At 50.2% G+C, this 56,333-nt stretch carries 64 protein-coding genes and 1 tRNA gene (2 of these 65 cut by a window edge); 25 read left to right on the top strand and 40 right to left on the bottom strand.

All coding sequences use genetic code 11. The annotated features are described in order from the left end of the window. Positions 1–814 carry the 3' portion of a posphoenolpyruvate synthetase regulatory kinase/phosphorylase PpsR gene (gene ppsR, locus LZ463_RS05135; protein WP_241454511.1) on the top strand. The gene continues 35 nt to the left of window position 1, outside the view, so 814 of the gene's 849 nt are visible here — the last part of the coding sequence; its start codon lies beyond the left edge, outside the window; the stop codon is at positions 812–814. Between the two features lie 22 nt (positions 815–836). On the opposite strand, the gene LZ463_RS05130 is transcribed toward ppsR, so the two are convergent. From LZ463_RS05130 to LZ463_RS05055, 16 genes are all read right to left on the bottom strand, one after another. Continuing rightward, positions 837–1,631 carry a TrmH family RNA methyltransferase gene (locus LZ463_RS05130; RefSeq protein ID WP_241454510.1) on the bottom strand — a complete coding sequence of 265 codons (795 nt, stop codon included), beginning with the start codon at positions 1,629–1,631 and terminating at the stop codon, positions 837–839. Further along, complete coding sequence (gene rnhB, locus LZ463_RS05125; protein ID WP_241454509.1) at positions 1,632–2,237, bottom strand: ribonuclease HII; 606 nt, start codon at positions 2,235–2,237, stop codon at positions 1,632–1,634. After that, positions 2,230–2,484 (bottom strand): glutaredoxin family protein, encoded by a 255-nt coding sequence (locus LZ463_RS05120; protein WP_347176241.1) that lies wholly within the window; start codon positions 2,482–2,484, stop codon positions 2,230–2,232. The genes rnhB and LZ463_RS05120 overlap by 8 nt, the downstream gene beginning before the upstream one ends. A 126-nt stretch (positions 2,485–2,610) precedes the next feature. Then, positions 2,611–4,095 carry a DegQ family serine endoprotease gene (locus LZ463_RS05115; protein ID WP_241454508.1) on the bottom strand — a complete coding sequence of 495 codons (1,485 nt, stop codon included), beginning with the start codon at positions 4,093–4,095 and terminating at the stop codon, positions 2,611–2,613. Positions 4,096–4,107: 12 nt separating this feature from the next. Further along, positions 4,108–5,133: a MucB/RseB C-terminal domain-containing protein gene (locus LZ463_RS05110; RefSeq protein ID WP_241454507.1), complete on the bottom strand. Its 1,026-nt coding sequence runs from the start codon at positions 5,131–5,133 to the stop codon at positions 4,108–4,110. Further along, positions 5,130–5,810 carry a sigma-E factor negative regulatory protein gene (locus LZ463_RS05105; protein ID WP_241454506.1) on the bottom strand — a complete coding sequence of 227 codons (681 nt, stop codon included), beginning with the start codon at positions 5,808–5,810 and terminating at the stop codon, positions 5,130–5,132. Before LZ463_RS05105 ends, LZ463_RS05110 begins: the two co-directional genes overlap by 4 nt. Before the next feature lie 78 nt (positions 5,811–5,888). After that, positions 5,889–6,491, bottom strand: coding sequence for an RNA polymerase sigma factor RpoE (rpoE, locus tag LZ463_RS05100; protein WP_241454505.1), 603 nt, complete (start codon positions 6,489–6,491; stop codon positions 5,889–5,891). A gap of 135 nt (positions 6,492–6,626) precedes the next feature. Beyond that, positions 6,627–7,085 carry a protein YgfX gene (locus LZ463_RS05095; RefSeq protein ID WP_241454503.1) on the bottom strand — a complete coding sequence of 153 codons (459 nt, stop codon included), beginning with the start codon at positions 7,083–7,085 and terminating at the stop codon, positions 6,627–6,629. Between the two features lie 67 nt (positions 7,086–7,152). After that, positions 7,153–8,394: a beta-ketoacyl-ACP synthase II gene (gene fabF, locus LZ463_RS05090; protein WP_241454502.1), complete on the bottom strand. Its 1,242-nt coding sequence runs from the start codon at positions 8,392–8,394 to the stop codon at positions 7,153–7,155. Between the two features lie 33 nt (positions 8,395–8,427). Beyond that, complete coding sequence (gene acpP, locus LZ463_RS05085) at positions 8,428–8,667, bottom strand: acyl carrier protein (protein ID WP_110253556.1); 240 nt, start codon at positions 8,665–8,667, stop codon at positions 8,428–8,430. A gap of 152 nt (positions 8,668–8,819) precedes the next feature. Then, on the bottom strand, positions 8,820–9,572 hold the full coding sequence (fabG, locus tag LZ463_RS05080; RefSeq protein ID WP_241454501.1) for a 3-oxoacyl-ACP reductase FabG: 753 nt from the start codon (positions 9,570–9,572) through the stop codon (positions 8,820–8,822). Then, the gene (fabD, locus tag LZ463_RS05075) at positions 9,569–10,510 is read right to left on the bottom strand and encodes an ACP S-malonyltransferase (RefSeq protein WP_241454500.1); all 942 of its coding nucleotides are present in this window, start codon (positions 10,508–10,510) and stop codon (positions 9,569–9,571) included. Before fabD ends, fabG begins: the two co-directional genes overlap by 4 nt. Before the next feature lie 64 nt (positions 10,511–10,574). Further along, the gene (locus LZ463_RS05070; protein WP_241454499.1) at positions 10,575–11,561 is read right to left on the bottom strand and encodes a beta-ketoacyl-ACP synthase III; all 987 of its coding nucleotides are present in this window, start codon (positions 11,559–11,561) and stop codon (positions 10,575–10,577) included. After that, entirely contained in the window at positions 11,558–12,652 is a 1,095-nt protein-coding gene (gene plsX, locus LZ463_RS05065) for a phosphate acyltransferase PlsX (RefSeq protein WP_241454498.1), read from the bottom strand. Before plsX ends, LZ463_RS05070 begins: the two co-directional genes overlap by 4 nt. Before the next feature lie 286 nt (positions 12,653–12,938). Beyond that, entirely contained in the window at positions 12,939–13,121 is a 183-nt protein-coding gene (gene rpmF, locus LZ463_RS05060) for a 50S ribosomal protein L32 (RefSeq protein WP_162018712.1), read from the bottom strand. 124 nt (positions 13,122–13,245) lie between these two features. Then, positions 13,246–13,770, bottom strand: a complete 525-nt coding sequence (locus LZ463_RS05055; RefSeq protein WP_241454497.1) for a YceD family protein — start codon at positions 13,768–13,770, stop codon at positions 13,246–13,248. A gap of 115 nt (positions 13,771–13,885) precedes the next feature. Between LZ463_RS05055 and LZ463_RS05050 the strand changes: the two genes are divergently transcribed. The 3 genes from LZ463_RS05050 (at position 13,886) to LZ463_RS05040 (ending at position 16,509) form a co-directional block, all read left to right on the top strand. Then, complete coding sequence (locus LZ463_RS05050; RefSeq protein ID WP_241454495.1) at positions 13,886–14,497, top strand: Maf family nucleotide pyrophosphatase; 612 nt, start codon at positions 13,886–13,888, stop codon at positions 14,495–14,497. 34 nt (positions 14,498–14,531) lie between these two features. After that, the gene (locus LZ463_RS05045; RefSeq protein WP_241454493.1) at positions 14,532–15,284 is read left to right on the top strand and encodes an SAM-dependent methyltransferase; all 753 of its coding nucleotides are present in this window, start codon (positions 14,532–14,534) and stop codon (positions 15,282–15,284) included. Between the two features lie 64 nt (positions 15,285–15,348). Beyond that, entirely contained in the window at positions 15,349–16,509 is a 1,161-nt protein-coding gene (locus LZ463_RS05040; RefSeq protein WP_241454491.1) for an iron-containing alcohol dehydrogenase, read from the top strand. 79 nt (positions 16,510–16,588) lie between these two features. Here the strand turns inward: LZ463_RS05040 and LZ463_RS05035 are convergent, their stop codons facing one another. From LZ463_RS05035 to ispD, 13 genes are all read right to left on the bottom strand, one after another. Continuing rightward, positions 16,589–17,815 (bottom strand): hypothetical protein, encoded by a 1,227-nt coding sequence (locus LZ463_RS05035; RefSeq protein ID WP_241454489.1) that lies wholly within the window; start codon positions 17,813–17,815, stop codon positions 16,589–16,591. A 101-nt stretch (positions 17,816–17,916) separates the two neighbouring features. Next, entirely contained in the window at positions 17,917–18,684 is a 768-nt protein-coding gene (locus tag LZ463_RS05030) for a hypothetical protein (protein WP_241454487.1), read from the bottom strand. Positions 18,685–18,703: 19 nt separating this feature from the next. Next, positions 18,704–19,303, bottom strand: a complete 600-nt coding sequence (locus LZ463_RS05025; RefSeq protein WP_241454485.1) for a hypothetical protein — start codon at positions 19,301–19,303, stop codon at positions 18,704–18,706. Then, entirely contained in the window at positions 19,300–19,578 is a 279-nt protein-coding gene (locus LZ463_RS05020; RefSeq protein WP_241454817.1) for a DnaJ domain-containing protein, read from the bottom strand. Before LZ463_RS05020 ends, LZ463_RS05025 begins: the two co-directional genes overlap by 4 nt. A gap of 172 nt (positions 19,579–19,750) precedes the next feature. After that, positions 19,751–20,230, bottom strand: coding sequence for an FKBP-type peptidyl-prolyl cis-trans isomerase (locus tag LZ463_RS05015; protein ID WP_241454484.1), 480 nt, complete (start codon positions 20,228–20,230; stop codon positions 19,751–19,753). A 114-nt stretch (positions 20,231–20,344) separates the two neighbouring features. Beyond that, a complete protein-coding gene (gene cydX, locus LZ463_RS05010) occupies positions 20,345–20,515 on the bottom strand; it encodes a cytochrome bd-I oxidase subunit CydX (RefSeq protein ID WP_241454483.1) in 171 nt (56 codons plus the stop codon). Positions 20,516–20,556: 41 nt separating this feature from the next. After that, complete coding sequence (cydB, locus tag LZ463_RS05005) at positions 20,557–21,696, bottom strand: cytochrome d ubiquinol oxidase subunit II (RefSeq protein WP_241454482.1); 1,140 nt, start codon at positions 21,694–21,696, stop codon at positions 20,557–20,559. A 9-nt stretch (positions 21,697–21,705) separates the two neighbouring features. Continuing rightward, positions 21,706–23,298 (bottom strand): cytochrome ubiquinol oxidase subunit I, encoded by a 1,593-nt coding sequence (locus LZ463_RS05000; protein WP_241454481.1) that lies wholly within the window; start codon positions 23,296–23,298, stop codon positions 21,706–21,708. Further along, positions 23,285–23,548, bottom strand: a complete 264-nt coding sequence (gene cydP / locus LZ463_RS04995) for a cytochrome oxidase putative small subunit CydP (RefSeq protein ID WP_241454480.1) — start codon at positions 23,546–23,548, stop codon at positions 23,285–23,287. The genes LZ463_RS05000 and cydP overlap by 14 nt, the downstream gene beginning before the upstream one ends. Positions 23,549–23,557: 9 nt before the next feature. After that, entirely contained in the window at positions 23,558–24,154 is a 597-nt protein-coding gene (locus tag LZ463_RS04990) for a GbsR/MarR family transcriptional regulator (protein ID WP_241454479.1), read from the bottom strand. Positions 24,155–24,365: 211 nt separating this feature from the next. After that, a complete protein-coding gene (locus LZ463_RS04985) occupies positions 24,366–24,638 on the bottom strand; it encodes a DUF4404 family protein (protein ID WP_241454478.1) in 273 nt (90 codons plus the stop codon). A gap of 33 nt (positions 24,639–24,671) precedes the next feature. Further along, positions 24,672–25,175 carry a 2-C-methyl-D-erythritol 2,4-cyclodiphosphate synthase gene (gene ispF / locus LZ463_RS04980; protein ID WP_241454477.1) on the bottom strand — a complete coding sequence of 168 codons (504 nt, stop codon included), beginning with the start codon at positions 25,173–25,175 and terminating at the stop codon, positions 24,672–24,674. A 10-nt stretch (positions 25,176–25,185) separates the two neighbouring features. Next, positions 25,186–25,890, bottom strand: coding sequence for a 2-C-methyl-D-erythritol 4-phosphate cytidylyltransferase (gene ispD, locus LZ463_RS04975; protein ID WP_241454474.1), 705 nt, complete (start codon positions 25,888–25,890; stop codon positions 25,186–25,188). Between the two features lie 129 nt (positions 25,891–26,019). On the opposite strand from ispD, the gene mfd reads away from it, so the two are divergent. The 4 genes from mfd (at position 26,020) to LZ463_RS04955 (ending at position 32,898) form a co-directional block, all read left to right on the top strand. Beyond that, positions 26,020–29,451: a transcription-repair coupling factor gene (gene mfd, locus LZ463_RS04970; protein WP_241454472.1), complete on the top strand. Its 3,432-nt coding sequence runs from the start codon at positions 26,020–26,022 to the stop codon at positions 29,449–29,451. Between the two features lie 28 nt (positions 29,452–29,479). Continuing rightward, a complete protein-coding gene (serB, locus tag LZ463_RS04965) occupies positions 29,480–30,328 on the top strand; it encodes a phosphoserine phosphatase SerB (protein ID WP_241454470.1) in 849 nt (282 codons plus the stop codon). A gap of 172 nt (positions 30,329–30,500) precedes the next feature. Next, a complete protein-coding gene (locus LZ463_RS04960; protein ID WP_241454469.1) occupies positions 30,501–31,574 on the top strand; it encodes a phosphotransferase family protein in 1,074 nt (357 codons plus the stop codon). A gap of 64 nt (positions 31,575–31,638) precedes the next feature. Beyond that, the gene (locus tag LZ463_RS04955) at positions 31,639–32,898 is read left to right on the top strand and encodes an acyl-CoA dehydrogenase family protein (RefSeq protein WP_241454467.1); all 1,260 of its coding nucleotides are present in this window, start codon (positions 31,639–31,641) and stop codon (positions 32,896–32,898) included. A gap of 86 nt (positions 32,899–32,984) precedes the next feature. Here the strand turns inward: LZ463_RS04955 and LZ463_RS04950 are convergent, their stop codons facing one another. Continuing rightward, entirely contained in the window at positions 32,985–33,704 is a 720-nt protein-coding gene (locus LZ463_RS04950; RefSeq protein ID WP_241454465.1) for an SIMPL domain-containing protein, read from the bottom strand. Here LZ463_RS04950 and LZ463_RS04945 point away from each other — a divergent pair. Next, positions 33,703–33,939 (top strand): hypothetical protein, encoded by a 237-nt coding sequence (locus tag LZ463_RS04945; protein ID WP_241454463.1) that lies wholly within the window; start codon positions 33,703–33,705, stop codon positions 33,937–33,939. The two genes, LZ463_RS04950 and LZ463_RS04945, sit on opposite strands and share 2 nt — an antisense overlap. Here LZ463_RS04945 and LZ463_RS04940 read toward each other — a convergent pair. The 3 genes from LZ463_RS04940 to LZ463_RS04930 form a co-directional block, all read right to left on the bottom strand. After that, entirely contained in the window at positions 33,932–35,527 is a 1,596-nt protein-coding gene (locus LZ463_RS04940; RefSeq protein ID WP_241454461.1) for a M56 family metallopeptidase, read from the bottom strand. The two genes, LZ463_RS04945 and LZ463_RS04940, sit on opposite strands and share 8 nt — an antisense overlap. Then, complete coding sequence (locus LZ463_RS04935) at positions 35,524–35,904, bottom strand: BlaI/MecI/CopY family transcriptional regulator (RefSeq protein ID WP_241454459.1); 381 nt, start codon at positions 35,902–35,904, stop codon at positions 35,524–35,526. Before LZ463_RS04935 ends, LZ463_RS04940 begins: the two co-directional genes overlap by 4 nt. Positions 35,905–36,047: 143 nt before the next feature. After that, positions 36,048–36,926, bottom strand: coding sequence for a DMT family transporter (locus LZ463_RS04930; protein WP_241454458.1), 879 nt, complete (start codon positions 36,924–36,926; stop codon positions 36,048–36,050). A gap of 154 nt (positions 36,927–37,080) precedes the next feature. Here LZ463_RS04930 and LZ463_RS04925 point away from each other — a divergent pair, with 154 nt between their 5' ends. The 9 genes from LZ463_RS04925 (at position 37,081) to LZ463_RS04885 (ending at position 45,636) form a co-directional block, all read left to right on the top strand. Further along, the gene (locus tag LZ463_RS04925) at positions 37,081–37,773 is read left to right on the top strand and encodes a glutathione binding-like protein (protein ID WP_241454457.1); all 693 of its coding nucleotides are present in this window, start codon (positions 37,081–37,083) and stop codon (positions 37,771–37,773) included. A gap of 73 nt (positions 37,774–37,846) precedes the next feature. Then, positions 37,847–39,073, top strand: coding sequence for a DUF2863 family protein (locus LZ463_RS04920; protein ID WP_241454456.1), 1,227 nt, complete (start codon positions 37,847–37,849; stop codon positions 39,071–39,073). A gap of 35 nt (positions 39,074–39,108) precedes the next feature. Next, entirely contained in the window at positions 39,109–39,606 is a 498-nt protein-coding gene (locus tag LZ463_RS04915; RefSeq protein WP_241454455.1) for a GNAT family N-acetyltransferase, read from the top strand. Between the two features lie 130 nt (positions 39,607–39,736). After that, positions 39,737–41,590: a DUF3857 domain-containing transglutaminase family protein gene (locus LZ463_RS04910; RefSeq protein ID WP_241454454.1), complete on the top strand. Its 1,854-nt coding sequence runs from the start codon at positions 39,737–39,739 to the stop codon at positions 41,588–41,590. A gap of 229 nt (positions 41,591–41,819) precedes the next feature. Further along, on the top strand, positions 41,820–43,010 hold the full coding sequence (locus tag LZ463_RS04905) for an acyl-CoA dehydrogenase family protein (protein WP_241454453.1): 1,191 nt from the start codon (positions 41,820–41,822) through the stop codon (positions 43,008–43,010). Positions 43,011–43,020: 10 nt separating this feature from the next. Continuing rightward, complete coding sequence (locus tag LZ463_RS04900; RefSeq protein ID WP_241454451.1) at positions 43,021–44,160, top strand: acyl-CoA dehydrogenase family protein; 1,140 nt, start codon at positions 43,021–43,023, stop codon at positions 44,158–44,160. A gap of 80 nt (positions 44,161–44,240) precedes the next feature. Next, a complete protein-coding gene (locus LZ463_RS04895) occupies positions 44,241–44,702 on the top strand; it encodes a MaoC family dehydratase (RefSeq protein WP_241454449.1) in 462 nt (153 codons plus the stop codon). Positions 44,703–44,733: 31 nt separating this feature from the next. Further along, positions 44,734–45,186, top strand: coding sequence for a MaoC family dehydratase (locus tag LZ463_RS04890; protein WP_241454816.1), 453 nt, complete (start codon positions 44,734–44,736; stop codon positions 45,184–45,186). 66 nt (positions 45,187–45,252) lie between these two features. Beyond that, positions 45,253–45,636: a nuclear transport factor 2 family protein gene (locus LZ463_RS04885; RefSeq protein WP_241454448.1), complete on the top strand. Its 384-nt coding sequence runs from the start codon at positions 45,253–45,255 to the stop codon at positions 45,634–45,636. 57 nt (positions 45,637–45,693) lie between these two features. On the opposite strand, the gene LZ463_RS04880 is transcribed toward LZ463_RS04885, so the two are convergent. From LZ463_RS04880 to LZ463_RS04865, 4 genes are read right to left on the bottom strand one after another with little or no spacing between them, the layout of a single operon-like run. Next, the gene (locus LZ463_RS04880) at positions 45,694–46,776 is read right to left on the bottom strand and encodes a WD40/YVTN/BNR-like repeat-containing protein (RefSeq protein WP_241454447.1); all 1,083 of its coding nucleotides are present in this window, start codon (positions 46,774–46,776) and stop codon (positions 45,694–45,696) included. A gap of 2 nt (positions 46,777–46,778) precedes the next feature. After that, positions 46,779–47,048: a MoaD/ThiS family protein gene (locus LZ463_RS04875; protein ID WP_241454446.1), complete on the bottom strand. Its 270-nt coding sequence runs from the start codon at positions 47,046–47,048 to the stop codon at positions 46,779–46,781. Beyond that, entirely contained in the window at positions 47,041–47,517 is a 477-nt protein-coding gene (locus tag LZ463_RS04870; protein WP_241454445.1) for a CYTH domain-containing protein, read from the bottom strand. Before LZ463_RS04870 ends, LZ463_RS04875 begins: the two co-directional genes overlap by 8 nt. Positions 47,518–47,552: 35 nt before the next feature. Beyond that, positions 47,553–48,677: a M14 family metallopeptidase gene (locus tag LZ463_RS04865; protein WP_241454444.1), complete on the bottom strand. Its 1,125-nt coding sequence runs from the start codon at positions 48,675–48,677 to the stop codon at positions 47,553–47,555. Between the two features lie 212 nt (positions 48,678–48,889). Here LZ463_RS04865 and LZ463_RS04860 point away from each other — a divergent pair. Further along, positions 48,890–48,966 (top strand) — tRNA-Pro (locus tag LZ463_RS04860). 329 nt (positions 48,967–49,295) lie between these two features. Continuing rightward, positions 49,296–50,687 (top strand): hypothetical protein, encoded by a 1,392-nt coding sequence (locus tag LZ463_RS04855; RefSeq protein WP_241454443.1) that lies wholly within the window; start codon positions 49,296–49,298, stop codon positions 50,685–50,687. A 64-nt stretch (positions 50,688–50,751) separates the two neighbouring features. Here the strand turns inward: LZ463_RS04855 and LZ463_RS04850 are convergent, their stop codons facing one another. Next, positions 50,752–51,711, bottom strand: coding sequence for a 2-hydroxyacid dehydrogenase (locus LZ463_RS04850; protein ID WP_241454439.1), 960 nt, complete (start codon positions 51,709–51,711; stop codon positions 50,752–50,754). A 90-nt stretch (positions 51,712–51,801) separates the two neighbouring features. Continuing rightward, on the bottom strand, positions 51,802–52,308 hold the full coding sequence (locus LZ463_RS04845) for a ribonuclease HI family protein (RefSeq protein WP_241454437.1): 507 nt from the start codon (positions 52,306–52,308) through the stop codon (positions 51,802–51,804). Positions 52,309–52,606: 298 nt separating this feature from the next. On the opposite strand from LZ463_RS04845, the gene LZ463_RS04840 reads away from it, so the two are divergent. The 5 genes from LZ463_RS04840 (at position 52,607) to LZ463_RS04820 (ending at position 55,892) form a co-directional block, all read left to right on the top strand. Continuing rightward, positions 52,607–52,849: a DUF1272 domain-containing protein gene (locus LZ463_RS04840; protein ID WP_241454436.1), complete on the top strand. Its 243-nt coding sequence runs from the start codon at positions 52,607–52,609 to the stop codon at positions 52,847–52,849. A 13-nt stretch (positions 52,850–52,862) separates the two neighbouring features. Next, positions 52,863–53,774 (top strand): EamA family transporter, encoded by a 912-nt coding sequence (locus tag LZ463_RS04835; RefSeq protein ID WP_241454434.1) that lies wholly within the window; start codon positions 52,863–52,865, stop codon positions 53,772–53,774. A 29-nt stretch (positions 53,775–53,803) separates the two neighbouring features. Continuing rightward, positions 53,804–54,763, top strand: a complete 960-nt coding sequence (locus tag LZ463_RS04830) for a GlxA family transcriptional regulator (protein ID WP_241454433.1) — start codon at positions 53,804–53,806, stop codon at positions 54,761–54,763. Between the two features lie 63 nt (positions 54,764–54,826). Further along, positions 54,827–55,402, top strand: a complete 576-nt coding sequence (locus LZ463_RS04825) for a glutaredoxin family protein (RefSeq protein WP_241454431.1) — start codon at positions 54,827–54,829, stop codon at positions 55,400–55,402. A gap of 19 nt (positions 55,403–55,421) precedes the next feature. Next, on the top strand, positions 55,422–55,892 hold the full coding sequence (locus LZ463_RS04820) for a DUF6265 family protein (RefSeq protein ID WP_241454426.1): 471 nt from the start codon (positions 55,422–55,424) through the stop codon (positions 55,890–55,892). Positions 55,893–55,982: 90 nt separating this feature from the next. Here the strand turns inward: LZ463_RS04820 and thrC are convergent, their stop codons facing one another. Continuing rightward, positions 55,983–56,333: the final stretch of a threonine synthase gene (gene thrC, locus LZ463_RS04815; protein WP_241454424.1), read on the bottom strand. It continues 1,110 nt past the right edge of the window; the window shows 351 of its 1,461 coding nt (coding positions 1,111–1,461); its start codon lies beyond the right edge, outside the window; its stop codon occupies positions 55,983–55,985.

Below are 56,333 nucleotides of genomic sequence, written 5' to 3'. Positions count from 1 at the left end.
AAATCGTACTGTTTTCTTTGTATCTGATGGCACGGGGATCACGGCTGAAACCTTTGGGCACTCGGTATTGACCCAGTTTGACTTGAAATTCAAACAAGTTCGCCTGCCATTTATCGATACCCTTGAAAAAGCCCATGATGCGGTGCGCCGTATCAATGATGCTTTTATTGCAGATGGCAACCGACCCATCATATTTTCCACATTGGTAAAGACAGACCTGGCTGGTGTGGTATTCAAGTCCAAGGGCATGCACATGGATTTGATACAAACTTTTGTCTCCCCTCTGGAACAAGAGTTAGGTATCAAATCCACGCACACCATAGGACGCAGTCACAATATTGCTGACTCGGAAGAATACAAAAACCGGATAGAAGCGATCAATTTCTCCTTGGCACATGATGATGGGCAGTCAAACAAGAACCTGTCGACTGCTGATGTGATCCTGGTTGGTGTGTCACGCTCAGGCAAGACGCCAACGAGCCTGTACCTGGCCATGCAATATGGAATCAAGGCAGCAAATTATCCCTTGATCCCCGATGACTTTGAACGCGGCAAACTGCCGTCTGCCCTGCCCGAATTCAAGGGAAAGATTTTTGGCTTGAGCATCGCGCCAGAGCGTTTGTCCGAGATTCGCAATGAACGCCGCCCCGGCAGCAAATATGCTTCGCTGGAAAACTGCCGCTATGAAGTCAATGAAGCAGAACTGATGATGAAGCGCGAAGGCATACGCTGGCTGTCGTCTACCGCAAAATCGATAGAAGAGATATCAACGACAATTTTGCAGGAAATCAAATCCGACGTAAGGATCTACTAGGACCCGTTTAATTAGGACCCGATTAATGCATCCCACTCAGTTGCTGCCTCACCTGCTCAAAAAAGCAAATGGCAGCACTGGCAGCTACATTCAATGACTCTATCGCAGCCTGCTGCGGTATGGTTACAGTTTCTGTCGCCAATGCCATCAGTTCAGCTGAGACTCCCTGCCCTTCATGACCAAACAGCCAGACCACGTCCTGGTCCAGCCTGGTTTGATAAATCGTCTGGCGGGTATGCGAGCTGGTGGCCAGGACAGGGATACGCGCAGTTACAAGTAGTGCTGACAAATCAACATTTTCAAAGATATTGAGCAGAAAATGTGCTCCCATGCCTGCACGCATGACCTTGGGTGACCAAGCGAAAGCTGTGCCATGACTGCAAAAGACGTTTTTGATGCCGGCAGCGGCGGCGCTGCGCAGTATGGACCCAAGATTTCCCGGGTCTTGCAGATTGTCGAGCACAACGGAAGACGTCGTCAATATTGCAGGAAACTCCGGCGAAGGCGTGGCAATGATAAACATCAGCCCAACGCCATGCTCCACCTGACTCAGAGCCCTGTACAGCGTATCAGGCAGGCTGATACATTGCGTTCCGGTATTTTCTATATTACCAAGGATGGTCATAACTTCCGGATGATGCATGCTGTCTTCGGAAACGATACAGCATTGAGGAAGCCCCAGATGCTGCAGATATGCTTCACACAGGTGAACACCGTCAAGCAGGGTACGGCCAGCCTTGCGCCTGGCTTGAGAGCTGGTGGCCAGGTGTTTGAACTCTTTATAGAGGGGATTTTCGCGAGAAGTGATCGATTTCATTTATTTGATTAAAGCCCGTACCGGCGCATAAGATTTTCTATGTATGGGCGATACCCCATGTTCACGCAGTCGCTCAAGATGCAGGGCTGTTGGATACCCCTTATGCTGATCCAGTGCATATTGCGGATATTGTGCATGTAACTCCATCAAAACCTGATCACGCGCCGTTTTTGCCAGTATGGATGCAGCAGAGATCGCAGCCACCTTGTCATCGCCTTTGACGATGGCTTCTGAAGGTATCGCCATGACAGGGCAGCGATTACCGTCTATCAGCGCCAGCGTTGGCACAACCGCCAGGCCTTCCACCGCACGGCGCATGGCCAGCATGGTCGCCTGCAGGATATTGAGTTCATCAATCTCTTGTTCCGAGCATTCTGCTATGCACCAGGCCAGGGCATGTTCCTTGATTTCCATTGCCAGTTGCTCACGTTTTGCTTCACTCAGCTTTTTGGAATCACGCAAGCCCTGAATGGGACGATTCGGGTCAAGGATGACAGCAGCAGCCATCACCGGCCCTGCCAGCGGGCCACGGCCAGCTTCATCCACGCCGCAAATCACTTCATTGTCGTAATCAAACAGGGATAAACCGGGTGCTGTATCACGCATGGAAAAACGCTTTCAATGCGGCGGGGTCTAGATAGTAATTGCAGATTCTTTGCTGGCTCTGGCCTTCTTTCTGTCCGACCAGAACTGGCACCAGTTCATCATACAGGGCCAGCAGTTCATCATCCTGATCGACGTCAAGCACATTCACCGTAAAGCCAAACTCAGGGCTGTAAGCCTGCAATTCCTCCAGCATGTCATCACAGAGATGGCAGTAACTGCGCGAATAAAGTGTAAATTGAATCATCATTTATGCCCAAGTGAGTGGGCGCGGTTATTCAAGCGCCGGATTATTGCATTATAAGTCGCAGAGATCAGGGCCACAAAATAAAAAAGGCCGCCCAAAACCAGGCGGCCTTTTGTTCAGGTTCAAATTCTATTGATTATTGGGACGAACAGCAACAAACTTCGATACATCACCACGTTTGACCAATAACAAAACTGGTTTCTTGGTGTCAACTTTAGCGATGACAGATGCAAATTCCTTGGCATCCTTGACATCGGTATTAAAGATGCGGGTAATGATGTCACCGGCCTGCAGCCCTGCACGAGCGGCGCCACCGTCAACACTTTCCAGTATCACGCCGCCACTGACGTGGGCTTCACGTTTCTGCAATTCGGTCAGGTCAGTCACAGACAAACCAAAAACATTCGCTGCTGCTTCTGCTTTTTGCTTGCCGCCTGCTTTTGCTGGTGCTTTTTCAACATCAGCTTCGGCAACCGTAATGACGATGTCCTTTGCACCACCCTTGCGCCACACTGTGACCGTTGCCTTGCCGCCTGGTTTGATATCGCCAACAATACGGTTCAGGTCGACTGCTTTTTCTATGACAGTGCCATTCACCTTCTGGATAACATCTCCGACTTCCACACCGGCTTTTTCAGCAGGAGATCCTGGCATGACACGTTGTATCAGGGCACCCTGGGCTTTTGCCAGTCCCAGACCTTCTGCAACATCCTTTGGCACATCAATGCGTTCAACACCAAGATAACCACGCACTACCTTGCCGGCCGATTTCAATTGCTCGACGACGCGCATAGCTTCATCAATCGGGATCGCAAAAGAGATGCCCATATATCCACCAGAGCGGCTATAAATCTGGGAATTGACGCCAATGACTTCGCCACGCATATTGATGAGCGGACCGCCCGAGTTACCAGGATTGACAGCAACATCTGTCTGTATTAACGGCAGGTAGTCACCGGTATCACGAGCCTTGGCAGAAATGATCCCTGCCGTGACGGTATTCTCGAGGTCAAATGGCGAACCGATGGCAATAACCCATTCGCCCGCCTTGATCTTGTCAGAATCACCAATTGTCACACGGGGCAGTTTGCTTCCGTCTATCTTCAACACAGCAATGTCAGTACGGCGGTCTGCGCCAATCACTTTGGCCTTGAATTCACGTTTGTCAGTCAATTTGACATAAACCTCTGAAGCACCATCAACCACATGGGCATTTGTCAGGACAAAACCGTCCTGAGAGATGATGAAGCCGGAGCCAACGCCACGCGGCACTTCTTCTTCCTGTTGCTGAGGGGATTGCTTCTTGCCCTTGGGTGTAGGTTGCTTTGGTATAGGCATGGGGGTGCCGAAAAAGCGACGGAAGAATTCCTGCATTTGCTCGTCTTCGGAGCCACCGGCAGATTGATTCAGTTGGACTTTTTCAGTTGTCCTGATGTTCACAACAGCTGGTCCGGATTTCTCAACCAGTTCAGTAAAATCGGGCAAACCAGCTACTGGCGCAGCTATCGCAACAGCATTTGCATTCATTGCAGTCGGCGCAATAAAACCCACAAAGGCACTCAGTACCAGAGTGGAAGCTATTTTTTCAACAGGAAAAAGTGTTTTCGCTTTCATGGTGTCATTCGCTTATTTAGGTTTAAATTCAATTGAGTTCATTACTTGCCGGATTGCGCTTGCAGGCACTTCACCCACGACCGTCAGCCAGTATTCAGCATGACGCTTGCCCATGATGGTCATAGCACCTTGCTGCAAACTGCCTTCAGTACGGTTTTCGCTATCTGGCTCAATAAAGACAGAAATGGCAGCCAATCCGTCGGAAAAAATCATTTGTATGACCTGATGCGCTTTCAAAGTGCTTCCGTCACTGCTTTTGACATTGGCAGAAGCAGGAATCAAGCGCTTCATTTCCCGAATTTTTTTAAAACCGGCTGGCAAGGATTTCACAACCCAACCGGAATGGATATTGGACTGCACCGTCAAATTTTCAACCTGCCATTGCGCAGTATTTTGAAAAGTAGGTTTGACTCTTTGCTTGTCGACGTCACCGATTGCCAGTTGAGTAAAGGCAATTTGCTCTATGATTTCATTTTTGGTATTGACAGTTTGTGCGCGTAGCAGCAAGCCTGAATTTTTTTCGACACAGAGACGATAACCATAGCGATAAGCATCACGCGGGTCCAACAGATAAGTCTGGCAATCTATACCAGCCACACGACCCGTCTCAGCTTTTTTGATGGAATAGGACTCGGGTAAGGATTGTGCATTTGAAGTCAGCAACGCCGGGAAAACTTCCTGCGTCGCATTTTTTTCGATTTGTATCGTTTTACTGTCTGGCAGGTAACAGCTAACCTCGTCATTTTTGCGAACATACTCCCTCGGTTGTCCGTCAAGAATTTCCAGTTTTTCCAGTTCAGTATTGCCGTCCAGAAGATGTGTGATTCTCGATGTACGAATCTGGCTGGCCTGTTGATAGACAAAAATGCCTGAGTAACCAAGTTTCTGTGCAGAAGACTGGATTTTTTTCAGTACTTGATGGACTTCTCGTTTATCTTCCACAGAATCCTGCGCAGCAACCGGTGACATGCATGCCGCGAGCAGCCAGGCAGAACTCGCCAGACCCAAGTTAAAACGCCGTACGCCCATCATATTCATTTTTCCGCTGCTGGAGTAACGGCATTGGCATGTGTCACATATTGCGCACCTGCGTTAATGGTGGGCGAAAAACGTTGGTGAGCAAGCAGATAGCTATCAATTCTGGGGTCGCGCAGCATTTCAATTTCTGCCCCTTTTTTCTCTTTGACCTGCCCATTTTTTTCACTTGACTGATTTACCTGGTTACCCAGTGCCAGGGCATTGAGATTGGCGCCCTCGTTATGCGACGCCATCTGCACATTACTCGCAGGACTCAACTTGCTGTTTGCCTGCAACATGCTGTCGCCACCGCTTCGTGACATATCCAGTTGAGGGACCATAATGAAGGCAAAGATCGCTGCCGCAGCAACACTGGCAACAGCAGCATAGGCACCGAGAAATCTTTTCTTTTTCTCGCTGGAATTTTCCGGGCTCCCAGATTTTCTCTGCATGGCAGAAGGTGCGAAAATGACAGGCTCAGCATCAAGTTTTTCAGACAATTTCTTTGAAAAATCAGCGCTGAAAGTAATCGCCAGTTCGTCTGAGCGAAGTACATCACCTATCTGATGATAGACCTCCCAGGCGTCCTTACATTCAGCCTTGTTCAAACCAGCAAGCAAAGCATCAAGCTGAGCATCGCTCAATTCACCGTCAGCCATGGCTGAGATACTCTCATGTTGATTTATGCTTTTGTCCATTTTCTTCACCTTTTTACCACTATTTTTGAATTCATTTTTAAAGCTCCGCCAGGCAAACTGTGCAATACCGATCACTCTCTACCAGCGCTGCTCTATCGTCGTACCCAGCAAGGGGCGCAATTTTTCGGCAATTGCCTCGCGCGCCCTGAATATCCTGCTCCTGACCGTACCTATGGGACACAGCATCACCTCGGCAATTTCATCATAGCTGAGGCCCTCTATTTCACGCAGTGTAATTGCATTCCGCAACTCTTCAGGGAGAGTCGACATCGCAGAATTGACTGTTTCTGCAATCTGCTTACTCGCCAGCAGGGACTCCGGGGTATTGATATCCCGTAATCCATCTGCCTCAACAAATGACTCCGCCTCGTCCACATCTGCATCAGTCGATGTCGGCGTCCTGCGCCCTTGCGTCACCAAATGGTTTTTTGCCGTATTGACACCAATCCTGTACAACCATGTGTAAAAAGCCGACTCACCACGAAAATTTGGTAAAGCCCTGTAAGCTTTGATAAATGCCTCTTGCACTACATCCTCTGCCTCGGCATGGTCATAGACGAGCCGAGACACGAGCCGCATGAGTTTCCTTTGGTATTTGGAAACCAGAAGCTCGAATGCCTTTTTGTCACCACGCTGGACGCGCTCAACCAGTAGCTGATCAATTTCGCGTTCTGTCGTCACTCATTCATTCCTAAATTTGCATGGGCAAGCAAGGTCTTGCCCCAAATGCATGTTATTACTGTCAACATACGCGATTTATACTTGTCAGAGTCTGCGCGATTCCCAAAAGTTCCTTTAAACAAGTAACTTTTCGTTTCAGGCATCATGGTGTTGCGCAATCCACATCAAGCTGACCCGCAATGCGCGGAACTCCACTGTGGTCAATGAATCTGGCAGTATAAGCAACTTATGTTCCCGCCCGTCATCGTCGATCAAAAAAATTGACAAAATGTATGTCCAAAAGCGACTTTTGTGACTTAAATGCACAATCATTCCACCTGCATGATCATCCAACACTCGCTCACCATGCAAAACCACCTCTCCTGCTGGGGAAATATGCAAGCAGCGGCTTCGCTGATTCTTCCGCCACAGTCGACAAGCAAAGTACATGGATACGCAAGAAGAAGTAAGCACCGCCAGACTCTTTAACAGCCAGTGCAGGTCAAGGGGCGCAATCAGGAGCCACAAACTACAATGAACCAGCCCCAACATGAGCAGGCTCGATCCCAGCAGAATGCGGGAAGGTTTGGTGTTGATAATTAAGGCTATGCTCATGATAAAAAAATCGGCACTTCATTTCCAAAGAAACGAAGTGCCGATTCTAAACCTGATCTTGATACGGTCAGACTTTTGCGAATATCAAAGTTCCATTCGTCCCACCAAAGCCAAACGAATTTTTCATTGCGTAATCAATCTTCATATCGCGCGCAATGTTGGCGCAATAGTCAAGGTCACACTCCGGGTCCTGATTGATGATATTCATGGTCGGGGGTGATACCTGGTTGTGCATGGCCAACACGGTAAACACAGATTCCAGGCCACCGGCCCCACCCAGCAAATGCCCTGTCATCGACTTGGTCGAATTGATGGTCATTTTATAGGCGTGGTCTGCAAAAGTAGCCTTGATCGCATCCGTTTCATTCTTGTCACCAACAGGTGTAGAGGTGCCATGCGCATTAAGATAACTGATTTGCTCAGGATTAATGCCAGCATCTTTCATTGCGTTGAGCATGCTGCGGCGAGGGCCATCCATGCTGGGAGAGGTGATGTGGTAGGCATCGCCGCTCATGCCAAAACCAATGACTTCAGCATAAATCTTGGCACCACGTGCCTTGGCATGTTCATACTCTTCCAGCATCATGACGCCAGCGCCCTCACCGAGAACAAAACCATCCCTGTCCTTGTCCCATGGGCGAGACGAGGTGGCAGGATCATCGTTCCTGGTAGAAAGTGCGCGCGCCGAGGCAAAACCACCCAAACCCAATGGAGAAATCGTTGATTCAGCACCGCCTGCAATCATGGCATCTGCATCACCATATTCAATCATGCGAGCTGCAGATCCTATGCAATGCAAGCCAGTAGTGCAAGCCGTCACTATTGCAAGATTTGGCCCTTTCAAGCCATACTTGATCGACAGATTGCCGGAAATCATGTTAATGATAGAAGCTGGTACGAAGAACGGACTGATGCGGCGCGGTCCACGCTCCATGAGGGTTTGCTTTGTTTCTTCTATCAAAGGCAAACCACCGATACCTGACCCGACAATAACACCAATGCGATCTGCATTTTCTTCAGTGACAGTAATACCGCTATCCTGGAACGCCTGCATCCCTGCGGCGATGCCGTAGTGGATAAAGGTATCCATATTGCGTGCTTCTTTTGCCGAAATATATTCTTCAACATTGAAGCCTTTCACCTCACCGGCAAAATGCGTGGTAAATGGCGTTGCATCAAATTTGGTAATCGTTGCAATTCCGGATTTACCTGAAGTGATGGCACCCCAGGCATCTGCAACAGTATTACCAACTGGCGAAATACAACCGAGCCCGGTTACAACGACTCGACGTTTAAGCGAACGACTCAAGCGTTTCTCCTGGATTTGAAAAAATTTTGACTATTAAGCCTTCAGATGCGCTTTAGCGTAGTCAATCGCTTGCTGAACAGTAGTGATTTTCTCTGCTTGCTCATCAGGGATTTCCATTTCGAATTCGTCTTCGAGTGCCATCACCAGTTCAACTGTATCCAAAGAATCTGCACCCAGATCATCGACGAAGGAAGATTCGATTTTGATGTCAGCTTCAGCGACGCCCAGTTGTTCAGCGACGATTTTCTTAACGCGTTGTTCGATATCGGACATGTGTGTCTCCAGTGAAAAAAACAAAAAAATAAGGGCCTACAGAAAGTGCGCGCATTTTAGCAGGTTTGTGAGCAAAAAAAGCAAGCCCTCGATCTTTGGCGATAACTCCTGCTATTTTCATCGAAATTATCAACAAAAATCAACAAAACGAATTACGCCAGGTACATACCACCATTCACATGGAGGGTGGTGCCTGTAATATATCCGGCATCTGGCGATGCCAAAAACACCGTTGCGGCCGCAATATCTTCTGGACGACCAAGTTTGGCAAGCGGGATTTGCTGCAAAATTGCCATTCTTTGCTCCTCTGTCAATGCTCTGGTCATGTCCGTATCTATAAAACCCGGTGCAATGCAGTTGACTGTAATATTGCGGCTCCCAATTTCCCTGGCCAGGGCACGGCTCATGCCAGCCACACCGGCCTTGGCTGCCGCATAGTTCATTTGCCCGGGGTTACCAGACGAGCCCACAACAGAAGTGATATTAATGATACGACCATGCTTGGCTTTCATCATGCCACGTAATACTGCGCGCGACAAACGGGCGACCGAGCTCAGGTTAGTGGAAATGACATTATCCCATTCCTCTTCCTTCATGCGCATTGCCAGTTGATCCTGGGTAATACCGGCGTTATTGACCAATATAGACAAGGCGCCGAATTCTTTCTGGATTTCTTCGACCAGGCTGGTCGTACGATCCACGTCATTGACATTGAATACCGCCCCCTTGCCAGCCCCCGGCCTCACCTCTTCAAGGTAAGCTGTAATTGCCGCCGCACCGGATTCTGATGTCGCCGTACCGACAACCCTGGCACCCGCTTTGGCCAGACCAATGGCAATTGCCTTGCCTATGCCGCGAGAAGCCCCTGTCACCAGGGCAATTTGATTTTCCAATTGTTGTGTCATTTCAAGATTTCCAATACTTTTTCCAGACTTGCCTGATCAAATACCGCATCACCTGTCAATTCCGCCTGAATACGCTTGGTAAGACCAGTCAACACCTTACCCGGACCGCATTCAATGACATGCGTTATACCTTCCGCATGCATCTTGCCGATTGTTTCAACCCAGCGTACCGGACTGGCTGCCTGCCTGACCAGTGCATCCTTGATCAGCAACGTGTCAGATAACACAGCAACATCCACATTGTTAATCAAGGGGATAGATGGCGCGGCAAAGGTGATGCCAGCCAGGTACTCGCGCAACTTGTCAGATGCCGGCTTTAACAATGAGGAATGGAAAGGTGCAGACACGGGCAGAGGCAGGGCACGCTTTGCGCCTTTAGCCTTGGCAATTTCACAGGCACGGTCCACAGCTGCCTTACTGCCGGCAATGACTACTTGCGCCGGGGCATTGAAGTTCACAGCCTCGACCACCTCACCAGACGCAGCAGACAGCGCCTCAATACAACTCGCTTTGACGTCGTCATCGGACAAACCAAGAATGGCAGCCATCCCTCCCTGCCCCACAGGAACAGCATCCTGCATGGCTTGCGCACGAAAGCGCACCATAGGCACTGCATCCTTGAATGCAATCACACCAGAAGCAACCAGCGCAGAATATTCACCAAGACTGTGTCCAGCCACGATTTTAGGTACAGGACCACCAGCAGCTATCCAGGCACGATAACAGGCAACCGCTGCTGTCAACATGACAGGCTGGGTATTGGTAGTCAGATCAAGCGCCTCCTTCGGGCCTTCATTGATCATTTTGGCCATATCCAGCCCCAAAACCTCAGATGCCTCTGCAAGGGTTTGCTGAACCGCGGCATTACCTGCAAAACCATCCAACATCCCTATGGCCTGAGAACCCTGCCCCGGGAACACAAATGCAAATTGCGTCATATCAATCTATATCTCTAATGGTTATTGTTGAAATTTTAAATACCCGCTACCTGTTAAAGAATTCTTACATCCTGACGATGGCAGCGCCCCAGGTAAAGCCGCCGCCAACACCTTCGAGCATAATCGTATGACCAGGCTTGACACGACCGTCGCGCACGGCCAGATCCAGAGCCAGCGGTATTGATGCAGCAGAGGTATTGCCATGTTGATCCACGGTAACCACAACCTTATCCATCGACATACGCATTTTCTTGGCGGTGCTTTGCATGATGCGGATATTGGCCTGATGCGGTATCAGCCAATCAATCTGTTCTGTTTTCAAGCCGGCAATTTCCAGGGCTTCAGTCGCCACTTTTTCCAGCAGGGAAACTGCCAGCTTAAATACCGCCTGACCATCCATGTACAAGAAAGCACTACCGGCAACCACACCACTTTGCACATTACCAGGTACACACAGGATGTCAGCGTAGCTGCCATCCGCATGCAATTTGGTTGCCAGCACACCAGGCTCACTGGATCGAGACATCACAATGGCGCCAGCACCATCGCCGAACAGCACACAGGTCGTCCGGTCCTCAAAATTCAGGATACGGGAAAAAACCTCAGCCCCTATGACCAGCACATTCTTGTGGCTGCCCGATTTGATCATGCTGTCGGCAATCGACATGGCGTACATGAAGCCACTACAAACCGCCTGCACATCAACTGCTGCACCGCCGTTGGTAATACCCAGCTTGTTCTGGACTACACAGGCAGTACTCGGGAAACCGCCCAGGAAATCCGGTGTTGATGTTGCCAGTACAATCATGTCAATGTCGTTGGCTTGCATCTTGGCAGCCTCAAGCGCGCGTTTCGCCGCCTCGACAGCCATGTCGCTGGAAGTCACCGTTGATTCGGCATAATGACGGAAAGAGATACCGCTACGGGAGAAAATCCATTCATCTGAAGTTTCTATACCCTTTGCAGCCAATTGCTCAGTCAGTTCCTGATTGCTTACTTTTTTAGGCGGCAAATAGCTGCCTGTACCGATAATTTTGCTATAAAAAGTCATGCGGTTTTCTGTACCAAGAGTTCATTGTTATCTGGAGCGACTATCTCGGCAACTGCGTCGGCATCTGCTATAGGCATCAATTTCGCCATTGAAGTCGCAATGCGAGACAATACATCATTTTTAGCTGCATCGAATGCGCGCTGTATTGCCCATTCATAACTGTACTTGTCTGCACTACCATGGCTCTTGAAAACCAGGCCACGCAAGCCCAACAGGCTGCCGCCATTGTAGTTGGAGGGATTCATGGTGCGCGATATGGATTTCAGGGCGCCGCGCGCCAGGATGGCACCAAGGATATTCAAAGGATTGCTCTTGAATGCAGAAGTCAGCGTAATCTTTACAAAACGCCCCATGCCCTCTGCAGCTTTCAAGGTTACATTGCCAACAAAACCGTCGCAGACAACAATGTCGGTCGTACCTTCGAAAATATCATTACCTTCAACATTGCCATAAAAATTCAACAGACCGCGTTCGTGATCCGCACGCAGTAATTGCGCAGTCTTTTTGACGACATCGTTACCTTTGATATCTTCTTCACCGACATTGAGCAAACCTATACTGGGCTTGTCCTTGCCCTCCAGAGCAGAAACCAGGGCAGAGCCCATGATGGCAAATTGATGCAAATGCAAAGGTTCGCAATCGACATTGGCCCCCAGGTCCAGCATATAAGTAGGTAAATTCTTTTGATTTGGCAAGATGCTGCAAATTGCCGGCCGATCCACACCCTGCATGGTTTTCAGGACATAGCGCGAAACGGCCATCAGTGCACCTGTATTGCCTGCCGAGACACAAGCCTGAGCACTACCATCTTTGACCTGATTAAGCGCGACCCGCATGGAAGAGTCTTTTTTACGGCGTAATGCCACCTCCAGCGGGTCATCCATCTCCACCACTTCGGTAGCATTAACAATCTTCAAGCGTGGGTGATTGCCGGCATGGTGTTTCTTTAGTTCACTTTGAATGATGGATTCAATACCTACCAGGAGGAATTCGACATCGGGCTCGCGGTTGGCAAAAGCGACTGCCGCTGCCACGGTAACTGCAGGGCCGTGATCTCCGCCCATGCAGTCTATGGAAATTTTAATTGTCATGTAGTGATACGAAACTTCATTCCGAAACAGCTAGTGTATCAAACCGGAACAGAATTCATCCCGAATTAATTTTTCAAAAGCAGGATTATCGCAAAAATTCAAAGACCCACCGATACATTTCAATCAAAAAGAGGTTTGAGAGCAATATTTGCCGTACTGAACAATCTCCGTCCTGGCGCGACCTTAATAGAAAGCCATGCAACAAACACACATCAGGATCGGTAAACGCAAAAAAAGCGGCGCCAAGTCCAGGACTCGTTACGCCGCTTCTTTTGCCAAGAACAAATTACTCGTCGTTCTTGGTCTTCAAAACTTTACGACCACGATAAAAGCCGTTAGGGCTGATGTGGTGACGCAGATGAGTTTCACCAGTTGTTGGCTCGATACCCAGCTGCGGTGCAGTCAGGAAATCGTGGGAACGGTGCATGCCACGCTTGGATGGGGACTTTTTGTTTTGTTGAACTGCCATGATAACTCCTAATACTTCAAAAAATGTTTCTAAAATTTAACACGCCTGGTTGAAGAATGCGAACATCGCCAACCAAGAATCCCTAACAATACTTCGACCTGAGTGTTTTTTCAGAATAATGCCACTAGGTACGCCCATTAATTTTCTTCAGCACAGCAAAAGGTGATTCTTTCTTGCCGACTTCCGCTTCAATCGCTGCAGTAGTATCTGCTGAAGCCAACGGTAAATCCGGGCATACTGCATGTTTGGGCGATTGGGGTATTGCCAGCAGCGCCTCATCCTCGATCAAATCCATGATATTGAATGCCTTGCTACCTACTACAACATCAATCTCGTCATCTTCGAGCAATGCCTCGATTTCATCAGCATTTTCTTCGTTTTTGGCGAGTATCAATATAGATTCAGAGTCAATATCAAATGCAAACGGCGTCAGACAGCGCTGACACATCAACTGCACCGAACCACTCACAGACAACTCCAACTGCGCATGACCCAGCTTGTCTTTCCCACCCTGCAAAGACCAGCTCAACTCACCAGTGGTGTTTGCGCTTTCTTCTGACAGGCGGGGCAAATCTGCGACCAAAATGCTTCCCGAACGCTGCTCTTCGAGCCGGGAGAACGCGAAAGCGTCAATCACAAATGCTTGCATAGGATTATTTGAACCCAGAAAACCTGCGATAATAACAGGATTACACCTTACTAGTCAAAGACTTGGCGCGTTTTTTCATACTTTGACGGCGTAAACCCTGAAAAATATTTTCAAAATGCAAACAAACAACAAAACAGCCAGGCTAATCCTGGCCTCGAGCTCTGTCTATCGCCGTGAATTATTAGGCAGATTACGACTTGATTTTGAAAGCATGGCCCCCGATCTTGATGAGGCTCCGCTGACAGGCGAAAGCCCTGTACAAACAGCCCTGCGCCTGGCACAGGAAAAAGCCAGGACCATAGCCCGAAATCAGCCTGAAACCATTATTATAGGCTCAGACCAGGTTGCAACCCTGGACAACCTGCAAATTGGCAAACCAGGTAGCCACGCAGCAGCCTTAAAACAATTGCAGTTAATGCGTGGACGAGAGGTTGCTTTTCACACAGCCTTATGCGTGCTGGATAATCGCCTGAACGCTCCTACCCCTTTGCAAATCCAGGACATTTGCACCATCGTCAAATTCAGGGATTTAAGCGACCAGGAGCTTGATGCCTATCTACATCTGGAGCAACCTTACGATTGCGCAGGCAGCGCAAAAAATGAAGGGCTGGGCATCACCATCCTTGAAAGCATCAAAAGCGATGATCCGACTGCACTGACCGGCCTGCCACTGATTGCGCTGACCGGCATGCTGCGCAACACCGGCATTCGCTTCTTCGGCATTTGAATCCGGGTAGCACACACTTTACAGATTACAAAATATGACAGGCACGCTTTTCCTTATCCCCAATACCCTGGGTTTGAACAATGACCAGCATAGCAGTCTGCTGGCGTCCATTATCCCTGACACCGTACAGGCAATGACATCGCAACTCAGTCATTTTGTGGCAGAAAATGCCAAGACTACACGCGCTTACTTGAAATACCTGTCGCAGGTCCATCCACTGCAAAAGACCATGCAGGAAATCCAGATAGCCGAATTAAATATCAATACACCCGCCCAGGCTCTGGAGGGACTCCTGCACCCCTTGCTACAAGGCCACGATGTGGGTCTGATATCAGAAGCCGGTGTACCTGCGGTCGCCGACCCTGGCGCCAACCTGGTCAGGCTGGCCCATCAGCACGGTATCAAGGTGCGACCACTGGTTGGCCCCTCATCATTGTTGCTGGCCCTGATGGGTAGCGGCCTGAACGGGCAAAGTTTTGCCTTCCATGGCTACCTGCCGACTGACGCAACGGCAAGAGCCAAGCGCATCAGGGAGCTCGAAGAGCGGTCAAAAAAAGAAAAGCAGACGCAATTGCTGATAGAAACCCCTTACCGCAACGCCGCCATGCTGGAAGCCCTGTCCAACTCATGCCAGCCATCCACCCTGATCTGCGTCTCCACCGATCTGAGCCTGGATAGCGAATCCATACAAACAAAAACTGCGGCAGAATGGAAGGCCCAGCTAAACAAGCAGCAAGGCCCTGACTTTCACAAGAAGCCAACGGTCTTCCTTTTCCTGAGCACGTAAAAAATGCACGACCGGTCTATTTTGTGAATTTGCGTTAAGATGTCTTTTTTCTGGAGGAATGCATATGCTGAATTTTGATTTTTACAACCCCACACAGATATTGTTTGGCAAAGGTCGCATTGCCGACATCAACAAATCCATCCCTGCAGAAGCAAAAGTGCTGGTGCTCTATGGCGGTGGCAGCATCAAGCAAAACGGCGTCTATGACGAAGTCATCGCCGCACTTGGCAGCCGCTCCGTCACAGAGTTCACAGGCATAGAACCTAATCCCAGCTATGAAACCCTGATCAAGGCAGTTGAAATCATCAAGCAAAACAAGATCGATTTTTTGCTGGCTGTTGGTGGCGGCTCTGTCATTGACGGCACCAAATTTATCGCAGCAGCAGCTTTATTTGAAGGTGATGATCCATGGGTCATCATGGAAAAACGCGGCAACAATGTCACCAAGGCCCTGCCCTTTGGCAGCGTACTGACCCTGCCTGCAACCGGTTCAGAAATGAATAACGGCGGTGTAGTCACGCGAAAATCCATCAATGCCAAATTAGCCTTCTCCAGCCGCCATTGCTTCCCGCAATTTTCGGTACTTGACCCGACCAAGACCTTTACCCTGCCCGTGCGCCAGATAGGCAATGGTGCGGTAGACGCTTTTGTCCACGTCATGGAACAGTACCTGACCTATCCGGTGAACTCACCAGTCCAGGACAGGTTTGCCGAAGGATTGTTGCTGACCCTGATAGAAGAAGGTCCGAAAGCCCTTGCCAATCCCGAAGACTATGATGTACGCGCCAACCTCATGTGGTGCGCCACCATGGCCCTGAACGGCATGATCTCCACCGGCGTACCACAAGACTGGGCAACACACATGATAGGCCATGAACTGACCGCCTTGCACAATATTGACCATGCACAAACCCTGGCTATCGTTTTACCCAGCATGCTACGTGTACGCAAAGAAAGCAAGCGGGCAAAACTGCTGCAATATGCAGCGCGTGTATGGGGCCTGCATGATGGTGATGAAGACGGCCGCATTGAAACTGCGATCAGCCGCACCCAGGATTATTTCGAGCAAATGGGCGTCAAGACCCGCCTCAGCGATTATCAGCTGGACGCCAAGGACATCAAGCCGATTTTGGCTGCACTGGAAACACATCGCATGGTTTCTCTTGGCGAAAAACGTGACGTAACGCTGGATATCAGCCGGCAGGTTCTGGAAATGAGCCTGTAATTCAGTGATTGCAAAAAAAATAGCCATACCAATTCAGGTATGGCTATTTTTACCTTATCAATCAAAACAGGAAAAATTCCTATTTCTTGGCTGCCGGTTTTTGAATATGGCAGTTCGCATCAAGAAAACGCATTGCACCGCTGTAATTCGTATCCCAGTCGTCCAGCAAATAATTGCCCGCCTCTTCGACAAAATTGGTCCAATCCTCCAGCAAGCCTTCCTGTTTTTCATGTGGCGCCGAGGTCCTGATCCACTCTGTTGCCAGTTCAGACTGGAAACCCTGTTCGCGGAATTTCTTCACCAGGCTTTTTGCCGTTTTTTCCGGCAAAGTTGTCTTGGGCGGGATTTCACCGGCGATACAGACAAACAAGGTCATCAGGGAATCAACATCTGTTTTTCCCTTGGTAAGCCTGGTCCATTCTTTTGATACCAGGGCATCATATTCAGACGTATCTTCCACCTCATGATCACGAAGGTAATAACGGTCTTTCAACTCAAATACCAGCTTGTCCAGGGATGCTGCTTTATCTTGCAGGCGCGGTAAATCATGTGCTTTGATTTCGCCAAGTATACGCTCGACAATGGGGTGAAATTGTTCCGGGAATTCCCCCATATCCAACCCAGACCATGCCTTCTTGATACGGGCCGGAGTAAAGGCACGGATGGCATCAATCAGGCTGGCAAATTCCACCTGATTTTGCATCGTAGCATCTTGCTTGCCAAATAATTGCAGCAGCAAGGCACTCCTGACGACGGAAACCGCCTCAACATCTTCTTCTTTCAAATAAGCCGCAGACAAGCCCAGCATTTCTCCAAACCAGTATCCAGCCTCGATTTCCAGCGCATTGAGCTGTCTGTGCTCCAAAGCGTTTCTATACTCCATCGGCTTTTCTTTCAGGGACCAGGCTTCAAGAAAATCCTCGACCTTGCCCTTGGCCTCATGTCCCAGCAAGGCATATTCCGGCATGGCAAACAATGCCTTCAGCAAACCAGAACCACCACGCGAGAGCGTCAGGAAGGTATTGTCACGTATCATTCTGGCCGCCAGTTCGAGATCACCTTTGGTTGTCTCGATCAGATACAGGCTGGCCAGATTGACGATACGCTTGCGTGCCGCTTCAATTTCAGGACGCAGGTATTTACTACCGAATGCATCAGCAATCTGCACCATGCCCTTGGGTGCTTCTGCCTCAATGGCAGCAATCTTGCTGGTACTGATAATCGCCTTTTGCACGCCATAGCGCAATGCCGATTCAAAGTAAGGGCGATTATCAAGCAGGGCAATTTCAAAAGTATTTTCAGACATGAATACCAGAATAGTGTCAGGCTATGAAAAAATAAAAGGCAGGCAGAAAGATTCTGCCTGACATGCACGTCAAAGGAAAAGCACTCGCAAAATATCAGAAATTACAGAGCAGACTCTTCGTCATCGTCCTTGTCATCACCGTCATCATTATTTTTGGGGCGTTCGTCCTGCTCTTCCTCGGCACCTTCACCACCTTCCAGCTCATCTTGCGCCAGACTGGCCTGATAGGCTTTGTAACGTGCGCGCAATTTCATCAGCACTTCACGGAAAATCTCTGGTAACTCATAACGCAATATGTAAGTCACCTGCATCCAGTCATGGTCTTCCAGATTGGCCATATCCAGGGGTGAAGCCAGGCTTTCAGTATCACGGGTCAGGTTCAGCAAGTCATCTTCAAGCGCACGGGTCTTGTTGTCATCACCGTACTCATACAGGTCGAAGGTTGCATAACGGTAGAAATGTTCCACCATCTGCGCCCTGTCAAGCAGATAATCGACGAGTGCATCATAACCACCGTCCACTTCAGCGATCTCATACAGGAATTCCGCCGGATCAGCCCCATCACGAAAAATGACAGAATTGATCATGCCACGCAATTGCTCATGCGTTTGATCACCGTAACGGCGTTCCAATACCACGGCTTGAGCAAATTGCTCAGGTGTGACCAGCAAATTCACCAGCGACTCTTTGGAAGCATCATATTCACGAATGATGGCCAGCAAGTCTTTTGCCGGGAATTCATCGAGCGCGGCAACCAGCGCCTTATCACCCTCAGTTTCAGCCAGGTTGGCCAATGCATGTTCGGCCCCGGCAATATCGCCCGCCAAGACCAGGCTCTGAGCCTCAATTAACGCAGGATAATTACTCATCAAAACTCCCTATTCTTTTTTATTCTTTGCGGTCAAAACCTTGTTCGGCCAGCCAGTCGGCGCCCGCCTCACCCAGGTCATAATCATCACCATCGTCACCGTCATCACGACCATGCCTTCCGTATTGGCCATCAAGGTCGCCATTTTCTTTCAGTTCATCACTTTCTTCATTAGCATCTTTGTCTTCATCTTCACCATCTTGTGCGTCACTCGCGCCCAGCTTGCGTGTGAGCTGGCTACGATTCAAATATTCCAGCGTTGCGGCAATCACCAGAAAGGCTTCACCATCAGCATCTTTCAACACGATACGGCTCAATGGCTCTGCCCAGGGCTCCAGTTTGACAGCGGCAGACAAGGTTTTCCAGCCCGGCAGTTTATTTGCCTCCTTGGCGCTCAAAGACTCAAATGTCAGCGGATTCATGAAGATAAAGCCCTGATGAAAAGCAACCGCCAGCATCTCAGGATTGCTTGCCATCATGGGCAGCAGCAAGGGCAACTGCTCAGCCTTTTCACGTAACCTGGCCTTCAAAACATTTTTACCTTCAGAATCGGATTTCAAGTCTTCCAGTTCGGCCTTGTATAGTGGCATCAGGTCTTCAAAAAAACGCGACAATTTCACTGCAATACTCCTGATAAATAATTTTTCCAGATTTCAGCTGCGGTCTCCAATGGAGAATCAAGCAGGTTGCGCCGACGATTTTCATCATAGGCAGTCCGTGCTGCCTCATCCGACAAAACATCGTAAGCCTCTTTGACTGCATGGAATTTTTCTGGGGCCAGCTCCGAATCATTTCTGTCCGGGTGGAACTCAGCAGCTTTCTGGCGGAATGCCTTTTTAATGTCAGCCAGGCTGGCATTGGTAGGGATACCGAGAATAAAATAATAGTCTTTCATACACACTCTTGCTTGCACTTGGACTGAAATTTGCGCTGCCATTCAGCAGCAAGGGAATGAGAGCATCATCAAAATGACGCTCCCTGCACAGATCACCAGCCGCTGGCGATACCGTTAAATAACCGACTAACCGACGCCTTAACTAAGCACATGCTTAATTAAGCGATATTCATCAATGATGATGACCGTGCTCACCATGGACATGGCCATGTACCACTTCTTCGTCACTGGCTTCACGCACTTCAAGTACCTCTGCGTCAAAACGGATGGTCATACCAGCCAGAGGATGATTGCCATCAACCGTGACTACGCCAGCATCTATTGCTGTAACACGGAACTGCATGGTTTCACCGGTTTCTGGCTCACGTGTTTCAAACATCATGCCCACCTCGATATCAGGCGGAAAGGCGCTGATATCTTCTTCGCGCACGAACTCATCCTCATATTCACCAAAGCCTTCTTCCGGCGCAAGTGTCACCGAGACCTTGTCACCTGCAACCTTGCCATCCAAAGCCGCCTCTACAGCTGGCAGGATATTGTCATATCCACCATGCAAATAGACGATGGGATGCTGATTCTGGTCGATAACCTCGCCTTCAGCACTGAACATGGTGTAATTCAAACTGACGACGGTATTTTGTGTGATTTGCATGGCAGTAAATAAAGAAATTGCGCATTCTATGCGACAAAAATGAAAAGAGTGCATCATCAAGAAGACAATACACCCGTTTTCTCAAACTAACCGCATATTGTAACAGAGCAGCGCCTATTTATTGCGCTTACCCTCTTTATGCTCTTGCCGCGCCTGCTCAAACCTTTCCTTGGTCAATGCTTCGTCACGCTCACCAAAGGCATAATTAGCTTCCAGCCACATGACATTGATGATGCCAAAAGCCAGCGCCAAACCTATACCCAGTATCCAGTTGAAGTACCACATTATTACCCCCTTTATTATCGCAGTCTCAGTTTTATCCCTGTTTAATAAGCAGAATGTTCGTTTGCGCTGATATGCGCCTCACCGATCTTGCCGCGCAAGACCCGATATATCCAAGCGGTATATGCCATGATCAGAGGCAGGAAAATCACCACCACCCAAAACATGACACCCAAACTTTTATGGCTGGCAACTACATCCCAGGCCGTCAGGCTGCTTGAAGGGTGCAGTGACGACGGCATGACAAACGGGAACATGGACACTCCCGCAGTCAAAATCACCATTGCAACCGCCACTCCGCTACATAAAAAGGCAACAACGTCCCTGTTTTTGTATGCAAACACTGGACTGAATATCGTGGTTAGCAATCCAATCGCTGGCAGGCACCAGAGTATGGGTGCGCTGGAATAATTACTCAGCCAGGCACCCGATGCACGCTCGACAGTTTTCATGACAGGCATGAAGGACGTATTGGCATCAGGCATACTGATGATGCGGTAGCCGTCGATACCAAAAGCAACCCAGATACCGGCAATTACGAAACTGCAAACCGTCGTGATGGCCGCTGCCAGCAAAATCGGCTTCGCCCTGTCCCTGACAACACCTTCAGTCTTGCTGCGCAAAAACGCTGCACCATGCATGAGCAACATCGCCACACTCAGGATACCGGCCAACAAACCAAAAGGATTGAGCAAGCCCAGTATCCCCCCCACGTATTCAAGCCGCATGCTTGCATCGTAGTGAAACGGCACTCCCAGTAAAAGATTGCCAAAGGCGATGCCAAATATCAATGGTGGCACGAATCCTCCCACGAACAAGGCCCAATCCCAGGCTGAACGCCAGCGCGGGTCTTGCACTTTGCTGCGATAGTCAAAGCCGACGGGGCGAAAAAACAAGGAGAATAACAACAGCATCAGGGCTACATAAAAGCCTGAAAACGCCGCTGCATAAGCGAGTGGCCATGCCGCAAACAAGGCGCCACCGGCAGCAATGAACCAGGTTTGATTCCCTTCCCAGGTTGGCCCTATGGAATTGATGACAATACGTCTTTCCATATCGGTTTTAGCAACAAAGGGCAATAGCATGCCGACACCAAAGTCAAATCCATCCATCAAGGCAAAACCTATGATCAGCACGCCGACAAAGGCCCACCAGATCAGTTTTAAAGTTTCATAGTCAAACATGATGTCTCCTTAGGCCCGAACAGTTGTATCAGTTGAATGCATATTGATCGCTGCAGTCTCGAAGTGATATTTGCCAGTATGCAAGGCACTCGGTCCCAGGCGGGCATACTTGAACATCAAAAACAGCTCCAGCACCAGCAAGAGCGTATAAAACCCCATGAAACCCGCCAGGCTGAAGTACAAGTCGTTAACCTGTAAGGTAGACGCAGACAAATGAGTAGGCAACACACCAGAAATAGTCCAGGGCTGACGGCCATATTCTGCGACTATCCAGCCCGTCTCTATCGCCACCCAGGGCAGCGGTATGCTGTATAAGGCCAGCTTCAGCAGCCATCTCTGTCTGGAAAGGCGACGGCGTATCAGCATATAAAAAGATGTCGAAAAAATAAACAGGAACAAAATACCCAGACCCACCATCAATCTAAACCCGAGAAACATGGGGGCGACCTTGGGGATGGAATCATGGCTGGCCTTGTTTATCTGCTCAGGGGTGGCATCAACGACATTTGGCGCATATTTTTTAAGCAGCAAGCCATAACCAAGATCCTTTTTCAAACGCTCGAAATTGGCTCGCGCCTCCGGTGATTTATCGCCTGATTTCAAACGCATCAGGGCGGCATAGGCTTCCATGCCCTTGATAATGCGGGCCTTGTTTTCCTGTTTAAGGTCTTTGATGCCCGTAACGGGTGTATCCGTCGAGCGCGTGGCAATCAAGCCCATCAGATAAGGTATCTTGACCGCATAGTCGGTACGCTCCTCCTTGTCGTTCGGCAGCCCGATAACGGTGAATGGTGCGGGTGCTGGCACGGTGTCCCATTCAGCCTCTATTGTCGCCAGTTTGACCTTGTTCACCTCGCCGGCCGTATAACCGGATTCGTCGCCGAGCACGATCACTGACAGGGTTGATGCCAGACCAAAAGCCGAAGCAACAGCAAAAGACCGTATCGCAAAAGCTGTGTCCCTGGCCTTAAGCAGATAGTAAGAAGACACGCCAAGCACAAACATGGATGCCGCGACATAACCTGCCGCAACCGTATGGACGAATTTGACCTGTGCTACGGGATTGAAGAAAACGTCTTTCAGACTGACCAGCTCCATGCGCATGGTCTCGAAATTGAAGTCGGCGCCGACCGGATTATTCATCCAGCCATTAGCAATCAATATCCATAAGGCAGACAGATTCGATCCCAGGGCAACCAGAAAGGTAACGCCCAGATGGGCGGGTTTGGACAGACGATTCCAGCCGAAAAACATCAACCCGACAAAGCTGGATTCAAGAAAAAAAGCCATCATGCCCTCAATGGCCAGGGGTGTGCCAAAAATGTCGCCTACATAGTGAGAATAATATGACCAGTTGGTACCGAACTGAAATTCCAGGGTAATGCCAGTGGTCACGCCCATGGCAAAATTGATGGCGAATAATTTACCCCAGAACTTGGTCATGTCCCGGTAGATTTCACGGCCAGTCATGACATAGACAGCTTCCATGATGAATAAAATCCAGGACAAACCCAGGGTCAGAGGGACAAACAGAAAGTGATACATGGCAGTCGCGGCAAATTGCAGGCGCGACAAGCTGACAACTTCTTCAATGGGAAGCATGGCTATCCTTCAATTCAGGTTGATTTTTTCTTGCTTCAATTCGCTGGCCGGCAAGGCTGGAGTGACTGCCCGCACCAAGCAGATGCTGTTCAAGCCTATCCGCTGGCAAACGCATGTGTTTGGTTTGCGGCCTGGAGAAAAATGCGTGCCATAGCAGCGTCAGGATGGCGACTTTAACGATCAGGACAAGAACGATTTCCATCCACAGTGGCAAGCGCTTCCAGTGCCGGAATGCCGATAGCGAAGTCATTTATTCACCTCATTTACTTGCTGCAGCGTTGTCCCCGTGCTCGTCAGCATCCGGCTTACCGCCGCCAAACCTGAACTTGTCACGGATGTCCAGCACGGTTTTCACTCTGGACCCCATCTTCATCAGCGACGCCAGCGTCTCTGGCGACAAGCGTTGCACATCATCAAACCAGGACGTCGATAACTCTATAAGCTGATACATTTCACGCATACGCTCTTGTGCCAGCTTATCCGCTTCACTGGCCGGATTTTCCAAAAGAGCATCACGCAACATGGACAGCGTCGGTTCGATCTCACGTCGTCTGCGTTCTTCCAGCAAGGCCTTGAAAATATCCCAGATGTCTTTTGGCGGCTCGAAGTACTCGCGCCTGTCACCCGGCTTGTGCAAGAGCTTGACCAGGCGCCAGGCTTGCAACTCTTTGAGGCCCATACTCACATTTGAACGGGAAAAACTTAAAGCCTCGGCAATGTCATCTGCATTCATAGGTTGAGATTGCACATAAAGCAAGGCATATATTTGCCCCACTGTGCGATTGATACCCCAGCGGCTCCCCATTTCGCCAAAATGCAGGATGAATCTCTGCGTCAGCGGGCTTAGTGCATCCATATTCAATTTCTCCAATTTTCTGAATTTTCACGAATTACTGAAATTATAGAATATTCTTGAAATTCTTGTTTAAAGTCAAAAATCTGAATACCCTTCGCCCTTTCGCCCTTGCAAAGAGCGCTTCGCAAATCGAAAGCGCCAAAATAAAAACCGCCCGAAGGCGGTTTTGAGATACTTATTTTGAGGTACCTAGTGAAATTCCTGTCAAAAATCACACCCCAATTTTTTCCAGCATCGTACCCAGTTCACGCAAAGCCGGTTCCAGCTTCGGATGTTGTGCCGCGAACCTTGCAGACAGCGCCTGGGATCTCTCACTCAGAGCGGCAAAAACAGGATCATCACGATTTTGCATATTACCCAGTACATGCTGTATGTCCTCATTGAGTTTTTCCAGCAAGGACTTCAATTCTTCATCTATCTGCTCGGTGCTCGACAACTCATGATGCAACTGCCCCAGCAAACGCTTCAGATTTTCTTTTTCCATACCTGCTCTCCTTATTGACACACCTGATGTAGTTTAGTCCCCGGCCAGCGGAAAAACCAGTACCACCGCTTCAGCCGCAATACCCTCTTCCCGCCCCAGATAACCCAGACGCTCATTGGTCTTCGCCTTGATATTGACCTGACTTGCCGTCACTTGCAAATCTTCCGCAATATTCGCCACCATGGCAGTGATATGCGGCGCCATTTTCGGTGCCTGGGCAATGATGGTTGCATCCAGATTTCCGACACCATAACCAGCGGCGTGGATGCGCTTGATAGCCTCACGCAACAACACACGGGAGTCCGCACCGGCAAACTGCTTGTCAGTATCAGGAAAATGCCTGCCGATATCACCCAAAGCCACGGCGCCAAACAAGGCATCCGTAATCGCATGCAGCAACACATCAGCATCTGAATGCCCCAGCAAACCGAGATGATGAGGGATATTTACCCCCCCAATGATGAGCTTGCGGCCAGGCACCAGCGCATGACAATCATAACCTTGCCCTATCCTGAAGGGCGGCAGTTTATTTTGCATCAATCTTCCTTTATTTATGAGCTGTCTTCAGCTGATTTGCAACCAGGTCCATGTCACTGGCCAATGTAACCTTCAGATTACAGGCGTGCCCCTCCACCAGCAGAGGTACATAGCCCGCGGCCTCAATCGCGCTGGCCTCATCAGTAACCGACTCGGCATTTTCCAATGCTTGCAACAATAACTGGTACCTGAACATTTGCGGCGTTTGTGCCAGCCACAAACCATCCCGCGATACCGTTTGCACTTTTCCGTTGACCACCCGCTTGACTGTATCCACCACAGGCAAGGCCAGCAAACCACCCACGGGACTGTCCGCAACCTGGCTGATCAGGCGGGTCAGCAACTCCTCATTCAAACCTGGGCGAGCCGCATCGTGGACCATCACCCAGTCGTCTGCACGCAATTCTTTACCCAGATAATGTAAGCCATTGCATACCGTATCACGCCTACTTGCGCCACCAATGCGCAAGATGGAAAGCTTTGCAGATGATTGTAGATAGTTATCAATATAATCATCATCAGGACTGACGACCACATACACATGCCGTATCTGAGCAAAATCAAGGAAGGCATCAACTGCATGCTGCAAAATCACCTTGCTACCAAGTTGCAAATATTGCTTGGGAATAGCTGCCCCCATACGCGTACCAACGCCAGCCGCAGGGATCAGGGCGACGTATTTTGGTACGTTCTTTGCTGTTATTTCAAGGTTCATGTCAACAAATCCAGTCCCTTCAATGAAAAAGGGTGCCTTCGTTTATAATAAGGCGCTCATTTTAACCGCGTATCTTGTTCCGTAAGCAGCTTTTACGGCACTCACTTTTATAGCCGCAACATAGCCGCAATGTCATTTGATTTCAGCAAATCTTTAGCAAAACCCGGTCATAAACTGACACTCCCGAATTTGCACGGTTCTTCCGATGCGTATGCATTGGCGCAGGCTGCAAGCACGCTCAAGTCTGAACAGCGCATGCTGACCGTATTTGTTGCCAACCCCGGTGATGCCCAGCGCCTGCTGGACGAAATTCCCTGGTTCAATCCCGAACTGCGCTGCCACCTGTTGCCCGACTGGGAAACCCTGCCCTACGATGCATTCTCGCCACATCAGGATCTGGTATCTGAACGCCTGGCGAGCTTGCATGAGATCGGTCAAGGCAACTGCGATGTTCTGCTAGCGCCGGCAACCACAGCCTTGTTGCGCATGGCTCCGCCCTCATTTCTGGCAGCTTACACCTTCTTCTTCAAAAAGAATGACCGGTTGGATGAAACCAGGCTGAAAACACAATTGACGCTGGCCGGCTACAACCATGTCAACCAGGTTATGTCACCGGGTGAATACTCGGTCCGCGGCGGCCTGATCGACCTGTTCCCCATGGGGTCGCCCCTGCCGTATCGCCTCGACCTGTTTGGCGATACCATAGAAACCATACGCACCTTTGATGCTGACACCCAGCGCTCGCTCTATCCAGTGCCAGAAGTACGCTTGCTGCCAGGGCGCGAGTTCCCCATGGACGAACCCGCCCGTGCGGCATTCCGCAGCCGCTGGCGCGAAACGTTTGAAGGCGACCCATCACGTTCCGCCATCTACAAGGACATAGGCAATGGCATACCATCCGCAGGCATAGAGTATTATCTGCCGCTATTTTTTGAGCAGACTGCCACATTATTTGATTATCTGCCGGCTGATCCCCACTTTGCGCTTGTTGGCAACATCAACGATGCCATACAGCGTTTCTGGAACGATACCCGTTCACGCTATCAGTTCCTGAAATCGGACAGGGAGCGCCCTGTCCTGCCGCCGGAAACCGTATTTTTACGCGATGAAGATTTCTTCGCCGCCCTGAAACCCCTGGCGCGCTGGGCGTTAGGAGAAACGGAAAAAACAGCACTGGCTTCGGAAATCTCAGGTTTTCTACCTGATATTGCCGTCAATCGCCGCGCCGATGATCCGCTGACACACCTGCGTTCTTTCCTGTTGCAGACAGACAAGCGTGTCATGATCTGCGCAGAAACCATGGGCCGACGCGAGACTCTGCAGCAATACTTTAGCGAATATGACATACGTCTGAGCCTGTGCGAAAGCTATACCGACTTTGCCACGACAGATGCAAAGCTGATGCTTGGTGTCGCACCTTTGCATTCCGGATTCATACTGGCAGATGGACTGGCCTTTATCACCGAAGCTGAACTGTACGCAGGCAGTGGCAAGCGCATAGGCCGAAAGAAGCAGGAAGCCGTCACCCAGGTCGAGCACATGGTGCGCGACCTGTCAGAACTAAAAATCGGTGATCCGGTCGTCCACAGCAACCATGGGATAGGCCGCTACATGGGCCTGATCAGTATGGACCTGGGTGAAGGTGAAACGGAGTTCCTGCATCTGGAATACGCCAAGGACACCAAATTGTATGTGCCAGTCTCGCAATTGCATGTTATTTCGCGCTATTCTGGCGCGTCACCTGATGACGCCCCCCTGCACACGCTGGGTTCGGGTCAGTGGGAAAAAGCCAAGAAAAAAGCTGCACAGCAAATCCGCGATACCGCAGCTGAACTGCTGAACCTGTATGCCCGCCGTGCAGCCCGCCAGGGCCATGCTTTTGACTATTCAGCGCGTGACTATGAAGCCTTTGCCGACAGCTTCGGCTTCGATGAGACACCGGACCAGGCAGCCGCCATTACCGCCGTCATTGGCGACATGACCTCAGGCAAGCCCATGGACAGGCTGATCTGTGGCGACGTAGGCTTTGGCAAGACCGAAGTCGCCTTGCGTGCAGCCTTTGTTGCCGTCATGGGTGGTAAACAGGTCGCCATCCTGGCTCCCACCACCCTGCTGGCCGAACAGCACGCCCAGACCTTTGCCGACCGCTTTGCTGCCTGGCCGGTGAGAATTGCTGAATTGTCGCGCTTCCGCTCCGGCAAGGAAATCAGTCTGGCCATGAAAGGTATGGGTGACGGCACCATAGACATCGTCATCGGTACTCACAAATTGCTGTCAGATGATGTCAAATTCTCTCGCCTGGGCCTGGTGATTATCGATGAGGAGCACCGCTTTGGCGTACGCCAGAAAGAGGCCCTGAAAGCCTTGCGTGCCGAAGTCGATGTATTGACGCTGACAGCCACGCCGATACCGCGCACTCTGGGCATGGCGCTGGAAGGCCTGCGAGACTTTTCCGTCATCGCGACAGCACCGCAAAAGCGCCTGGCGATCAAGACTTTTGTACGCGGCGAAGATGATTCCGTCATCCGCGAAGCCTGTTTGCGTGAGCTCAAGCGCGGTGGCCAGGTGTATTTCCTGCACAATGAAGTTGAAACCATAGAAAACCGCAAGGCCATGCTGGAAGCCCTGCTGCCAGAGGCACGTGTAGTCGTGGCACATGGCCAGATGCATGAGCGTGACCTGGAAAAAGTCATGCGTGACTTTGTGGCGCAACGCCATAACATCCTGTTGTGTACCACGATCATAGAAACCGGTATTGACGTGCCGACCGCCAATACCATCATCATGCACAGGGCAGACAAATTCGGTCTCGCACAATTACATCAATTGCGTGGCCGCGTTGGCCGTTCCCACCACCAGGCTTATGCCTATTTACTAGTGCATGATGTGCAGGGACTGACCAAGCAGGCCAACCGCCGCCTGGAAGCGATCCAGCAAATGGAAGAACTGGGCAGCGGCTTTTACCTGGCCATGCATGACCTGGAAATACGCGGCGCCGGCGAAGTGCTGGGCGACAACCAGTCAGGCGAAATGCATGAAATAGGCTTCCAGATGTATTCCGACATGCTTAATGAAGCCGTGCGCTCGCTAAAAAATGGCAAGGAACCTGATCTGGCGGCGCCATTGTCAACGACCACAGAAATCAACCTGCATATCCCTGCCCTGCTGCCAAATGAATTCTGTGGCGACGTCCATGAACGCCTGTCCATCTACAAGCGTCTGGCCAATTGCAACAACGCCAATGCCATAGATGATATGCAGGAAGAGATGATAGACCGCTTCGGCAAATTACCCGAAGCCGTCAAATCGCTGCTCGAAACCCACAGGTTGCGTGTAGCGGCCAAACCGCTGGGCATCATCAAGATTGATGCACATGGCGAAGCTGCGACCCTGCAGTTTGAACCCAAGCCACCAATAGATGGCATGCGCATCATTGAACTGGTGCAAAAGAACAAACACATCAAGCTCAATGGCCAGGACAAACTGCGCATTACAGCCACCATGCCCGACCTCGCCAGCCGCGTTGCCCAGATCAAGGCAACCATCAAGGCCCTACATTAAAAACGAACAGACAGAATCGACGACCATCATGTATTTGACCATACAAGGCTTGAACAACACACTCAGCAATAGCACCGCACTTATCCAGCACATCGCCAGCCAGACCAAGGCAAAACTGGTACAACTGACTCCCCGGGCAGTACGCCTCGAAGGAGCCGAATGTGATGAGCAAACCTTACACGCAATACGTGAAAACTGTTTCGCCGCCCAACTGGATATCACGGCTCTCGATAAGCAACTTGCCCTGGCAGACTTCAAACTGGTCGCCATGGACATGGATTCAACCCTGATCACCATCGAGTGCATCGATGAAATCGCCGACATGCAGGGTCTGAAGCCGCAAGTGGCAGAAATCACCGAGGCAGCCATGCGCGGTGAACTGGAATTCCAGGAAAGTCTGCAACGTCGCGTCGCCCTGCTCAAAGGCCTCGATGCCAGCGCCCTCCAGCGAGTATACGACGAACGCCTGCAATTATCCCTGGGCGCAGATCAGATGCTGAAGACCATACAGCAAGCCGGCCTCAAGACCTTGCTGGTATCTGGCGGCTTTACTTTCTTTACCGACCGCATGAAGTCACGCCTGAATTTGGACTATACACACTCCAACATCCTTGAAATCCAGGATGGTAAGCTGACCGGCAAAGTCACAGGCATTATCGTTGATGCGGATGAAAAACAGAGAACCGTGGAACGCGTCTGTGCTGAAATGGGCATTCTCACCAGCCAGGCCATCGTCATGGGTGACGGCGCAAATGACTTGAAGATGATGAAAATCTCCGGCCTTTCAGTCGCCTTCAGGGCTAAACCTGTAGTGCGTGCGCAGGCAAATGTGGCTCTGAATTTTGTGGGACTTGATGGCGTATTGAATCTGCTTTAAGCATTTCCCCTGAGAATTTGAAGCGCAGTACTTTGCAGTAGGGTTCTCCCTTCAACTCAAATAATAGTACGAACGTTCTATTATTTGAGTTAGAATAGTTTCAGCTCGTCCAGCACATACACCTGTGCCAGGAGTAAGATCATACAAAAACTGAAACAATTGGGAGACACCGATGTTTGAAGAATTCATGGGCACCATGCCGGTGGCCGAGCGTCAAAAATTTGATGTGGCGGCGCTGGCAGACTATATGCGTCAGCATGTTGAGGGTTTCGATGCTGCACTGGCGGACAAGCTGGTGGTTGAACAATTCAAGGGCGGCCAGTCCAACCCTACCTTCAAACTCAGTGCAGGTGGGCAACGCTATGTCATGCGCGCCAAACCTGGGCCGGTCGCCAAACTGCTGCCTTCTGCCCATGCCATAGAACGTGAATTCAAGGTCATGAATGCCTTGAACAAGGCAGGTTTCCCGGCTGCTCGCCAATATGCCTTGTGTGCCGATGAAGATGTCATAGGCCGCGCCTTCTATATCATGGAATTTGTTGATGGCCGCGTGCTGTGGGATCAATCGCTGCCCGGCATGACGCCAGCACAACGGGCTGATATCTACGATGAAATGAACCGTGTTATCGCGCAATTGCACACCATTGATTATGCTGCAATCGGCCTGGCCGACTACGGTAAGCCCGGCAATTATTTTGCCCGTCAGATAGATCGCTGGACCAAGCAGTACCGTGCTTCCGAGACAGAAAAAATAGAAGCGATGGACAACCTTATTGAGTGGCTGCCACACAATATCCCATCTGGTGATGACACCAGTATCGTGCATGGCGACTACCGCTTGGACAATATGATGTTCCACCCTACCGAACCACGCATCATGGCGATACTGGATTGGGAGCTGTCAACACTCGGTCATCCGCTGGCTGATTTCTCATATCACTGCATGAGCTGGCATGTCACGCCCGGCCAGTTCCGCGGCATTGCTGGTCTCGATCACAAAGCTCTGGGAATTCCCAATGAGCAGGAATACATCGCCAAATATTGCGAACGTACAGGCAAGACCATACGCCCGGAAGATTTCAACTTCTACCTGGCCTACAACCTGTTCCGTATGGCGGGGATTTTGCAAGGCATCATGAAACGCTATGTCGATGGCACAGCATCCAGCGCCCAGGCCAAGAAATCCGGCGAAGCAGCGCGTCCCATGGCAGAGCTGGGCTGGAGTTACGTTAAAAAACAATCCTGAACTCAACCCGCAAATTCTTTCAGTTCCACTGTAAGGCACATCGAACAATATTATTGGAGACAACATGGAATTCGACTACTCAGATCGCTGCAAAGACTTGCAAGGACGGCTCTTGCGTTTCATGGATGAACATATTTATCCGAATGAAAAAGCCTACAAGGAAGAAATCGACCGCAACGGTCAAGAGAAAGGTAACCGCTGGATAGCAACCCAGATCATCGAAGACTTGAAGCCCAAGGCACATGCGCAAGGATTGTGGAATCTGTTCCTGCCAAAATCAGTACGCGCTCCAGAGGGTTTATCAAATCTTGACTATGCCCCATTATGCGAAATCATGGGGCGTGTCAGTTGGGCGCCGGAAGTATTCAACTGCTCTGCCCCTGACACCGGCAATATGGAGACCATAGAACGCTATGGTACGGAAGAGCATAAGAAACAGTGGCTGGAACCATTGCTGCGTGGTGAGATACGTTCTGCCTTTGCCATGACCGAACCTGGTGTTGCCTCATCAGACGCCACCAATATCGAAACACGCATAGACCGCGATGGTGATGACTACGTCATCAATGGCCATAAATGGTGGATATCAGGTGCCGGTGATCCACGTTGTGCCGTCTACATCCTGATGGGCAAGACTGATTTCAACGCAGCCCGCCACTCACAACAATCGATGATACTGGTGGATGCCAAAACACCTGGCATCACCGTCAAGCGTCCTTTACCTGTCTTTGGTTACGATGATGCGCCGCATGGTCATTGCGAAATCCTGTTTGAAAACGTGCGTGTGCCTGCATCGAATATTCTCCTGGGTGAAGGCCGTGGTTTTGAAATTGCCCAGGGCCGTCTTGGCCCTGGCCGCATCCATCACTGCATGCGCGCCATCGGTGTGGCGGAACGTGCGCTGGAATTAATGTGCAAACGCCTCAACAGCCGCACAGCCTTTGGCAAGAAAATTTCCGAGCAAAGTATCTGGCGTGAGCGCATTGCCGAATCGCGTATACAGATCGACACGGCTCGCCTGCTGACCCTGAAGGCCGCCTATATGATGGATACTGTTGGGAACAAGCACGCGCAGGCAGAAATCGCCATGATCAAGGTGCTGGCGCCAAACGTCACCCAACTAGTACTGGACTGGGCCATACAGGCCCATGGTGCAGGCGGCGTCTCCGGTGATTTCCCATTGGCGGCACAATGGGCTGGCAACCGTACTTTACGCCTGGCAGATGGCCCGGATGAAGTACACAGAAATGCGATCGCCAAGCTGGAACTGGCCAAGCATGTCAGCCTGACTGAAGATCTGGGCCTGCCGATTACCCGTTCTTAAACCGTTCTTAAACTTAAACGGGGAAAATCAGGCACTTGCGCAATCCAGTGGATGCATGGATTGCGCACAACTACATGGACTTGGCGTTATCTGGTGCGTAAAATCACGTTAACGGATTTTTTATAAATCAACGCGCCGGGTAAAGACAGATCACTCATGGTAGGCTTGTCGCCGCTATCGGCATTAGTTTGCACGATTTTGAACCCATCCAGCCCAAGCTCACTGTCTATCCGGCTCAATGCCTGCTCTGAAACCGCCGTAGGCCCCAGCAGTTTGACAGAAAAACCAGCCGCCAGTTCTTTCGCCCTGTCTCTGGCATTTTCCGCCGCTTTGGATGTCAATTGGTGTTCAATCTGTGCGTAATCCGTACGTCCAAACCGCACCGAGAAATTGCCCAGATAAGGTCTGGAGAGCAAATATTGTGTCACTGTATTCCAGTGCTCAAGATTTCTGGCGTAGACGTGAAAACTCCTAACCAGGCGAAAACGCTGCATACTGGTGTCGCTGGCAGCCATTTCATCCACAGCCACAAGCTTTCGGGTATCGTGCGCCTCAACATCTGCAGCAACAATTTTGTGCGCCAACAAAAACACCAGTACGTCCTCTGACTGCGAATTAAGCAGCATCAATGACTCGTCTGCGTTAGTTGTAAACGCAGTCAGTTCAAAATCCAGTTCGGCGATATCTGCCGGCAAAGTTATCGTAGCATTTCCGTTAACGTGAATAAAAGGATATGCAGGCAAGCTTCCAGCGCTTGCAATCATGGGAAGAAATACAAGAGCACAACATCTGAAATAGCGAAACATGGATAATTTAGTGATTGATGATGCATATATCCAGCATGAAAATACCGGCGGCCTGCATGTTGCCGCCAGCGACGAAATTTATCTATGGACTGTAACAGTGGAAATCGGAGCACCTGCCATGTGCACGGTTGTCATGGCGGCTTTGCCAATGCTGGCGATAGCTGCGCCTTGCCCTGATTCGCCGGGTGTCCTTCACTCTCGATTCCACTGTTACAGCCCACTAATAATTATTTAAGCTGCCAGACAAATTTGATTTTGGCATTTTTTGCGACTGCTTCCCCATCTACTTGTGCGGGTTTTACCTTGCACCCTTGAAAGGCTTGGGCAGCTGCATTGTCCAGATCTGGAAAACCACTGGAACTGGCTACTTTTACATTATCAATGACCCCATCTGCACCCACCTTGAAAGCCAGGGAAGTAGCACCCGTCTCATTATTTCTCAACGAGCTACGAGGATATGCTGGATAACATGCCGAGAAATCATAAGAAAATTTAGGCCTGGCGACGACTGCATCATGCTGCTTGCTTGTCTCCGCCACAGGTACTTTGTCAGCAACCGGTTTGATCACATCCTGTCCTGATCCCGTACTTTTATCTACAACAGCATCCTGGTTTTCAGTTTCAGCGACAGGCGCTGCCACGGCCACGATCTTGTTTATTGGTTTTGGCCTGGATTGCAACAGGGCCAGTTTAATCTCCGGCTTGGCCGGGGAAACAGGATTAGAGCCGTTCACTTTCTCCTTCGGCAAATAGGTCGAATTGGCTTGTGCCGACAACTGGGTGTTGGCAACTGGCTGTGTATTTATCTCCACTTGTGTCACTGCATTCCCGGGCAAAGAGGTCAAAGCCTGGCCTGCATACACCAGAGTTGTTGCCACTGCTCCGAACAAACCGAGAATCCCACGCGTGCTGACATTCTTTATTTCAGGTTGAAGCAAACGCTTGATACGAGACATAAGATTTCCTCCATGCGCCGCCTGGGCTAGTTGAGGTGTTATGAATTGGAAATTGGCCAACTCAGAAAGTGCAAGAGCGAGACGGCGCGGTTCACCAGTCACTCTTGCTGCTATTGCATCCGCAATTTCTTCTCTTTCACTGCGAATCTGTTTTGATATCCACCAGACTGCAGGGTGATAGAACAACAGTGTTTCTATCGCTGTCTGGATCAGGTTCAATAAATAATCGTGACGCTTTATATGCCCCATTTCATGCGCCACCAGCATTTCCAGCAAGTCAACCGGCATGCCGGTCAGCATGGCACCGGGCAACAGGATCATCGGGCGAACTATACCTACAGTGACAGGACCACTTAAATCCTCTACTACCCTGAATATCACCCGGCTACAAATATGAAATTGCCCGCTCATCCGATCAATGCGCGCTTGCCAGTCCGGGTGAGGTTTGCTCCGCTCTGGATGCATGCAGGTAGTTATCCAAAGAAGTCCCATGCACATACGCAGGGCCAGGGCCGCCACGCAAATCATCCATGCAATCACAATATCGCTCAAATGCATGTCCAGCCATGCTGAAGAATCTACCAACACATGCGAAGAATCAAACCGAAATTGAAGGGGGACTTCGTTGAATGCCTGAACTTCCTTACCGGTATATGCCTTCCCCAACCTGACGAAAAACTCACTGACAGGCAGGTAGATACAGACAATCAGTGCGGTATACGCTACGGCATAACGCGTTCTGGCCTGGGCATGCGCCATCAAGTTCAACAATGCAGCCAACAGCAGCGCTATCAGCGAGCCTTGCCAGACAAAATGCAATAATGCCCAACCAAGTGCATTAACGATGTGTTGGAAAGACTGGCTCATTTATTGTCCTCATTCAGCATTTTTTGAATTTCTTCCCGCTCTTCTTTACTGACGTGGCCACGCAAGGCCGCCATCACCAAGTCTTTGGCTGATCCCGAGAAAGCCTTATGAATCAAGTCCTTCAAGAGATTTGTCTGCAAGGAATCCTGTGCCTGTGCTGCAACGTATACGTGTGAACGCTGGGTCTCGTCCCTGTTGAGCAAGCCCTTGGTGTGCATGACTTGCATGAGCCGCAATACGGTCGCATAAGACAGTTCTGGCCGGTCCAGTACCGCCGCCTGGTGTACATCCTTGACAGTTGACGGCCCTAATTGCCACATCAGACGCAGCAAATCCAGCTCTGCTGTCGTTGGTTTGCGTGAAATGATTTTGTTCATACCCTGTTCTTGTGAGTAATTGATTAAGATGTAGATTATATTGTCTAGATTAATTTGTCTAGATTATTTTGTCTATTTACATACTTAGCACGAGCACTTGTTGAAAATAATACAAAATGGAAGGGAGAAGCTCGCTGCTCTTGTCAGTGCCCCTGACGCACGACCTCATGTGCCTGATGCTGATAGCTGGCGTAAGCCGTGGCAGCCAAAATGACGGAAGCGCCGGCCAATTCCCGTATACCAGGCGTTTCCTGCAGGATCAAAAAAGCCAGTAACATGCCATACACTGGCTCCAACGAGGTCACAATACTGGCAAAGCTGGCGGATACATGACGAAGGCTTGACATGAACAAGCCATGGGATAAAGCCGTAAACACCGTGCCGAGCAAAACCAGCCCCAACCAGGTTTGTGCACTGTGACCGATCAAATCACCGGATGCCAATACCAAAGGCAGAAGCAGAACAGTAGCCAAACCATTTTGCAAGAAGGCCAGTTTGAATGGAGGGATACGACTCCCCTGCCATCGATTCACCATGGCCAGCAAGGCAAAACTGAAGCCGGACAATATGCCCAGGCCCAAAGCGAAAACGGCACCATCATTCCATGAACTGCCACTGACCATCATCGCCATGCCTGCGACCACAAGCACAGCAGCCCAGGCATCATGCGCGCTTCCCGGTTCTTTAAAAAACCAGGGTTCAAGCATGGCCACAAACAAGGGGAAACTGGCAAACCCCATCAGACCAAAGGCAACGGGAGCAAAATTCAGTGAGGCAAAGAAAGTCAGCCAGTGTACAGCCAGCAAAAAACCACAAAGAACGACACGCTTTGACACATCGTGAAAATGCAATTGCCGCTGGTAAACCAGGACAGGAATCAGGCATAAGGCAGCAAACAAGGTACGTCCAAATACCAGCAATAATGAGCTGACTGCCAGCATCTTCCCCAGCACACCTGCAGTACCAAACAGAAACACGGCAAAATGCAGAGCAAACAAGGGCGGCAGCGCAGTTTTTTTCATAGGATGTTTATATTTGACGAGCATTGAGTATAAAGCCGCCCTTGCAACATGTCAGGTACAAGTGCTGGCATTTATTCTGGATTGAAGCGCAAACGCATGAATCTATGCATAATGGATACTTGACGTTTTCATCAACCAAGTAAAGAGGAAAGCAATGATAGACGTTTATTCCTGGCCCACTCCCAATGGACACAAAGTACATATCATGCTGGAAGAATGCGGTTTACCCTACCGAGCAATTCCCGTAGATATTGGTGCAGGTGATCAGTTCAAGGCGGATTTTCTGGCAATTTCACCGAATAACAAAATACCCGCCATCGTTGATGCAGACGGCCCGGATGGCAAGCCGATTTCCCTGTTTGAGTCGGGCGCCATATTGGTCTATCTCGCAGGCAAAACCGGCATGTTGCTTGGCAAAACGGACCGCGAAAAATACAAAGTGCTGGAATGGCTGATGTTCCAGATGGGCAGCGTCGGCCCCATGCTGGGCCAGGCACATCATTTCCGTCTTTACGCACCGGAAAAACTTGACTATGCCATTGACCGCTATACCAACGAAAGCAAGCGCATTTACGGTGTCATCGATAAACAACTGGAAAAAACCAGCTATCTCGCCGGGGAAGAGTACACTATCGCTGATATAGCAGTATTTCCGTGGACACGGTCTTTTGCCAACCAGGGTGTGGACTGGGCAGATTTTCCACATGCCAAGCGCTGGTTTGATGCCATCAGCCAGCGCCCGGCCGTGCAGCGGGGCGTGGAGGTTCTGGCAAACCTGCGCAAGCCACTTGATAATGATAAAGCCAGGGATGTACTGTTTGGCAAAACACAATACGCAAAGAAATAATTTCATTCATCCGGGGTAAGCGCATTGGTTGATCGGTTTTACAATGCACTTACCTCTACAACACTATTTCAGCATGCGTCGACCAATAAAAAGAAATCGCCTCAAACTCGCCGCAGAAAGCCAGCGCGTAGCCAATCTTGCGCTTGCCGTTGCGCAATCAGCCAGCCGTATCGAAGACCTGGACTGGCAAGCCAAGCTTGACAGCCTGGTGACCAAGAGCCTCAAATTGCATCATCAAGAGATGCTCGAAGCGGCTACCGAACACCTGTTTCAGACACACCCCAACGGTTATGAAGTGCTGACAGAGACACTGGAATCAGTCAGCACCTGCACGCACCTTGAGCATGAGGGGAAGGCATATACCAGCCTGCTCGTCGCCGCCCCGATATTGGCCTGGACCAGGTTTGAAATCGCATCAGGCACCATTCCAGCAGAAGCCCTGACGATTTTGAATACACAACTGTCAGCCCATCTGCTGGCAGAACAAACCCGATTGCGTCTCTTGCCCACCCTGTATTCGATAGATCAATTGCCGCGCAACCATGTGGAAACCTACGCATTGCTGGAGCGCCACAGTCAATCCATGCTGAAAAATACGCCGGCTCCGGCAGAGGCAGAACGCGCGCAGACTGTTCCTTTTCTGGCCGATATACGTTATGTACTGGGGGTATTGCTGGTGCCTGCCGGTCAACCCATTTTCCATTGGCAAACAATAGATGCGCCGTATGACTGCGCGCAGGCAAAAAGTGATGCTTTGCTGCAGTGGCAGCAGCAGACAGAAGCAACCATCAAGCGCCTGCTGCCAGGCTGTGGCGTGGAACTGCTATTACCAGAAGCCTACTACACAGCCTGCCGTGAAGCAGACATCAAGATACGCCCTGCCACCATACGCTCCGCCCTGTTCTACCTGACTCAATCGCTGGGCAAGGAAGCGGATCAGTTTACCGTCATCATTGCCTCATTCGGTGAACAGGAAAATCCCGGGCAAATCGATGAATATCGTCTGAGCTTTTGCCTGCGTGATGCACCTGAAGTCATTTACGGCGTGGTCTGGCCACTGTATCAGGCCGAGGACCAGGTTACCGCAGTCAACCTCGATGAAAACGAGCAACTGGCGGGAGAAATACCCGCCATACTGCAAGAATGTGGCGTGACCGACATCATCCAGCTGGAAGAGATTTTTGCGATGGAATTTTGCGATGATTGCGGCACCCCTCTGTTTGCCGACCGCGACAGTGATCTGGTGCATACAGAAATGCCCGATGATGCGCCAACACCCGGCGCAACGCATTTTCATTGAACGTAGCAGTTATCCTGGCAAACCAGTGCATCGTTATGAACAGGCAACTTGAAACCCTGCAATTTCGTCGTGCTGGCAGCCCTGATGCACAGGCTGTCAGCACCTTGATCAGTCTGTTCTGTCAGGACTTTTTCACCCATGCAGATGGTGCAGGTGCTGAAGTTTTTTTAAACTCGGTGTCAGAACAGGCGGAACGCAGCTATATTGAAGATGCACGCTACAGCTACATCCTGGCATGCCAGGATGAGCGACTGGCTGGCTTCATCGCACTGCGCGACACCAGCCATATCTTTCATTTATTTGTCGACCCTGATTTCCAGGGTAAGGGACTGGCAAAAAAATTGTGGCATCGTGCGCAAGAAGTTTCTGCCAGACAGGGCTATAAGGGACCATTCACCGTCAATTCCTCCGTCAAAGCCATTCCTGTTTATGCACACCTGGGTTTTATTCCATCTTCGGACCTGATACAGAATCACGGCATTTCTTTCCTGCCAATGCGCCTTGATCTCAAGCCCCCATCCCCAAGCACATAGTTTATCGCGCAGGTTTGTGCATCATTCAGGGCAGGTTGCCTTGCAAAATAAGCGCAACTATCACTTTGATAAGTTTTATAATTGCTTTTTTTAAAATTCAAGACAGACCTCCCGGGTATCCAGTCATTCCATGAAAAAGAAATTTATTGCCCTGACCTGCAGCCTTCTCTTTGCAGGCGCAAGCGTGAATGCCAAAGACAATGGCACCGATCCTTCTGTGACCATACTAAAAGAAATTCAGTCTTTTGTTGTCAATAAAGATGGCAGCTATACAGAAACCGTTGAATATTTTACGCAAATCAATGAAGAGCGCGCCGTCGCCTCTCACTCACAAAGACAGTGGCATTTCAACCGCAGTCTGGAGAATTTTGAGTTACTGGAAGCCTATACAGAGAAAGCAGATGGCCGAAAAATCCCTGTCAAGCCCGAGCAAATCAAACTGCAGCAGGAACCTGCATATAGTGGCGCTCCCATGTTCCAGGACATGCAGGTCAAGGTCGCCATCTACCCGGAAGTCGCAGTCGGCGACAAGATATATTCCAGATATGTCAAAACACGCAAGACCGCGATGTTTCCCGGGCAATTCAGTGACTACACCCCGACACGTTTCATGCCCACGAAACAGCTTACCGTCACCTATGACATGCCTGCTGATATGTCTTTGCGCAGCGAAGCATCGGGCTTCACACCGACAGCACCAATCAGCCTGAACGGCCGCACCATTTATCGCTGGGATTATGTCCCTTCAGAAAACCCCAGACTGGAAGCTTCTTCTGTCAGCTACGCAGACTATGGCAAGCAATTGACCGTTTCGACCTTCCCTGACTATGCCAGCCTTGGCAAAGCTTATTTCAAGACAGCATCACAGACCACAGCGTCAAACGCCAGAATCAGGGCAAAAACCGAAGAGTTGACAAGAGGCCTGACCGAGCCGCGCGACAAGGCTTTTGCGATCTACGATTGGGTGAGGAAAAATATTCGTTACGTCGCTGTGTATATAGGCAATGGTGGCCTGATACCGCACAATGCAGACGAGATCATGGACAATCTATATGGCGATTGCAAGGACCACACCAGTCTGATGGAGGCCATGCTGAATGCCGCTGGCATAGAAAGTACGCCTGTACTGATCAATGCGGGCAACTCTTATAAACTGCCCCAGGTCGCCAGTCTTGGGCAATTTAATCATGCCATCACCTATATCCCTTCACTGAATCTGTATCTTGACTCAACTGCTGTTAACGTAAACGGTGGTTTTTTGCCTGCATCAGAATGGGACAAACCGACGATACTGACAAAAACCGGGGAAATAGGCAGAACCCCTGTCACACAGCTTGCCCAGATAAGTAATGTGTACAAAGTCAATCTCGATGCAAATGGCGCAGCGCAATTTGAATTTTCACGCAAGGATACAGGCCAGATTGCAGAGCCTACTCGTTATGATCAAAGCCGCTGGAAAAAGAGTGACCAGGACACCGCTGTAGAAAACATTCTTAAAAGCTATGGCATGAAAGGAAGTGGTACTGTCGAGCTAGGTGACCTGAAGAAAAACGACAACCAGTATGAGTTCAAGCTCAAAGGCCATGCAGAGAACTGGGCTTATCTGCCTGGCACTGTCGGTATTTCGGCAAACAGCAGCCTGTATGCGGGGTTGGCCAACGAAGTCTATGGTTTGACGAATGAAGCAGAGCGCACACAAAATTTTGTTTGCCCCGAGCATGATATCAAGGAAGAAGCCACTTACCAGTTCCCGTCAGCAGCCAACATTCTCTACCTGCCCAAGGATGTCGATATCAAAACCAACTTCTTCCAATACCAGGCCAAATACACCCGCAGTAACAAGCAGGTCATCATACACAGAAGCTTTAAAAGCCATAAAGAAGGCAGCCGCGTCTGCACACCCCAGGACTATCTGGCCATGCAGGCAACTATCAAGAGAATGGTGCAAGACCTGCGTAGTCAGTTCATTGTAGAAGTTCAATAAGTCTGCCGCCTCACATAAGCCGAAATTTCAATGCCAGGACTTCACGAGCCCTGGCATTTTTTCATTTCTCATCGACTTCCCCCTCAGTAACAAACGATAAAAACCGAAGAAGCATACTGACATGAAAGACCGCTAGCATCATTTTCAAAATCCGTTGTACAATAAGTTTTGAACGGTCGTGCTTTTTTCTTTGCGTGCTTGTTGCGACCATCATAAAACAGGAGACAACATGGATTTGAACTATACGGCAGAAGACCTCGCCTTCCGTGATCAGGTGCGCAGTTATCTGGAAGCGAATCTTCCACAAGATTTGCAACAAAAAGTACTGAACCATAAACGCCTGTCCAGAGAAGATTTTGTTCGCTGGCACAAGATACTGGCCAAACAAGGCTGGGTTGCCCCAGGCTGGCCCGCCGAATATGGCGGAACGGGCTGGACACCAACCCAGCGCCATATTTTTGAAGAAGAATGCGCACGCGTAGGTACCCCTGCGATCCTGCCCTTCGGCGTCAACATGGTTGCCCCCGTCATCATGGCCTTTGGCAACCAGTCCCAAAAAGATTATTACCTGCCGCGCATACTCAGTTGCGAAGACTGGTGGTGCCAGGGTTACTCCGAACCTGGTTCTGGCTCTGACCTTGCATCGCTTAAAACCCGTGCCGAGCGCGAAGGTGATTACTATATCGTCAATGGGCAAAAGACCTGGACTACCCTGGCCCAGCACGCCGACATGATTTTTTGCCTGGTGCGAACTGACCCGGCAGCCCGCAAGCAAGAAGGTATTTCTTTCTTGCTGATAGATATGAAAACACAAGGCATTACCGTACGCCCCATCATCATGCTCGATGAGGAGCATGAGGTAAATGAAGTTTTCTTCGACAACGTCAAAGTCCCGGTACAAAACTTGATAGGCGAAGAAAACAAAGGCTGGACCTATGCCAAATACCTGCTCGGTCACGAACGTACCAATATCGCCGCCGTTGGCCGTGCCAAACGTGAATTGCAGTTCTTGAAGCGTATTGCAACCAAACACCAGAAAAACGGCCAGCCGCTGATCAATGATGCCGTCTACGCCAATAAAGTCGCCAGCCTGGAAATCGAATTGATGGCACTGGAAATCACTGTGTTACGCGTTATTTCTCAAGACAGTGGCCGTCCTGGACCAGAAGCATCGCTGCTCAAGATCAAGGGGACGGAAATCCAGCAAAGACTGACCGAATTGATGGTGGAAGCCATCGGCCCTTACGGCCTGCCGTTTGACCCAGCCTTCCTTGAAGGTGAAACTGCACACAGCGTCGTCGGTGACGATGATGCGGCGCCATTGACGCCGTATTACTTCAATTTCCGCAAGACTTCCATCTATGGCGGTTCTAACGAAATTCAAAAAAATATCATCACCCAAATGATACTGGGTCTGTGAGGAGAGCAAAATGGACTTCAATTTGACACAAGAACAAACACAGTTTGCCGATGCCTTGCGTCGCTGGGTAGAAAAAGACTATAACTTTGAACAACGCAAGCGCATCATCACTTCCGCAGAAGGCGTCTCGTCCGATGCATGGGCTGGACTGACCGAACTTGGGGCACTGGCCCTGCCCGTCCCTGAGGAGCAAGGTGGTTTCAGTGGCAGTGCTGTTGACATGCTCGTCATCATGCAGGAACTGGGGCGTGGCATAGTTATTGAACCTTATTTTGCAACTGTCATGGCTGCCGAATTCCTGAAAAAATCCGGCAAACACAGCAACGTGCTGGAACAGGTGGCGACTGGTGAAATCAAACTGGCCAGTGCCCTGGGCGAAAGACAGTCACGTCATGATCTGCTCGACATCGTCTCAACAGCAAACAAAACTGCAGAAGGCTATGTATTAAATGGCAGTAAAACCGTCGTTTTGCATGGTGCGCAAGCCGACAAGCTGATTGTTTCAGCCCGTAGCAGCGGAGCACAACGTGATACTAACGGCATCAGCCTGTTCATCATTGATGCCAATGCCGCAGGCGTCAGCCGTCGCGATTACCGGACCATCGATGGCTATCGCGCTGCCGACATCAGCCTGAATCAGGTGCAAGTCAGTGCCGATGCCTTGCTTGCAGATGCCGGCGCCGCCTGGGAATTGCTGGATGCAGTTGCCGACTATGGCGTCACACTGTTATGTGCCGAGGCCATAGGCATCATGGAAGCAATCACATCAGCAACGCTGGAATATCTGAAGACTCGCCAGCAGTTTGGCGTGCCCATTGGCAAGTTCCAGGTCTTGCAACATCGCATGGCCGAGATGTTCATGGAAATGGAGCAGTCGCGCTCCATGGCGACCCTCGCCGCGGTCAAAATTGCCTCTGATAACGCGGAAGAGCGTCGCCGCACTGTATCGGCAGCAAAAGCCAGGATAGGTCAGGCAGCAAAATACATAGGTCAGCAAGCTGTGCAATTGCACGGCGGCATGGGTGTCACCGATGAACTGCCTGTCGCCCACATGTTCAAACGCCTGACCATCATCGAATTGACACTGGGTGATACAGATCACCATCTGGCCAGATTTGTGGCGCAACCTGGCTTTAAAAACGCGGCATAGACATTACATGAAAATCCCGGACATGTTCGGGATTTTTTTTGCCTGGATTTATTTCATCCAACGATGAAAGGAGCATCAACATGATTGTAAAAAAAGATCACTGGTATTTTGAGGACTTCATTCCCGGAGCAGTCATTGAACTGGGGCAGCGTACCGTCAGTGAAGAAGAAATCATCAGCTTTGCCAGACAATTCGACCCGCAATCGTTTCATGTCGACAAAGAAGCCGCCAGTCATTCCATTTTTGGCGGTGTGATCGCCAGCGGATGGCATACCTGCGGCATGATCATGCGCATGGTTGTCGACGGTTTTCTGGCCAATTCTTCCAGCATGGGTTCGCCTGGCGTAGATCAAATACGCTGGATATTACCCGTCAGACCCGGCGACACCCTGACCGTCACGGCAGAAACCCTGGCCAGCAAAGTGTCAAACTCAAAGCCTGATCGTGGCGTCATCAATACCCTGTGGAAGGCGCATAACCAGGACGGCAAACTCGTTTGCACCATTACCGGCATGGGTATGTTTGGCCGACGCCCGCAATGAAATAATATCCCCTAAAAGAGCAGGAGACATGATGAGAGAATTTAGCAGTCTTGAAGAACTAAAAGCTTTAATAGGACAAGAAGTGTCCCAGTCCGGCTGGGTGGAAATCAGTCAGGAACGTGTCAATACCTTTGCCGATGCAACCGGTGACCATCAATGGATACATGTCGACGTCGAAAGAGCCAGGCGCGAATCCCCATTTGGCGGCCCGATTGCCCATGGTTTCTTGACCTTGTCATTGCTGCCCATGCTGGTCGCCGATGCCATCAAATTAAGCTATGTCAAAATGGGGGTTAATTACGGGCTCAATAAAGTACGCTTCCCCTCCCCCGTCCCTGTCGGCAGCCGCTTGCGTGCACGCATGAAGCTCCTGAACATAGAAGACTTCAAGGATGGTGCACAAATGACCTGGGAAGTAACCATAGAACGCGAAGGCCATGACAAACCTGTCTGTGTCGCTGAATCCATATCGCGTTGTTACTGATAAGCGCAAGTAGTGCAAAATATTTTTGCGCCACTTGCCTGTAACCAGCAAAAAGAAAGACTGTTTATGCCAAGCACAGCCACACTTGAACGTTTTATCGCCATGGTTGAGAGCAATGATCATGCAGCAGCCTGCGAAGAATTTTACACCGAAAATTCCACCATGCAGGAAAACCAGGCAGCGCCCAGGACAGGACGTGCCAATCATGTAGCGGCAGAACATGCCGTCATGAGCAGGGCAAAATCTGTCTCATCCACATGTGTACGCCCCGTGCTGATGAATGGCGATCATGTGGTGATACGCTGGATTTTCAGCTTTGAATGGCAGGACGGCAGCGTCACCAGAATGGAAGAACTTGCCTACCAGCGCTGGGAAGGTGAGCAGATTGCCGAAGAAACCTTCTTTTATGATCCGGCGCAAAGAATTCCTAAAAAACCAATGTCAGCCTGATCGGTGAATATGCAAGCAAACCCTGAGACTGCACACGTGTCAATGTAAATTTATTCGTTAGAAGAACCTGACCGCGTAAACTGGTGGAAGATTACCTGATATCAGATACCAGTCATCCCCGGCATTTTCACTGGCCCACAGGTTGCCTGTGGTTGAGGCCATCAGCAGGTTCCTGCCATCATCAGCGACAACCAGGCCATGACGATAAATCAAGTCGTAGCAATCCTGTTGTGGCAAACCATTCCTCAATGATTCAAAGGTCTTGCCACCATCGCGGGTGCGCGACACACTCAGGGCACCATTCAGAGGTACACGCCTCTGATCGGCACTGGCGGGGGCAAACCATGCGGTATTCGGGTCTTTTGCGTGGGCTGCCACGGTAAATCCAAAATCTGGAATACCTTCTGGCGTATGAATCTGCTGCCAGCTTGCAGCAGCGTCTTCACTACGCCAGATGCCGTTATGATGTTGGCACCACAGTACGTGGCTGGCAATTTTGCTGCGCACGATGAGATGCGGGTCCTGGGTATTCTGTTCTTCTGCCAGTTCAGGTGGCATATAGCTTGCACGCATGCCTGCTGCCGATAAAGCCCATGTCTGCCCGCCGTCGAGCGTCTTCCAGGCGCCGCCACACGAAATACCAAGCAAAATTTCCTGAGGGTTGCGCGGGTTGACGCAGATGGAATGTATGCCTGGCACATCATAACCACCACCAAACCATCCTTTACGCTCTGGCTTGTCCCACATTGAACGTATCAGTTCCCAGTGATTGCCACGATCAGCCGAGCGGAACAAGCCACCTGGCAAAGTCCCTATCCACAGCACACCAGGTTCGTCAAAGCCACCGGTCTCCATGGACCAGATCATCTTGAGTTTCCATTCGATGTCGTCGTCAGTCTTGGTCTGTTCAGGATAGGCCGGTGCAGCAATTTCAGTCCAGTCAGTGCTGCCCTCATCGCGTCTGTGCAATTTGACGCCAAAATGCCCAAGGTTCAGGGCAGCATACAAGGTACCGTCACGCTTGTCATGCAGGCACATGCTGACTGGTTCACCCAGAAAACTGATCTGGTCCAGCTTCCACCGGCCGCCATCATGAATCAGCTCAAACAAGCCCTTGCGCGTTGCCACCATAGCTTTCATCTTTAACCTCCGGAAAGTGCCTGCAAGATATACACCTGGCTATGTGGATGCAACACATCGCGCAGGCTGGAACGGTTGATAACACGTTTACCGTCAATAAAGACCACAACATGAAAACGCAGATCACCCTGCTCATCAAGGATATAAGCACGCAATTGCGGATTGATGGCAAATGCGGCTTCGAGGGCATCGCGTAAATTGTCAGCCTGGCTTTCCACCTCAGGTATCTCAGTAAATCGTCTGAGTTGCTGGGTGAAAATCAGCTTAGCCATGAGTTCCCCAGGCTTTAAAAGGATGCTTGAGCAGGTTGGCATTGGCATAGCGCCTGTCATGGCTGACTTCTTCTCCCAGCCAGGCAGGGCGCTCAAATGCTTGCTGCTCGGATTCCAGTTCAACTTCCGCGACAATCAAACCCTGATTGTCGCCAAAGAATTCATCAACTTCCCAGATCAGCCCCTGCATAGGGATGCGATAGCGTATTTTTTCTATGAGAGGCTGCTGACAGACGGTATCGAGCAGAATTTGCGCATCAGCCAGCGGGATGGGATATTCCCATTCACTGCAGCTGATGCCGCTGGATATGCCCTTGATGGTCAGCATTGCCCGGTTTGCTTCTATGCGTACCCTGACGATGCGACCAGGTTCGGAACAAATATAACCCTGGCGCAGAAATGTGCCTTTGCCCTGTTGCTTGAAGTCTTCATTCAAGACCAGGAATTTCCGCTCTATTTCTACGCCCATCACTACTCCGCAACACTCATCAATGAATAGCAGGATTATGCACTCAATGAAGCCAGAATCGGTTGCAACATTGCTTCACCAAGCTTGATGCTGCGCGTACCATCCCAGCCGACTTCCGGGTCAGGCAGATTGGCATTGTCCTTGAAAGGCAATTCCAGCGTCAGTGACACGCATTTGAAGGTATGGCCTATATATTTGGACGCCAGCTTCAATACATCTTCATTGTATTTGGACGCTTCGTATCCATAGACAGTCTGGAAGTCGGGACTGGCCTGGCAAAAACTGTCGACAAAAAGCTGCTGCTCCTGTTTTTGCTTCTCAGTGAAACCATCCAGCATTTCACTGCCGGCGACGAACACATAGGCCAAGGCTTCATCGCCATGGATATCAAGGAAAAGATCACAACCTGTCTCATGAATCTTGTTCTTGACGTAATACACCTCAGGGCTGGTTTCCAGCGATGGTGTCATCCACTCACGATTGAGGTTGGCTCCCGCCGCATTGGTACGCAGATTGCCACGGACAGAACCGTCAGGGTTCATGTTCGGGACTATATAGACAACCGCCTTTTCAAGGATCTTGCGTGCAATCGGGTTGGACAGGTCAAGCAAAGCATTCAGACTGCCTTCCACCAGCCATTCAGCCATGGTTTCACCCGGATGTTGCCGGGCAATGATCCAGACTTTTTTCTCTGCTGCCGGGTTGCCAACGACGATCAGGTTCAGGTCACGGCCATCCACTGTATTGCCCAGGTCTTCAACACGTGCAAATGAAGAATTTTCCACGCCGCCCAGAAGGGCCAGATGACGCTCCCAGGTATATGGCTCAAAATAGGCGTAATACACACTGTCACGTTCAGGTGTATGGCGTATGGTCATGACCTTGCCATCAAACTCTGTATCCACCCTGAACCAGTTTGCCTTGTCGTAACTGGCTACCGCACGGTAATTTTCCCAGCCCTTGGCATAGGTTGCTTCACCGGCATTCAAAATACGCATGACTGTCTCCTGACCACGCGCTCCCTGCAGACGGAAATGGAACCACTGCCAGATATCAGCATGTGAATCCTTACGCAAATTCAACTCAATTGCTCCCGCCTGCTCCGCCCTCACGACTTCGATCGCTCCCGCGTCGAAATTCTGACTGATTTTAATTGTCATGTTTTATATATTTACAAATGTTTTTCAGCACCATTAATTAAAATGGTGACCTAGGACAGGTATTTTCACAGCTTTTCATGGTTTATGAAAATATTTCAGTCAAATTAATGCCATAAATCGTACAAATATTTTCAGTAAGGCAAGCATTTAAGAAGTTTCTGATCAAACATAGCAAAAAACGCCACCTTGTACTATAATCTTTCGCTCAGTGTCGGGGCGTAGCGCAGCCTGGTAGCGTACATGCATGGGGTGCATGGGGTCGGAGGTTCGAATCCTCTCGCCCCGACCAAAAATCAATAAAAGCCAATCTTAGGATTGGCTTTTTCTATTGTACGATTCTGAATCTTCATCAGAGACCTGGCGATTGTATTCACAGGTAATTCTTCAGCCTTACCCACAGTTTCCGGATTAAAGAAGCAATTCAGGTTTTCACGATCATCAGCCTCACTTTATCCTGTTAATAGTTGCCATTTCAACATAATACTTAGGTATTGTCTTTTAATCCCTACCATTATTTTGCGCTAAGATTCAATCTATTGAGGATGCCGGGTAAGGCCTTACCTCAACAGCCATGCACGTTCTCTCCTGATTGCCGTCCATTGAAAAGGAATTTTCCTCATGAAGATTTTTGTCGACCATCATCTGCTCAAGCCATTGATGCAAGCGGCTTTGCTGACTTGTGGCATCTTGCCTGTTTCATTGCTTGCTGTAGCACAAACCAAGCCGGTGCCCGGTGCCCAAAACAAGACTGTGGCAACAGCAAAAAGTGGATCACAAGCTGTCAAACCGCCCATAGCGATGGCGTATATTGACCTGGCAACCAGCTCAAGCGATATGCCAGGCGGCATGATGGGGGCCATGCAAGGTGGTCAGTCAGGTGGTTTTCTGGGCGCATTGGGTGGCATGGCGCGTGGTTCTTCTGGCGGTAATGACAGGGGCAATGTCTTTGGCAATACCCATACCATGGGATTCAACAGTGGCAAGTACATGGATGTATCAGTCTTCACCAGCAAAAACACCTCCCTGACAGATGCCACACAGATGATACCGGCAGGCATGAATCTTGGTGATAGTCTCAAACTGCTGGCCCCGCCTCCAGACAAACCAGTAACTTATACCCCGGTTGAAGAAACACCGAGTGAACCCAGCTACGAAAAACCCAAGGGCAAAATTTCGATCTACTGGGGCTGTGGTGAAACTGTTCGTCCCGGTCAGCCACGTACTCTTGATGCGGCAACGGCTACGCCGGAAGACTTTGCCAAATTCTTTGTCATGCGTGGCAAGGTGACCAAGGGTGCGCGTTCACAGCCAGGCAATCCGGCATGGCCCAACAAAAACGATGACAGGAAAGTACCTGACAGTGCATCATTGGTGGGGCAACATCAATTTACCGGCACGGGCATACCAGAGAGTTTCAAACTTAACCTGGCAGCGGCGAATGACTTGATGGCTCCGATAGAACTGACCCAGACCAAAAGAGACGGTGGCGTGAGCCTGGAATGGAAATCCATTCCCAATGCGCGCGGTTATTTCATCAGTGTCATGGGTGGACAGCAATCAGGCGGGCGCGACAGTGCTGAGATGATCGTCTGGACATCGAGCGAACTGGCTGATTTTGGCTTTGGCCTGGTTGATTATCAGAGCAATGCCGATGTCGATAAATGGATCAATGAAAAGGTGATTTTGTCACCTACCACAACCAAATGCGACGTCCCCAAAGGCATCTTTGGGGATCAGGGTAGCGGTATGTTGCGCATGATTGCTTATGGCAATGATGCTTATTTTGCCTATCCGCCCCGCCCCAGCGATCCCAAAATCGCCTGGGAACCGGACTGGCAAACCAAGCTGCGGGTGAAATCGACCTATGGTTCCATCCTTGGCGGCATGGGTGATATGGGTGGACGGAACAGGTCAAGAAATTCGGCACAGGCAGAGCAGCAAAGACCTGAGCAAAAAGAAGAGCCCAAGGTCAAGGCGACTGATGTCTTGAAAGGCATACTCGGGTTTTGACAGTCTTTAAGTAAAAACCGGTGAGGCTGGCCTGTATTGACCAGTCGCCTGATTGACTGGCAATTCAATATCCTTTGATTCTATCTACCGTGGTCGGCAATACCCCGCTCTCGCGATAACGCCTGATGTTCCCAGCGACTATCGCCGAGGCAGTTTCCCTGTCTGTCGGCGCTGAACAATGTGGCAGGACGGTGACTGAGGGGTGTTCCCAATGCCACTCCTTTACCGGTAAAGGTTCTGTCTCAAACACATCAAGCACCGCATGAGCGATGTGACCGCTGTCAATAGCAGTGTGCAAGTCCCCGTCCTTAATAATTGCGCCACGCGCAAAATTGATCAAAGATGCGCCAGCAGGTAACGCTGCCAGGGTACGCGCATTGAGCAATCCATGCGTGTCCGGTGTCAAAGGCAGCAGGCAAATCAGGATGTCTGTCTTGCCCAGCATGAGAGTCAACTCTTCATCCCCGGCATAGCATTCAACACCGTCAATGTTTTTACGATGACGGCTCCAGCCGCTTACTGTAAAACCAGCCTGTATCAGTTTTTTTGCTGCGGCCTCGCCCAGAGCACCCAGCCCCAGCAGGCCTATGTTTCTTTGCTGTGGTCGACGGTATTCCAGTGATTGCCACAACTTCTGTTGCTGCTGTCTGGCGTAAGCAGGCATATCTCGATGCAGGTACAAGGTCCATGCCAGTACGGCCTCAGCCATGGTGCTGGCCAATTGCGGGTCTAGCAGCCGCACTATTTTCAGCTCAGTATCACCAAGATCGGCAAGCAAACGCTCAACCCCGGCCCATACGCTATGCACCCACAGCAACTGCGGTAACTGCTGCAAATCTGCCGGATCAGGGTTAGCCACGATCGCTACTGTGCATTGCGCTTTTTCTTTATCACTTATCGCATCAAAAGCAACGATGCGCTCATCAGGCATGACTGCCTGCAATGCGCGCACCCAGGCCTGGGTATGCGCATAAGTTTTACTGGCTATAAAGGGGATGACATCGGGGATGGAACTTGAATTCATTGATCTTAAACGCTTTCAAAATAATTGAAATCCCTGATTTCCCTGGAGTCACCAGATAAATCAGGTAAAAGATGACAGTAACGACGCTTTTCAGCGCGGCAGCTGCGTCAAGGCATCGGCTAGCTGGTTTTTTTGTCTCGGTATCCAGCACAAGGACAAATGCTCAAAGTGTCGGCCAAGATCGTGAGCTCTCCGGCGATATTGTCGCATGCGTTCCAGCTCACTGGCTTTACGCAGATTATAATCATCTATCACCACCTGGCTATCACCATGCAATTGCAAGTCAGTTACCTGGTGTTGAATTGCCTGCGTCAGTGCCAGGATCAGCGCGCCATATTCGGCATCGCAGCTGTCGCCGTATTCAATACTGGACACATAATCAAAACGCTGGCCGTCCGGGGTTTGCAATACACAGGCCATCCTGCACTTGCCAGGATTGGGCAGAGCCGAGCCATCGAACCACGCCTGCCAGGTAGTGGCGCCATGTGGCGTAAAATGCCCGGCTTTTCTATTCGCCAGTGCTACCAGCTTTTTTTCTTCTTTCTTTATTTGCCTGCTTATTTGCTTGTTTGCTTGCGCTTCTCTGCGCTGTTCCATCAATTTATCCAGGGCCGCGGAATTCGAACTTTCAGAAGATTGCATAAATACGCTGGTGAGTGCTCGTTCCAATGGCATGCACTGCCGTCTCTCTAGCAAACGGGCACACTTTTCTTCTGCGCGTGTCGCAAGCTCCAGTAATTGTTGGCGGGTATAATTGATTTGCATTGCTTTCGTCTGTTCCCGGTTATTTTCAGCATGTCCTGATCTGACCGCTATTGGTCGCAGGCAAGACTGGTTGTGCAGTTTCAATCTGCTATTCTGCATGATATCGACTGTCAAACAAAAGGAAAACATCATGCTGGAATTGCGCCCAAACTGTGAACGTTGTGATTGCGATTTGCCACCAGACTCAAAAGATGCGCGCATTTGCACTTTTGAATGTACTTTCTGCGTCAGCTGTGTCGAAGGCCCTTTGCAAGGTGTATGTCCTAACTGTGGTGGCAATTTCGTGCCCCGCCCTATCAGGCCGGCCAGCAAGCTGACAAACAACCCGGCGTCCACTGTACGTGTGCGCAGTAAACATACCATAGTAGTTTAACTATTGAGTTATCATGTCCAAATCTGTCCTTAGCCCACGCCATATCCTGATAGCCGCCATCGTCATCCTGCTCTGGGGAATGAACTTTGTGGTCATCAAGATAGGTTTGAAAGGCATTCCGCCATTTCTGATGGGGGCTCTGCGTTTCATACTGGTAGCCTTTCCCGCCATACTGTTTTTACCACGCCCTCGAGTATCCCTGAAATTATTGCTCGCCTATGCGGCGTTTATCAGTCTCGGACAATTTGCCTTTCTGTTTTCGGCCATGGCGGTTGGCATGCCGGCTGGTTTGGCGTCGCTGGTGCTACAGGCACAGGCCTTTTTCACTGTAGGTTTATCTGCCATGGTATTTGGCGACAAACTGCGCCCCAGCAACCTGGCGGGCATGCTGATAGCGAGCATAGGGCTGATCTTGCTGGGTAGCGCCAGCCTTGGCAATGCTGCCAGCCAGGTTACCGTTGCCGGATTTGTCCTGACCTTATGCGCAGCATTCTCCTGGGCAAGTGGCAATGTCATCAACAAGAAAATAGGCGCAACCAATGTGCTCAGTCTGGTGTCATGGAGCGCCCTGGTACCGATACTGCCTTTTTTATTGCTATCCTATATTTTTGAGGGTGGTGAGGTCATGCTCCACAGCCTGCAAAACATGAGCCTTTCTTCCGCACTGACCATCGTCTACCTGGCAATCGCCGCAACTCTGATAGGTTACACCCTGTGGGGGAAGTTATTGTCCAGCCTGCCCACACATCTGGTGGCGCCATTGACATTGATGGTACCAGTCGTGGGCCTGACTGCTGCCTGGGTTTTATTGGATGAGGCATTGAACCAGACCCAGTTGCTTGGTGCAGCAACCGTGATGGCTGGCTTGCTGGTCAATGTATTCGGGCCCAGGTTTGCCAGCGGTTTGCGTCGCGTCTTTGCCTGAAGCAGGCTCAACAGCAAAATGAAATAACAGTGTCTAAAGTTCAAAGCATTTATTTTCTGCTGCTGCCCGACACCCTGCTGCTGGATGTTGCAGGGCCTGCTGATGCCTTCCTCTTTGCAAACCGCTATCAGAAAGATGTGAGATTTGAATTAAAGTTCATCAGTCCGCTGAGCAGCATCGAATGCTCAGTGGGTTTGAAACTCGGTCCCTTGCAGCCTTTGCCCGATCATCTGGATGAAAACGACATCCTGGTACTGCCTGGCCTGGTGGGCGGCACTGAAGTCTATGCAAGAAGTGAAGCCCAGCTAGCCATCGCCTGGTTATCAGCAAACATGCGGGAACGTCAAAAGCTGATGTGCATTTGTTCTGGCGCCCTGCTCGCCGCCTACGCCGGTTTGCTGCGCGGGCATAAGGCCACAACGCATCACAATCATTGCGAAGATTTGGCCAGCATAGACAGTTCAATCAAAGTTGAAGAGAATCGCATTTTTGTCGAAGATGGCCATATCTGTACCAGTGCCGGGGTCACCGCCGGCATAGACCTGGCTCTGCATCTGGTCAATGAGCTGGCCGGGCCGCTGGCGGCCAGCGCCGTTGCCCGCAACCTGGTCGTGTATATGCGCCGTTCCGGGAATGACCCGCAGTTATCACCATGGCTAAAATATCGCAACCATTTGCATCCCGTTGTACACAAAATGCAGGATGCGATGGTGAAGGATCCTGCACATCCATGGAATTTAAACGAACTGGCCAAGATTGCCTGCAGCAGTAGCCGCCATGCAACACGCGTTTTTAAACTGCACACAGAAGTATCAATACAAACCTATCTGACCTCACTTCGTTTATCATTGGCGAGTAAATTCTTAGCCAATACGGATTGGTCGATAGAACGCATCGCAGAAGCATCCGGGTTTGGCTCTGCAAGGCAATTCAGGCGCATCTGGAATATGCACTTCCCTGCCCCGCCTTCAGCATCACAATTCAGATAAAGTGTCAGACATTTCTGTCCTGCTATTTATCGGGCCGATCAGATTAACTTTTAGATAAATAGTATGCTCCGCATCTGCCCCAAATGTAGTTATGTACGCAAGGAAACCGACGATTGCCCGGAATGGCAATGCCCATCCTGTCAGGTCGCCTACAATAAAGCGGGTGAGCATTCCGGCGCGCGTAATAAAAGCACAGTCCGCAACAGCAGGATCAGTCAGGTCAATGAGGGCAGTACGTCCAATGCCGGGAAATGGCTGATTGCGCTGGTTATTTTTAGTGGTGTCAGTTTGCAAAGCTATATCAGCCATAAAAATGCAAAAAAACAAGAAGCAATTGCTGCACAAAATCTGAAACTGGCAGAGGCATCCAAGACACCTGGGCAAACCCGGCAACAACCAGTCATTATCTTGTATGGCACGGACTGGTGCGGCTATTGCGCTGCCGCCAGAAGTTTCTTCAAAGAGAACGGCATTGCTTACAGGGATCTGGATGTGGAAAAAAGCAAGGAAGATTACAGCGCCTATAAACAATTAGGCAAAAATGGTATCCCCATCATCACCATAGACAGTGATGTGGTTGAGGGGTTTGATGAAAGCGAGATTCGTAAAAAACTGGATCCGTGGTTAAACAAGGCTTGATATTCCTATCGGAGGTTATATGCGACTGCAATCCGTACTGCTCTTAATCACCGGCATATTATTTGGCAGTCATAGTTGGGCCGCGAATGGCATACAAGATGTGCAATGGCTGCAAGGCTGCTGGCAAGCCGCCGGTGCCGAAACAGGCTCAGAAGAACACTGGCTGGCTCCTGCCGGTGGCAGCATGCTGGGCATGGGGCGCACTGTACGTAAAGCCAAAACAGTCGCCTGGGAATTCATGCGTATCCAGGAAAACGCCGACAGCCTGACATTCACAGCCATCCCCTCCGGCAAGCCTGAAGCCAGTTTTCAATTATTATCGCTGGATAAACAAAGAGTAGTCTTTGAAAATCCCAGGCCAGAATTTCCTCAACGTGTCATCTATCAGTTGAATGCAGATGGCAGCCTGCTGGGCCGTATAGAGGGAAAAGTAAAAGATCAGGAAAAAGGCATCGACTTCCCCATGCAAAAAACAGCTTGTAGCAAATAAGCGCTTTTTCTAACGTGGATAAAAAAGACAATAAAAAAAACCGCATCTCTGCGGTTTTTTTTATTGTCTTTGCGAATGGAAAAACTATAATCACAAGCCTGTCTTTTTTGCAATATAGTCTTTCATCGCAAGCACATCGGCAGTCATTACTTCAAAACGTTGTGGCAAGGCTTCTATATTTTCAAAACCTGCCGGGCGATCCGCATCACGCCCCAATGCTTCCTTGATGGTTTCATTGAACTTGGCAGGCAATGCTGTCTCGAGCACGATCATGGGCACGCCTTCTTCCAGATGCTCCAACGCCACCTTGATGCCATCAGCTGTATGGGTATCGACTGTGATGCCAAAATCTTTTTCCACCTGGCGTATCGTTTGCAGGCGGTCCGCATGAATCGACTTGCCAGATTCAAAACCAAATCTGGCGATCTGGCTGAATTCATC

It is taken from the genome of Undibacterium paludis, assembly GCF_022568815.1.
Lineage (GTDB): Bacteria > Pseudomonadota > Gammaproteobacteria > Burkholderiales > Burkholderiaceae_D > Undibacterium.
The sequence above is the reverse complement of the archived record's forward strand: the minus strand, read 5'-3'. Positions and strand labels throughout refer to the sequence as shown.

Coding starts and splice junctions, on each gene's coding strand:
- serB (WP_241454470.1), top strand. CDS start 29,480: ATGTATTTGACCATACAAGGCTTGAACAACACACTCAGCAATAGCACC.
- cydP (WP_241454480.1), bottom strand. CDS start 23,548: ATGACTTCGCTATCGGCATTCCGGCACTGGAAGCGCTTGCCACTGTGG.
- LZ463_RS04920 (WP_241454456.1), top strand. CDS start 37,847: ATGCGTCGACCAATAAAAAGAAATCGCCTCAAACTCGCCGCAGAAAGC.
- LZ463_RS05035 (WP_241454489.1), bottom strand. CDS start 17,815: ATGTCTGAAAATACTTTTGAAATTGCCCTGCTTGATAATCGCCCTTAC.
- LZ463_RS04835 (WP_241454434.1), top strand. CDS start 52,863: ATGTCCAAATCTGTCCTTAGCCCACGCCATATCCTGATAGCCGCCATC.
- LZ463_RS04880 (WP_241454447.1), bottom strand. CDS start 46,776: ATGAAAGCTATGGTGGCAACGCGCAAGGGCTTGTTTGAGCTGATTCAT.
- LZ463_RS05115 (WP_241454508.1), bottom strand. CDS start 4,095: ATGAAAGCGAAAACACTTTTTCCTGTTGAAAAAATAGCTTCCACTCTG.
- LZ463_RS04985 (WP_241454478.1), bottom strand. CDS start 24,638: ATGGAAAAAGAAAATCTGAAGCGTTTGCTGGGGCAGTTGCATCATGAG.
- LZ463_RS05130 (WP_241454510.1), bottom strand. CDS start 1,631: ATGAAATCGATCACTTCTCGCGAAAATCCCCTCTATAAAGAGTTCAAA.
- LZ463_RS04935 (WP_241454459.1), bottom strand. CDS start 35,904: ATGAACAAAATCATTTCACGCAAACCAACGACAGCAGAGCTGGATTTG.
- LZ463_RS04900 (WP_241454451.1), top strand. CDS start 43,021: ATGGACTTCAATTTGACACAAGAACAAACACAGTTTGCCGATGCCTTG.
- LZ463_RS04885 (WP_241454448.1), top strand. CDS start 45,253: ATGCCAAGCACAGCCACACTTGAACGTTTTATCGCCATGGTTGAGAGC.
- LZ463_RS05070 (WP_241454499.1), bottom strand. CDS start 11,561: ATGACTTTTTATAGCAAAATTATCGGTACAGGCAGCTATTTGCCGCCT.
- cydX (WP_241454483.1), bottom strand. CDS start 20,515: ATGTGGTACTTCAACTGGATACTGGGTATAGGTTTGGCGCTGGCTTTT.
- LZ463_RS05095 (WP_241454503.1), bottom strand. CDS start 7,085: ATGAGCATAGCCTTAATTATCAACACCAAACCTTCCCGCATTCTGCTG.
- LZ463_RS05020 (WP_241454817.1), bottom strand. CDS start 19,578: ATGAAAGACTATTATTTTATTCTCGGTATCCCTACCAATGCCAGCCTG.
- LZ463_RS04825 (WP_241454431.1), top strand. CDS start 54,827: ATGCTCCGCATCTGCCCCAAATGTAGTTATGTACGCAAGGAAACCGAC.
- LZ463_RS04905 (WP_241454453.1), top strand. CDS start 41,820: ATGGATTTGAACTATACGGCAGAAGACCTCGCCTTCCGTGATCAGGTG.
- LZ463_RS05055 (WP_241454497.1), bottom strand. CDS start 13,770: ATGCAAGCATTTGTGATTGACGCTTTCGCGTTCTCCCGGCTCGAAGAG.
- LZ463_RS05110 (WP_241454507.1), bottom strand. CDS start 5,133: ATGAATATGATGGGCGTACGGCGTTTTAACTTGGGTCTGGCGAGTTCT.
- LZ463_RS04895 (WP_241454449.1), top strand. CDS start 44,241: ATGATTGTAAAAAAAGATCACTGGTATTTTGAGGACTTCATTCCCGGA.
- LZ463_RS05015 (WP_241454484.1), bottom strand. CDS start 20,230: ATGCAAATCACACAAAATACCGTCGTCAGTTTGAATTACACCATGTTC.
- acpP (WP_110253556.1), bottom strand. CDS start 8,667: ATGTCCGATATCGAACAACGCGTTAAGAAAATCGTCGCTGAACAACTG.
- LZ463_RS04955 (WP_241454467.1), top strand. CDS start 31,639: ATGGAATTCGACTACTCAGATCGCTGCAAAGACTTGCAAGGACGGCTC.
- LZ463_RS05000 (WP_241454481.1), bottom strand. CDS start 23,298: ATGCTTCCCATTGAAGAAGTTGTCAGCTTGTCGCGCCTGCAATTTGCC.
- mfd (WP_241454472.1), top strand. CDS start 26,020: ATGTCATTTGATTTCAGCAAATCTTTAGCAAAACCCGGTCATAAACTG.
- LZ463_RS05040 (WP_241454491.1), top strand. CDS start 15,349: ATGCTGAATTTTGATTTTTACAACCCCACACAGATATTGTTTGGCAAA.
- ispF (WP_241454477.1), bottom strand. CDS start 25,175: ATGCAAAATAAACTGCCGCCCTTCAGGATAGGGCAAGGTTATGATTGT.
- LZ463_RS04840 (WP_241454436.1), top strand. CDS start 52,607: ATGCTGGAATTGCGCCCAAACTGTGAACGTTGTGATTGCGATTTGCCA.
- LZ463_RS04850 (WP_241454439.1), bottom strand. CDS start 51,711: ATGAATTCAAGTTCCATCCCCGATGTCATCCCCTTTATAGCCAGTAAA.
- LZ463_RS05050 (WP_241454495.1), top strand. CDS start 13,886: ATGCAAACAAACAACAAAACAGCCAGGCTAATCCTGGCCTCGAGCTCT.
- LZ463_RS05105 (WP_241454506.1), bottom strand. CDS start 5,810: ATGGACAAAAGCATAAATCAACATGAGAGTATCTCAGCCATGGCTGAC.
- fabD (WP_241454500.1), bottom strand. CDS start 10,510: ATGACGCAATTTGCATTTGTGTTCCCGGGGCAGGGTTCTCAGGCCATA.
- fabG (WP_241454501.1), bottom strand. CDS start 9,572: ATGACACAACAATTGGAAAATCAAATTGCCCTGGTGACAGGGGCTTCT.
- plsX (WP_241454498.1), bottom strand. CDS start 12,652: ATGACAATTAAAATTTCCATAGACTGCATGGGCGGAGATCACGGCCCT.
- LZ463_RS04930 (WP_241454458.1), bottom strand. CDS start 36,926: ATGAAAAAAACTGCGCTGCCGCCCTTGTTTGCTCTGCATTTTGCCGTG.
- LZ463_RS04925 (WP_241454457.1), top strand. CDS start 37,081: ATGATAGACGTTTATTCCTGGCCCACTCCCAATGGACACAAAGTACAT.
- LZ463_RS04855 (WP_241454443.1), top strand. CDS start 49,296: ATGAAGATTTTTGTCGACCATCATCTGCTCAAGCCATTGATGCAAGCG.
- LZ463_RS05045 (WP_241454493.1), top strand. CDS start 14,532: ATGACAGGCACGCTTTTCCTTATCCCCAATACCCTGGGTTTGAACAAT.
- LZ463_RS04870 (WP_241454445.1), bottom strand. CDS start 47,517: ATGGGCGTAGAAATAGAGCGGAAATTCCTGGTCTTGAATGAAGACTTC.
- LZ463_RS04875 (WP_241454446.1), bottom strand. CDS start 47,048: ATGGCTAAGCTGATTTTCACCCAGCAACTCAGACGATTTACTGAGATA.
- LZ463_RS04960 (WP_241454469.1), top strand. CDS start 30,501: ATGTTTGAAGAATTCATGGGCACCATGCCGGTGGCCGAGCGTCAAAAA.
- LZ463_RS04865 (WP_241454444.1), bottom strand. CDS start 48,677: ATGACAATTAAAATCAGTCAGAATTTCGACGCGGGAGCGATCGAAGTC.
- LZ463_RS04940 (WP_241454461.1), bottom strand. CDS start 35,527: ATGAGCCAGTCTTTCCAACACATCGTTAATGCACTTGGTTGGGCATTA.
- LZ463_RS04890 (WP_241454816.1), top strand. CDS start 44,734: ATGAGAGAATTTAGCAGTCTTGAAGAACTAAAAGCTTTAATAGGACAA.
- rnhB (WP_241454509.1), bottom strand. CDS start 2,237: ATGCGTGATACAGCACCCGGTTTATCCCTGTTTGATTACGACAATGAA.
- LZ463_RS04910 (WP_241454454.1), top strand. CDS start 39,737: ATGAAAAAGAAATTTATTGCCCTGACCTGCAGCCTTCTCTTTGCAGGC.
- ispD (WP_241454474.1), bottom strand. CDS start 25,890: ATGAACCTTGAAATAACAGCAAAGAACGTACCAAAATACGTCGCCCTG.
- LZ463_RS04950 (WP_241454465.1), bottom strand. CDS start 33,704: ATGTTTCGCTATTTCAGATGTTGTGCTCTTGTATTTCTTCCCATGATT.
- rpmF (WP_162018712.1), bottom strand. CDS start 13,121: ATGGCAGTTCAACAAAACAAAAAGTCCCCATCCAAGCGTGGCATGCAC.
- LZ463_RS04820 (WP_241454426.1), top strand. CDS start 55,422: ATGCGACTGCAATCCGTACTGCTCTTAATCACCGGCATATTATTTGGC.
- LZ463_RS04845 (WP_241454437.1), bottom strand. CDS start 52,308: ATGGAACAGCGCAGAGAAGCGCAAGCAAACAAGCAAATAAGCAGGCAA.
- LZ463_RS05120 (WP_347176241.1), bottom strand. CDS start 2,484: ATGATGATTCAATTTACACTTTATTCGCGCAGTTACTGCCATCTCTGT.
- LZ463_RS04945 (WP_241454463.1), top strand. CDS start 33,703: ATGGATAATTTAGTGATTGATGATGCATATATCCAGCATGAAAATACC.
- cydB (WP_241454482.1), bottom strand. CDS start 21,696: ATGTTTGACTATGAAACTTTAAAACTGATCTGGTGGGCCTTTGTCGGC.
- LZ463_RS04990 (WP_241454479.1), bottom strand. CDS start 24,154: ATGGATGCACTAAGCCCGCTGACGCAGAGATTCATCCTGCATTTTGGC.
- LZ463_RS04915 (WP_241454455.1), top strand. CDS start 39,109: ATGAACAGGCAACTTGAAACCCTGCAATTTCGTCGTGCTGGCAGCCCT.
- LZ463_RS05030 (WP_241454487.1), bottom strand. CDS start 18,684: ATGAGTAATTATCCTGCGTTAATTGAGGCTCAGAGCCTGGTCTTGGCG.